Origin of the sequence: Roseibium sp. (assembly GCF_965216085.1) — a bacterium.
In the GTDB taxonomy this organism is placed as follows: Bacteria; Pseudomonadota; Alphaproteobacteria; order Rhizobiales; family Stappiaceae; genus Roseibium.
The window spans coordinates 4,925,793-4,981,186 of the sequence record NZ_OZ244138.1; the positions used below are offsets into that span (position 1 = coordinate 4,925,793).

Below are 55,394 nucleotides of genomic sequence, written 5' to 3' on the forward strand. Positions count from 1 at the left end.
TCAGAGTGTGTCCGTTTCAGCTTTGGCCGGTTTTCCACGATAGAACAGGCAGAAACGGCAGCCACCATTTTGGAAGAAACTCTTGAGACGACTTAAGGTTTCAAGACAATTCACCAATGAGCAAAGATGACTAGCGCGACATTTTCAGGGTGGGTCCTGAAGGCTTCCTTGAATGGCGCTCAATCAGCCAGTCGATTGTGCATGGTTCGGTGCAGGTGGAGAAGCATATCCCCAAGTTCTGCGAGTGGGTTCAGGGCGGCGCGATAGCCTCCTGATCGAAGGGGCGCAGGGAGAGCGAGTTCTCCTGCGCGTGATCCACCGACAAGACAGTGGCGTCATCAAATCCGCGCAGGGTTAGTCTCAATGAAATTGCCATGGTGGTCTTGCGGGAGCTTGGAGGCTCATTTCCAAGTGGTGGTGCAGCAGCCAAACGTCTGGCGAGTGATGGAACGGCGATACGTTCTGCTGGCTTTGGAATGGGTTCGATACCCTGGAAAAGCCAATAGCAGGGGATTTCAAACGGGGGTGCAGCGCTCCTTTGACAAGCGGTGTAGCAGTGCACAATTTTTTTAAAATTTGTACTACAATACACACCTTGCGTTCGGCGTTACGTCGCATTTCGCGCCCGTTAGCGGCTGCTCTCTGGGGGTGACGTTAAGAGTAAATTTGTGCGCGCAATAGGAATCAGTACCGACAATCAACATTGTATCTCCATATGTCAAAGCTGCTATGATGCTAATCAAGCAGAAAACTACCGTGAGTAGTCATGTCCATGGGAAGCAAAGCCCCAAATACCGAGCGCGGCCCAAAGGGTAAAAAGTCAAAACTAGCCCCACCGACGGCCCAGCCCAACAATGATGGGAACGCACTCCGCAAGACGGGAAATCTGCAAAACGTAGTGAAAGCGTCAAACCTCTGTTTAAAACCGTTCCTCTTACAGAAGAAGAGGCCGCAGAACTTATAAAATTGGACCCTAGTTATTCAAACAAAATTCGAATTTTGAATGCGCTTAGAGAAGAATAATTTTCCTATTTACGCGCTAAAATACTAATAAAAATGCGTCTAATGCGTTTGGGTTCGAGAATATTTATTTCACTCGTAGATAATTTTACTTCTAATTCGTCTTGCAAAGACGCAGAAATAATGTATAATGAAGTCAGCAGCCACAAACCGGAAAACTTATTACCGGCTTGGGGAATTATTGATGAAAAAGATGTAGCGCGATCAACAGCGTCACAGGAATTGGATTTACGAAACAAAGACGATAGCCTCAAGTCGATTACTTCGGTGTTTAATGCCAATCTCAATAGGTCGGCACTTGCGAAGGCTTTAAAGCAAGTGCGAGATTTGAATGGCTTGTCGCAGCGGGCGGCGGCGGACCTTGCCGAGGTTAGCCACACCGACATCAAACGCATTGAAAATGGAACTTCGTCGTTAGACAAGTCAACCGAGGTCTTGAATGCACTAGGATTTGATGTGCAAATTCAAGTCGTTCCCAAAAATTCTTACGATTAGATTGGCCAGGTACAATTATGTACCCATATTAACGATCTAGTCAGGTCATGTTGTCCTGAGCGGAGCAGCTCCGGCAGGGCTGGTTTTTAACCCTAATTATCGTGCTGATACGGCGCAGATGCCATTTCTGCGCGCTACAGCTTTGTTTTTTGCTGAGATCGCCTACCAACCGTTGGCGGTCAACGGGGAAAGCTGGCCGCTTGTAGGGTTGTGCATTCTCCGTAGCGAGGAGAATGATGCAATGAAGTCCCCCCGTTACTTCCGCAAATCCCGCCAGCCCACGCCGGAGCAGAAGCTCGATGCGTTGAACCGGAACGTATTGACGTTCACGGTTCCGCCGCTGTTGGCGGCAGCGACCGCGAGCTTTGTCACCACGTATAACGACGTGGTGATCATTACGGACTGGCTGGCCGGGGTGTCGGGCACACCGCCTTATGTCGCGTTGCTGGTCACGCTGTTCAGCGCCGGTGTCAGCTTCAGCCTGTGGGGCATGTCCATCAGTTATCTGCAGAGCTATGTGACCGGAAAGGCCACGGCGATTGGCCTAGGCGTGCTGATTTACATGACCGGCATGACAGCGCTCTCCTCGACTTACACATCCGATATCGGCCTGACGCATCAAAGCCCCCGTACGATGTACCTGAGCGATGAAGCTACCGAGTATGCGGATCAGACGCGCCAGCTCGGCGGGCGCACCCTGGAAATGGAAAACGCGGCAACGTTCATCCGCCCGGGAGCTGAAACTGCCTGCCAGAAGAGCTAGGCGGAAACCAGCGGCGGTTTGATCAGCGGCTCTGCCGGTACGGGGCCGATTGCCAGTACTCTGCACACGCTTTGCACCCGCAAGAAAGAGCTGGTCAACGCGCTCGAACAGACTTTGGCCGCGGCCACCCCGCTGATCCGTGATGCGCGGGACATCAGCCTCAATCTTGATCTGATGATCATGAATAAGGTGCTGAGCCTGCCGGAGCGGGAAACTGCGTTTATCCAAGGAGGGCGGAAGCTCGAAGCTTTGCTGGATGGGCTGCAGGCCACCGACCGGATGCGGGCGGTGCGGTTTTCCTATGCGGCAATTGGCGAGGTAATCGCCGGGCTAGAAGCCCTTGCTGACAACAGTGAAATTGAAAGCCTTGTGCTGGAAGGATTGGAATCCGGTGCCCTGGGCGGCGAGGTGAAGGCGCTTGCTGCCAATATCAGCGCAACGTGGTCTGAAAATCCCAAACACTTTGAATCCTTCCGTGAAGGGGCCGTTCAAAGCTTAATACCGTTCGGTCTCAGCGGGCATCTTGCCGCTTCCATGCAGAGTTGCGGCTTCCGGTTTCGGGACTTGAAGCGCAAGAAAGCCACTCTGTTCCTTGTTTGCGATTATTCGCGCATGGATGATTTTGCACCCTGGGCCGAATTGATAGTCTGGGCAGCTAAAAGGGAACTAATACGTGAAGACAACAGAATCCCGGTCCACTTCATTCTGGACGAGTTTACGAATTTCCGTCTGGTGGGACTCGCTAATGATCTGACGGCGCTTAGGGGCAATGGCATCCATATCTGGTTGTTGGTTCAGGAGCTTCAAGAAATCGTCAGGGTCTATGGCCGGGAAGCACTGGCGACCATTTTGAGCCAAAGCGATGTGAAAATGTTCTTGGCATTTCCACATCAGAAACAGCTCAGCTTGTCAGCAATCTTCTGGGCAATCAGGACATACATGGGGAAAGCTTTAATCTCGGCCACGAGGTGCTGTCGGCTCCCAGCCTGAGCCTAGCGGAGCGCAATAAGCCACTTCTGACGCCTGACGAACTGCGCCGCCTGCCGAATGATGAGCAAATCATCTTCATCAAGAACCTGCCGCCGATCCGTGCCCTCAAAGTCGGATATCACGAGATTGATCCATGGCGGAAACAGGTCCCCCCCCTCCACGGCGGCAAACTGTTCCTTGGCAAGATCAAGATGCGGATGAAGGCTGGCCGCGCACTCGCAACTAGTGCCGGTCGACGCATGATTGAGCGCGTAAAGCGCCCACTGCTACTGCCGCTGTTTGGCGCAGCCTCCTACTTCAGACCAGGAAGAGCGATCACTCTGGCGCTCATTTTGTTCCTCATTATCCAGCTCTTTGGCTGGCCTTATCTGCTGGTAACGCAAACCGGGCCGCGCGGCGGTTGCCGGCATCTCATCGTTCCGGTGATCACTTCTCCCATCGATTGGCGCGGCAATTGGAACTGCCCCTATGTCCTTTGGCGCAAATAGAAGAAAAAAACAGATGATCGCCGCCCTCATTTCAAGCACTCAGATAAGAATGTTTTGCACTCAAAAGAATAGTTTTTCTAAACTCAATTTATATATATGTAAAAATAAGACTACCTTCAGCAGCATATTAGAAAATGCTATTCCCAACCTTCCGGATAGGGAAAGTAACCATTTCGGGCAACCGAAAAGGAATGGTTTTTTTGCGCGCTGAGCAGAGCCCGAGGGAAGCAACTCTCGCATTTAAGAAAGGACGAACTGATGAAAGACAAGACGATCAAAGGTCAAGGCTCCATCCGCAAGGCTTTCGAGAATTCGAATGCCGCTGCGGAAGAACACCGTATCGTCCTGCATGTTGACTACGAGAAATACATGTATTTCCTGGAAGATGAAACACTGAGCAGTGAGCAGAAGCAGGAGTTCATCGAGACGATCTGGTCTACCTTGCTTGATTTTGTCGACCTTGGTTTCGTAATTCACCCAATGCCACAAGTTATTGATGGCCTTGAAGCGAATTACATTGATGAAAATGCAGAAATAACCGAAGATAAAGATCATTCAGATAAAGAGTTTCATGATGAATTTGATAAATCAGCAGACGATCACAACAACCGCTCTGCGGAAAGGTAGGTACTATGAATACGATGTCCCCATCACCTCAAGCCGGAACCAAGGCAGTAATTTACTGCCGGGTTTCCAGCTCGAAACAAAAGAAGGTCGGCGATGGGCTCGGGTCACAGGAATCCCGGTGCCGGGAATTTGCCCGGTACAAGGGACTAGAAGTCGTTGAAATTTTCCAGGACGATGCTTCTGGCGGCCTCATTGACCGCCCGGCATTCAGGCAATGCTTCGCTTTATCCGTAAACGCTCGCACGACCCGCATGTCGTAATCATCGATGATGTTTCACGTCTTGCGTGTGGACTGGATGCACACCTTGCGCTGCGTACCGCGATTACCGAAGCCGGAGGTATTTTGCAAAGCCCTCCATTGAGTTTGGAGAGGATTCGGATTCAATCCTCGTTGAGAACATGCTCGCGTCGGTTTCTCAGCATCAGTGGCAAAAAAATGCCGAACAAACAAAACCGGATGCGTGCCAGGGTGATGAATGGCTATTGCGTTCTTGCTCAGCCTCCGAAGGGCTTGTTTGATCTTGCCAAGGCGATGTTTATTGACCTTTGGAACATGCGCATGTCGCAGGCCTATGAGATGAATAAGTCGCTCGAAAACAATGTGAAAAAGATCGACAAGCAGATTGAGCAACTGCTTGACCGTATTGTTGATGCGAGCAATGCGTCGGTGATTTCGGCCTATGAGAAGCGAATCTCGAAACTTGAGCTGGAAAAACTTCTGACAGAAGAACGCATCGAGAATTCCTATAAGCCACGGCATACCCGGGAAGAGTTGTTCGAACTCCCCTTCGACTTCCTCTCAAAGCCTTGGAATATTTGGAAAAGTGGCGATCTTACGCTGAAGAGAACAGTGCTTAGATTGGCGTTTTTGGAACCAGTTTCTTACACTAGAAGACTGGGTGTTCGAACCCCCAAATTAACTATGCCTTTCATGGCTTTAGCATAAATTTCAACATGTAAAAGCGAGATGGCGCACCGGGGAGGATTCGAACCCCCGACCCCCAGATTCGTAGTCTGGTGCTCTATCCAGCTGAGCTACCGGTGCATCAAGAACGGTCCGTTTAAGAGAAGGATGTTTTCATCTTCGATGGCCGTTCGGTCTGCGAGGCGTTGGTCCGCCCCGGACAGGGCGCTTATCTACTGCGGACCGGCGGGGGATGCAAGCGCCTTTTTGAACTTTTTTTGAAAGTTCTTCGCTCAACGACCACCAACCTCAGAATTCCGCAAGTTCTCTTGACTTATTTGTACACAGGCCAAGCTGCGGCACACCCACAACTCCCGGCCTATGCGGGCCATTCACAAGACATAATCTATCGTCAGGAATTGCGGTCCGGCAACTCGATCCGGAAACAGGTGCCCGGCTGGCTGCAATCTAATTGAATGGTGCCGCCGTGGGCTTTCAGGAGTTCTGCAACGATTGCCAGCCCAAGACCAATGCCGCCGGCCTTGGCCCCGCTGTGAAACGCTTTGAACAGCCCTCTTTGCGTGTTTTCCGGGATCCCCGGGCCGGTATCAGACACCTCAATATGTACACAACTTCCGCGCCGTTCCGCTGACAGGCAAATCCGGCGCACCAAAGTGGTATCTTTCTCCGCTTCCAATGCTTGCAGAGCGTTGCGTGTCAGATTGAGCAAGACCCGGAAGATTTGCTCTGGATCTGCATCCACCTCCAAAGTCTCAGCAATCTTGTTTTCAAACTGGACAGTCTCGTGATCGGCAAGACCCAGGACATCCGCTACATCATCGCCGACACGCTTTAAAGCAATCAACCGGCGCTGCGGCGTCCGCTCCTGCGCCTTGCCATACGCCATAACCGCCTGGGTGTAGCTGACAGCGCGATCAAGCGTTGCCAGGATCTTCGGCGCCAGCCGGTTGACTGTGGGATCCGGCACATGCTCAAGGCGTTCCAAAAACAACTGCGCGGAGGCCAGAAGATTGCGCAGGTCATGGTTGATCTTCGACACGGCCAAACCAAGATCGGCCAAGCGTTGTTTTTGGTGAAGCGCACGCGACAGGGCTTCTTCCATCGCCGCCAAACGGATTTCCGCATCCCCCAACTCATCCCGGCGCGGCGAGACCGTGATGATCCGGGAGACGTCTTCGGGATTGTCGGCAAACTGCTCCATCGAGCGTGTCAACCGCCGCAAGGGCCGGATAAATAGGGCCTGCAATGTGATATAGACAAGCGTTGCCGTGATGCCGGATATCACCAGTGACAGCGCCAAAATCCGGCCGGAAAAAGCCAGCATATCCTGCTGAAGCAATGCAATGGGGAACACCACGTCGACCCGTTCCGTATGGCCCATCTGCCCAGCTGCCACCGCCCGCATGACGCCATTTCCCCGGTACGTCAGCACAGCGAAACTGTCCAGAACGGACGTCCAGGGCGTGACCTTCGCCATATCGACAACAAAGTCGATTTGAGCCGGCACGTCGCTCATGGCAATCAATCGGCGCTGAGAACCTTGGTCGAGCGCAATAGCAATTGCTCCCGTTGTCTTGAGCAGTTCTTCCTGCAGCCGCGGCGCGATAGTGTTCGTTTCCGCCAGCACTGACGCGGCCACACCGGCAGTGGTCAAGCGGTCCATCAGCCACGTATTGCGGAAATTCGCGATCGACGGCACGTAAATGAAAACTTCGGCAACCATGACAAACAGGATTGTCAGAAGCAGAAGTTTTCCGGACAAACCACCAAACCGGTGCCGGCCAAACTGGTTGCCTGTTTCCGGCTTCCCGCTGGCGCCAATACCATTCTCGTTTGGAGCGATGGCTCCTTCCGGCATGCCCTCATGCTTCATGACAGCTCCGTCCCAACACAGCAGCCAGAACCGTATCAGCCCAATTCATCTTATCCAAACTTACGCAACAAACCGATTCCACGGCGTAGCCAAGCATTTTTCGGCGCATCCGCATAGTATGAAATTGCAGCCCGGCGCACCAGTTCGCCCAGCGTCGGGTAAGGTGCAATAAACCCGGCAAGGTCTTTCATTGTCATCTTTTTTGAAATCGCCAGAGACAGAAGATTGATGACTTCACCGGCTTGAGCCCCGACAATATCTGCTCCCAATAGCCGTCCTCCCGGTCCGGCGATCAGCTTGAGTTTGCCGATGGTCTCACCTTCCGCTTGCGCCCGGTCATTTCCCGCATAGGCTGCGCTCAGGACATTGACCTTTTTGCCATGCCGCGCCCTAGCTTCGGCTTCAGTCAGCCCAATGTGGCCCAATTCGGGTGAGGTATACGTCACCCAGGGCACGATTTCCGTTTGCATTTTGACCGGCAGCCGGAACAGGATCGAACGAATAACAAGGCCCGCCTGATGACCTGCGACATGGGTGAATTGAAGCCCGCCCGCAACATCACCGATGGCATAGATCTTCTTGTTGGACGTGCGCAGGCCATGATCAACGGTGATGCCCTTGTGGGAATAGGAAACATGGGCAGCCTCAAGACCCAGCCCCTCAACATTGGGCGCGCGTCCGGCTGCTACAAGCACGTGGCTGACAGCTCTGGTGACCGGCTCGCCGTCCTCTGACCGGGCCGTTACAACAATCCCGTCATCTAAACATTCGACCTTCTCAACCGCTGTTTTTTCAAAAATCTCGACACCTTCGCCTTTCAAAGTGTCCAGCACGATGCCTGCCAGTTCCGGATCATCCTTGCCGAGTGCAGTTTGCGCTTCGAATACGGTCACTTTTGCGCCTAGGCGCCGATGCGCCTGCGCCATTTCCAATCCGATTGGTCCACCACCTACGATCCCGAGATGTTCTGGTGTCTCCCGCAAGGTGAACAGTGTTTCGTTAGTTAGGTAGGGAACCTGATCAAGACCCGGAATTGGTGGAACGAGCGCCGTTGACCCAGTCGCGATCACAAATCGCCGGGCGCGAATCTCATGATTCCCCGCCACCACCACGTCAGGTGCGGTGAATTCGGCAGCCTCCCGAAGCACGGTAACGCCAAGCCCTTCAAAACGTTCTTGAGAATCATGTGGCTCAATCGCCGCGATGACTTTCTGCACATGATCATTGGCTTTGGCGAAATCCACATCCGGTTCTTCAAATGGAACACCAAACCTGGCGGCTTTTTGAACATTCTGGACGGCTTTGCCTGCCGCCAGCAGCGCTTTGGACGGGACACACCCATAGTTCAGGCAGTCGCCACCCATTTTTCCCTTTTCAATCAGGACAACTTCAACGCCAAATGCAGCCGCAGCGGCAGCGACAGATAGTCCACCTGATCCAGCACCAATGACACAAATATCCGGGGTCAGCAGCTTCGACATATAAAAGTCCAATTATTTGATGGATTTCCCGCGGGGTTAGGCACTTCAGCGGGTGCGGAGCCGTTTGAGCACAACCGGGATCAAGCTGGCGATGCCAAGCGCAAAAAAGGCAACAACCAATTGCGGCGTGACCAAGGCGGAGACTTCGACCGCACAGGTGCCAGCGGCCGCACATCCGGGGTTGGCGGCTTCTTGTGCTTCGATCACGCTATCAAGACCGGATCCGATAAAGGCAAAGGCAAATGTTCCGGGAATAATACCAACAAAGGTTGCCAGAACATAAGACCCCAGCGGCATTTGAAACACTGCCGGAGCAATGTTGACCAGCCAAAACGGAAAGATTGGAGTGAGGCGCAAAAAGAGAAGATAATTGAAGGCATCCCGCCGGAATCCTTCAGTTAGCCGTATGAGAAAGGGCCCCGCCCGCTTGGTGAGCATGTCGCCAAAAGAAGATTTTGCGATCAGAAAAACCACGGCAGCTCCGACTGTCGCCCCGAAAACTGTCGCAAAACCGCCGATGACCCACCCAAAGAGAAAACCGCCTGCAATCGTGAAAAGCGAAGCGCCCGGGAAAGATAAGGCAACCGCTACAGAATAGAGCGCGACATAACCAACAACAGTCATCATCAGATTGTCTGTCACGAGACTGGCCAAATGCTGGCGCTCCATGATCAATGCGGAGAGTGTCAGATGATTGTGAAGGCCTTGGGAGAACGCCAGGATCATCAGCGCAAGAAGCACTGCCAAAGGAGCCCACTTGCGTATCAGTGCGCCTGACGACTTTTCAGCTTCCGGCTTTTGAACCCCGTTGGGCTCATCAGATCCGTTCATCGCCTCCGCCTCACTTCCCCGCATTGGCCACTCCATTATCCTTAATTCTGCCGCGTTTGGGCGGCAACAGTGCCGATGTCTTACGTCAGGTGTACCTTAAAGCTTGTAAAAAGAAGCTGATTTCACTGATAAGTGAGACAGCGCGGTCAAGCATTCACCTGTGCGTGATCAAAAACGGGTGCGAGAATCTCTGCGGCAAACGTTGACTTCAACCGGCATGACGCTTATAAGCGCGCTCGATCGGGACATGCATTCGGACCCATGGCTGTTTAAAGCTGCGCTGGCTGAGCGCTTCGGGTGCTTCCTCCAAAGAATTTAAAATGAACAAGGGCCGCGCTTAAGCCGCGCGGGGAAGAACAATGAAGCGTACGTATCAACCGAGCCGTCTTGTCCGCAAGCGCCGCCACGGCTTCCGCGCACGTATGGCCACAAAGAGCGGCCGTCAGGTGCTTGCTCGCCGTCGTGCCAAAGGCCGTAAGAGCCTCAGCGCCTAAGCGGCGTCTGCTTGCAGCGCACCAGCTAGACGGTGTCTGCCAACAGCCAAACCGCTGCTATGAACACACTCAAAAAGCGCTCCGAGTTCCTCGCGGTTGCCAAAGGCGGCCGTTTGGGTCGGCGCGCTTTTGTTGTTCAAGGTCTTCAACGGACCAGCGGCGCGTGTTCGCGGATCGGCTATACGGTCACCAAAAAAACCGGCAATTCGGTCGTGCGGAGCCGCATCAAACGGCGTCTGCGGGCGGCTGTGGCTGAGCTGACGCAGGCCGACATACCAAATAATGCCGATTTTGTGCTGGTTGCACGCGATGGCGCGCTAACTCAGCCCTTCCAAAATCTGGTCACAGACCTTAAGTCTGGGCTACACCAGGTGCTAGATCCGGCAACACCGCGCGGCCGCGGCAAACCGCGCAAGGGCAATAGACCCAAACAAACACATCACCGCGCAGGTAACAGGGGTAAATCCAGTTGATTTCTGAAAACCGCAATACGATTCTCGCGATCGTTCTGTCCCTGGTCGTTTTGCTGGGCTGGCAATATTTTTATGCCGGACCACAACTGGAACGCCAACAGGCAGCTCTTCAGGCCCAACAGGAAGCAGAGGCAGCTCGCCAGGCTGAAAATGGCGGCGTCAATCCAGATGCTCCGAAACCATCCACCTCCGGGACGGCCGTAGCCCCCTCGACCGGTGGCGCACAAGCATTTGCCTCCCGGGATCAGGCGTTGGCGTCCTCAAAACGTGTAAAGATTAACACCCCGCGACTGGAAGGCTCTGTCAACCTGGCCGGCGGCCGCCTCGATGATCTGCGCCTGAAGGACTATCATGAGACAGTCGATAAGAGCAGTCCAACGATTGTTCTGTTCTCACCGACAAACTCCCCTTCGGCCTATTTCGCAGAACACGGCTGGACCAAGGATGCCAACTCCAATGTCCAGGTCCCGGGACGGGATGCCGTATGGACTATTGAGGGCTCTGCTGACCTGACGCCAACGACCCCGCTAACCTTGACGTGGGACAATGGCGAAGGGCTCATCTTCAAGCGTGTGTTCTCTGTCGACGAAAACTACATGTTCACGGTTGGGCAATCGGTTACCAACAATTCCGGAGACGCCGTTACGCTTTATCCGTATGGCCTCATCTCCCGGAACGGCATCCCGGAAATGAGCGGCATTTATATTCTTCACGAAGGTCTGCTTGGGGTCTTTGGCGAAGAAGGACTGGTTGAAGTCGACTATTCCGACCTGGAAGAGGACGGACCTGTCCGGCCGGCAGCCGTAGACCGCGGATGGCTCGGAATCACCGACAAGTATTGGGCGGCAACTCTCATCCCGACCCCGGGTCAGGAATTCCAGCCGGGCTTCAGCTACGCGGCCCAGAGCGGCAACTTCCAAGCCGATTATCTTGGAAATGCGATTACCGTTCCTGCAGGCAGCACGGGTGAAACCAGTTCTTATCTGTTTGCCGGCGCCAAGGAAACAGCTCTTCTGGATGCCTATGAAGAGGCCCTCGGCATTGAACGGTTTGAGCTTTTGATCGACTGGGGTTGGTTCTACTTCCTGACCAAGCCAATGTTCTTTGCCATTGACTGGTTCTTCAATTTCTCTGGCAATTTCGGCGTTGCGATCCTTCTGGTCACCGTTTTGGTCAAACTTGTCTTCTTCCCGCTGGCAAACAAATCCTATGTCAGCATGAGCAAGATGAAACTGGTGCAGCCGCAGATGACGGAAATCCGCGAAAAATACGCGGACGACAAACAGAAGCAGCAGCAAGCTCTGATGGAGCTTTATAAGAAAGAGAAGATCAATCCATTGGCCGGCTGTCTGCCAATCCTGATCCAGATCCCGGTCTTCTTCTCCCTCTATAAGGTTCTGTTCGTCACGATCGAAATGCGCCACGCACCTTTCTTCGGCTGGATTCAGGATCTGTCTGCACCGGACCCGACCTCCCTCTTCAACCTGTTCGGTCTGATCCCCTGGGATCCGCCGCAGTTGTTGATGCTCGGCGTCTGGCCGTTGATCATGGGTATCACCATGTTCATCCAGATGAAGATGAACCCGGCTCCGCCCGATCCGACACAGCAGATGATCTTCACTTGGATGCCGATCGTCTTCACCTTCATGCTGGCGTCCTTCCCAGCTGGTCTCGTGATCTACTGGGCATGGAACAACACATTGTCAGTCGCTCAGCAATACGTGATCATGCGTCGCCAAGGCGCCAAGGTGGAGCTTTGGGACAATTTGGGGGCCCTGTTCAAACGCAAGAAACCGGCCGCGACAGATAAAAAGAGCTGACAAACAAGTGTCTAGCTGATAACAGGCAAGGCCTCGCCACCCGGCGGGGCCTTTTTCATGACCAAAGATATTTCAGGAGTGCCCGGACAATGATCCACTAAAGCAAAGACCGATATCCCAAGGCGATACCGCCGGCCGGTTGGTCGACCGCGCATGATTAGCGCGCTTTCTTGCCTTGTTTCTTTGCTTCTTGGAGGCCCTATGCACGGTCCAAACCCTGACGTCCGTCACCCGTTCAACGGTGAACCACACACTGTTTTTCTGAAAAATGTTGTCACCCGCCCGAACATCGAAGTGGGCGACTATTCCTATTACAACGATGAGCAACACGCAGCTGACTTCGAAAATCGAAACGTCCGCTATCATTTCGATTTTGTAGGCGACAAACTCAAGATTGGCCGTTTTTGTGCACTTGCATCCGGAACCACATTCATCATGAATGGCGCTAATCATGCCATGACCGGATTTTCAACGTACCCCTTCAACATCTTTGGCAATGGCTGGGAAGACGGGTTCGAGCCGGCAACGATCTTTGACCATCTGCGCGGTGACACGCTTGTAGAAAACGATGTCTGGTTCGGCACCAACTCCGTTGTCATGCCTGGTGTGACCATTTGTTCAGGCGCCTTCATTGGCGCGCACGCAGTTGTTGCCTCAGATATCCCGCCCTTTGCGGTCGCGGTTGGCAATCCGGCCCGTGTTGTCCGTCTGCGCTTTGATGAAAGAACCATTGAGCGCCTTTTAGAGATCGCTTGGTGGGATTGGCCTGCCGAAAAGATCTCCCGGCACCTCAGCGCGATTCGTAAAGCAGACTTGGCCGACTTGGAAAAGGCAGCCGCAGAACCAGACTGCGTTCTCGACGCCAAGGCAAAGGCGGGTTAGAAGGCTCTCCATGAGTGAAGATCAAACCTATTCTGAAGAAAACCTGGAAGCTGGGCGGCTTATGTTCGCCCGGCAGTGGGATTTTCTGACCAGCGTCACCGACATGGCCAACCTGCCAGCGACCGCAGGCACCGAAATTGCCTTTGCCGGCCGTTCCAATGTCGGCAAGTCGAGCCTGATCAACGCGCTCACCGGACGCAAGGGACTGGCGCGGACGTCCTCGACGCCCGGACGGACGCAGATGTTGAACTTTTTTGTCGCGCCCGAAACACCACTGACAATCGTGGACATGCCGGGTTATGGCTACGCGCAAGCGCCCAAAGACCTGGTCGACGCCTGGACGAAACTGGTGTTTTCCTATCTGCGCGGCCGGCCAAACCTGCGCCGGGTCATTCTTCTGATCGACAGCCGCCATGGCATCAAAAAGAACGATCTTGAGACGATGGATCTGCTTGATAAAGCAGCTGTTGTCTATCAAGTGGTTCTAACCAAGGCGGACAAGATCAAGCCGCCAGCCCTTACAAAGCTGATAGGGGACACAAAAACAGCCCTGGCCAAACGCGTTGCCGCTCACCCGGAGATCATTGCAACGTCGTCTGAAAAAAACAGAGGCGTTGATGAGTTGCGGGCCGAGCTATGCATGCTTGCGAACCAATAGCCGGCAGAGTGTCCCAGATTGTTTGAAGCCATCAAACCGGCTATAGCATTGACCCTTCGCGCCAAACGCTCCGAATTGATTGAGAATTCCTAGAAATGACAACAGTTGAGTCCGAAAGCCGCGCCCATATCATTGCTCATGCGCTTCCCTATATGCAGCGCTATGACGGCAAGACCGTCGTCGTGAAATATGGCGGCAATGCCATGGGAGATCCGGCCCTAGGCCAGGCTTTTGCCCGGGACATCACCTTGCTGCGCCAATCCGGCGTCAATCCCGTGGTTGTCCATGGCGGCGGCCCGCAAATCGGCAAAATGCTGGACCGGCTCAATATTGTCAGCGAGTTCAAAGGCGGCTTGCGCGTGACCGACAAGGCAACCGTTGAAGTGGTCGAGATGGTTCTGGCCGGCTCCATCAACAAAGAGATTGTCCAGCTGATCGATGCCGAAGGCGGCCGAGCCGTTGGCCTGTGCGGCAAGGACGGCAACATGGTGACGGCGCGCAAACTCAAACGCACCGTTGTTGATCCAGACAGCAAGATCGAGAGCGTTATAGACCTCGGTTTTGTCGGCGAGCCGGAAAAAGTCGACCCGACCGTCCTCAAATTGGTCTTGAAGGAAGACATCATTCCCGTGGTTGCCCCGGTGGCTCCCGGCAGTGATGGCGAAACCTACAACATCAACGCTGATACGGCAGCAGGCGCCATTGCAGGATCACTCAACGCCAAACGCTTGCTGTTCCTGACGGATGTTCCCGGTGTTTTGGACAAGGACGGCAAGCTCATCAAATCGCTGACCGTGGCCAAGGCCCGTGACCTGATGGCCGACGGCACTATATCTGGTGGTATGATTCCAAAAGTTGAAACATGCATTGATGCGCTGGAACGCGGTGTGGAAGGCGTTGTGATCCTCAACGGCAAAGTACCCCATGCGGTTCTGCTGGAGCTCTTCACCGACGGCGGCGCAGGGACGTTGATCCACCCGTGACCGGAAAACGCATTTTGCCTAAGGAAGGCCGGCATGCCCACCGGCAAGACATGCGGGTTTTCCGCGGTGTCGAGGCGTGGGTGTTTGATCTGGACAACACGCTTTATCCGCATGAAGCCAGTTTGTTCCCACAAATCAACGAACAGATTGCACGCTACGTGCAAAAGGTTCTCGATTTGGGCCGCGACGAAGCGATGGCGCACCAGAAGGCGCTTTATCACGAATACGGCACCACCTTGCGCGGGTTGATGACCACCCACAAGATCGATCCGGACGATTATCTCGCCTTCGTGCACGACATCGATTATTCGTCGCTGGCACCAGATCCGGATCTTGGCCATGCCATCGAAGCGCTTCCTGGAAAGAAGTTCATCTTTACCAACGGTGACCGGCCGCATGCCGAACGTACCGCTGCCGCGCTAGGGATCTCGGATCACTTTGAAGATATTTTCGATATTGTCTCGGCAGATCTGATTCCCAAACCCAACAAAGAAACCTACGACATGTTTCTGGACCGGACGGGTATTGCGCCAGCCCGGGCAGCCATGTTCGAGGACCTGGCGAAAAACCTGAAAGTTCCGCACCACCTTGGCATGCGCACGGCGTTGATTGTTCCCAAGGGTTCCAGAGAAGTTCTTCAGGACAACCTGGACCTGGAAGGTGATCCCTACCCGCATGTCGACTTCGTGACCGAGGATCTGACGGGTTTCTTGCGCGCAGTCAAAGGCTCATTAATCTAAGACAGAACATCGCTGGCCTCCTAAGCGCAGATCTTCTAGATTGAGCAAAACTCAATTTTGGATCTGATTGCTTCATGGCGTCGTTACGCGCACTCAATGCTTTTGCCCTTCTGGCCCGTCATGGCCGGGCAGCTCTTGCAGCCGAAAAACTCGGCGTTTCCCCTTCGGCCCTGTCGCATCTCATGCGCAAGCTGGAAAGCGAACTGGGCGCAACGCTCGTCAATCGGGACGGGCGTGGGTTGACCTTGACCGAAGAAGGCCAGCGCCTGGCGCTCAGCCTTGGTGATGCCTTCGACCGGATCGAAGAAGCCGTCGACAGTTTTAAGCGGCGCGGGCGGACGGAACTGCGCATCAGTACGGTCTCCACCTTTGCTACCCGTTGGCTGATCCCCCGGTTGCCCCAATTTCAGGCGAGCCAGCCGGACGTTGAGCTGCTGCTGTCAACCTCGACCCGGATGGTTGATCTGGACCGCGAGAATTACGATTGCGCCATTCGTCTTGGCACCGGCAACTGGCCGAGCGTTGAAAGCCATCTTCTTTGGAAGGAGCATCTCGCGGTCGCTTTGGCACCGGGCTTGCTGGCAGGAAAGGACCCTAACGATCCGGCAATTCTGGCCGATTTACCCCTGCTCCATAGCGCTTCTAGGCGCAGCGACTGGAGCCAATGGCTTGCCGCAGCAGGTCTTGAACATACTGACACAAGTTCTGGCACCGTACTCCAGAGCCGGGATCTGGCCATTCAGGCGGCAATTGCCGGTATGGGCGCCATCGTTATCGACCGCCGGTTTGTCTCCCAGGAACTTGACGCCGGACACCTGGTTTGCCCGGACTGGGCCATTCTGGAACTGGAAACGGGTTATTGGTTTGTCCGTTCTCCTGCCCGCACATTGACCAGGCCTGTTGCCGCTTTCCGCGATTGGTTACAGGATACTGCCTAATTGCTCGATGCACTTCCCCAAAATGCGTCATTCCTGGAAAAGGCGACACATTTGACGCCGGGCAAACCGGATGTAACGGTACTATCCAACGCTCTGAATTATCTGGGAGACTGAAATGGGAACCGCAATCAAATATGCTTTCATTGCGGTACTGGCGGCACTTACTTTCTGCGTGCAGACGTCGCCCAGTTCGGCCAGCTCTCTGCTCTGGCAGGTCAAAAGCAACCACCCCAACATTCTTGAGATCGAGTTTTATTCCGACACCCGCCGCGGTCACAGTTGGCCGGGCAACAATGAGATTTATCTTCTGGACGACTACTCCACCAAAACCGTGAACATATCCTGCCACCACGGAGAGCTGATTTGTTACGGTGCTTGGGTCCGGAACAGGACTGGCATTTATTGGGGTATCGGCTTTAAATACAGTCAATCCTGCTCAGACTGTTGTTACACCTGCAACGGCGGCCACACCAAGCTGATCATCCTCAACCCTTAAACGCATCGGCCAGGGATCAGCCCCATAAGATGATCCCTAGAACGGCAACAACGATTAAAAAACAGCCCGCAATCTCAGACCGGGCAATCGTTTCCTTAAACACCAACCAGGACACAATAAAGGTGAACACCAGCTCGACCTGGGCCAGAGCCCGGACATAGGCAACATTTTGCAAGGTCATCGCTGTGAACCAGCCGATAGACCCGGCCACACCGGTTGCGCCGGCCCAAACTGCGACACGCCACGCAGCCAAACTGGCCCGCAGTTGATCTGGTTCACGCAGCAGCATCCAAACAACCATTACCCCAGTCTGAAACAGCGTCGCATAAGCAAGCGCAAAGCCTGCCTGCATCGGAATACCTGTCCCCTCAAGCGATAAGGACGCCACGCGATAAGCTGCAGCCGAAGCTCCGAACATAGCGGCCGAGCCAAGCCCAATCAGAGCAGGACGGCCGAACAAAGATTGCCGGACTACGGATGCTGACAAGGTAGTATGCGCCAACGAAATGACAATCACCCCCAAAATGCCGATTAGAATGCACAGCCCGACAACCAGGGAAACGCTTTCGCCCAGTAGCAGAAACCCGAACAAGGCTGCCTGGATGGGTTCGGTTTTGGAATAGGCGGTTCCAACTGCAAAATTTCTGAAAGAGAACAAGTATACGAGCAAGAAAGTCCCGAAAATCTGAGCCAAACCACCCAGCGCACCAGCAATCAAAAACACTGAGTTGATTTCTGGGATGGGATATTCGAATGCCAAGTGCAAGACGGCCACATAGAGGCAAGCAAACGGAAATCCATAACCGAACCGGACAAAAGTCGCGCCCGTGCTGCCCAACTGGCCTTTCAGATGCTTCTGGACCGCAGATCGCAAATTCTGGCAAAAAGCGGCAAACAGAGTGATTGGGATCCAGAGTTCCATTGGAGTTCCATAGCTATTCTTGATTTCTGCTCACACTACCCATCTAACACTCATTACAAAATATCTTCTTTTTCCATTTATCGATGAGTCATTCTCAAGTTTATGCGATGCCAGAGCGCACATTTGGCCTGTCAGCAGATTGGCCAATGGCAGGGAATTGACGTTTGCTGGTCGGATCCGGTCGCTGCCGTGCTTGACACTTGCCGGTCCGGACGCTTAGTTCCGCGCAGATTTCCTTAAGTTCCGGAGACATGCTTCCAGATGACACACGACCTTGCTGCCCTTTCCAAGACCATTGACGCAGCGTTCGAAGACAGCGCTTCGATCGACACGACCACGACTGGTGAAGTGCGCGATGCTGTTGAGACCACGCTGAACCTTCTTGATCAGGGACACCTGAGGGTCGCAGAAAAGAAAGATGGCGATTGGGTCGTCAATCAGTGGGCCAAAAAGGCCGTCCTCTTGTCCTTCCGCCTTAATCCGATGGACGTGATCAAAGGCGGTCCGGGCGACGCAACTTGGTGGGACAAGGTTCCATCTAAGTTTGACGGCTGGCGCGGTGTTGATTTCGAAAAAGCCGGTTTTCGTGCAGTCCCCGGTTCAATTGTACGGAGCGGCTCATTCATCGGCAAAAATGTGGTTCTGATGCCTTCGTTCGTCAATCTGGGTGCTTATGTCGATGAAGGCACAATGGTTGATGGCTGGGCAACCGTTGGCTCTTGCGCGCAAATCGGCAAAAATGTGCACCTGTCCGGTGGCGTCGGCATCGGCGGCGTTCTGGAGCCCCTCCAAGCAGGGCCGACAATCATTGAAGACAACTGTTTTATCGGTGCACGATCCGAAGTTGTTGAAGGCTGCATCGTGCGCGAAGGTTCGGTCCTCGGGATGGGGGTCTACATCGGCAAGTCCACCAAGATCGTCAACCGGATGACCGGTGAAGTGACCTATGGAGAGGTCCCGCCGTATTCAGTGGTTGTTGCCGGTTCCATGCCGAGCGCCAATGTTATGGGCAATGGTCAAGCGGCCCCGAACCTTTACTGCGCTGTCATCGTGAAGACCGTTGATGAGCAGACCCGGTCGAAAACTGCAATCAACGATCTTCTGCGCGACTAATCAAATTCTCGCCAACGCGAAAACATTTGAAACCCCGCCCCAAAGGCGGGTTTTCTTTTGACCGCAGCGAAGTCTTAGACCGCCCAAAGGCGTCCAGCCAGCTCGCGGATAATCAGAAGAATAAGAATATCCAGGAAAACAATCCCGATCGCCAGACTTGCCGACGCTTGCAGCGCGATCCGGGCAATCAAAAACCTGTACCAAAGCACCACGATCAAGCAAGTGAAGGACAACAGCACCATGATGCCCGACGGGATAATGCCCATCAAATACAAAAGCCCGGTCACAAGGTACGGCACGTACGCCAGAAGGCTGGTCCAGTTGCGCACCACAATGAAAGGCACGTATTGGCGCGAAATTCCGATCGGCCCTGCCAGCACCGCAAGCACTAATGGCAGCATCACCCACTCGATGCCAAGGCTCAAGAATTGAGCTAGCCAATAAGTGTTTTCTGGAAATACCTCAGAAAGAATAACGTTCTCAGAAATCAGCAGTTTCTTTTCTGCCAGTGCGCTCACCAGAAACACCGGTGCCAGCAAAAAGATAACCAGAAACGACCGCCAGAACCCTTGGGTCGATTGGTCGAAGTAATTCATTCCTTGCGGCTGGTTGCGCAAAAGAAGCCAGGATCCGTCTAATGCTGCGCGTATCTCACTGGTGCTGATCAAATTCAGTCCGCTCCCGCAAACTTATGAGAAATAACTGGTTAGAAACCGCCGATAGATTGCCGCCAGGCAGTCAAGATCGTCCACTGCGACACATTCATCAACCTTGTGCATCGTCTGTCCAACAAGGCCAAACTCGACGACAGGACAATAGTTCTTGATAAAGCGGGCATCCGACGTACCGCCTCCGGTGGAGAGTTCTGGTGTCCGGCCGGTTTCTTTTTTAATCGCATCACTTAAGGCCGCGATCAGAGTCTCGTCCTTTGTCAGGAAAGACTCGCTCGCGTCACGCTTGAACGTGAGATCCATCTGAAGGCCGCCGAGGTCGACGGCTTCCAGTGTCTCGGTAATCTTGGCCTTCAGACTGCCCAGCGTCCAAGTGTCATTGTAGCGAATGTTGAAACGGCACTCTGCGCGGGCCGGGATAACGTTGAAGGCCGGATTGCCGACATCAACTGTAACGATCTCTAGGTTGGACGGCTGGAAACGCTCATTGCCGTCATCCAGTTTTAATCCGTTCAGAGCCGTCATCAAGCGGGTTAAGCCCGGGATCGGATTGTCTGCCAGATGCGGATAGGCAGCGTGCCCCTGGACGCCGGTTACCGTCACGATCCCCGAGAGCGAGCCGCGGCGGCCGACTTTAATGGCATCACCAAGAATGTTTGGATTGGTTGGCTCGCCGACAATGCAAGCGTCAAACTTATGTCCCTGCGCTTCGGCCCATTCAAGCAGCTTAACTGTACCATTGACCGCCGGTCCTTCTTCATCGCCGGTGATCAGGAAGGATATGGTTCCGCCAAAACCTGGTCCTTGCGCTTTTACGAAGTCCAGAGCGGCTGCCGCAAAAGACGCTATACCGCCTTTCATATCGACTGCACCGCGGCCGAATAGCACCCCCTCCTCTATCGCACCTTCAAAGGGACCGTGTCGCCAATCGGCGTCCGCGCCAGCGGGGACAACATCGGTATGGCCTGCAAAAACAAAATGCGGCGCACCAGATCCAATGGACGCAAACAGGTTTTCAACGTCCGGCGTATCCTCATCCTGGAATGTCACCCGGTCTACCCGAAATCCGGCATTTGTCAAAAGGCTTTCAAGCTCCGTCAAAGCGCCGCCTTCCAAAGGTGTGACAGACGGGCAGCGGATCAAATCACGGGCGATGGCGGAGGCAGGTGACAAGGACATAAGAGGGGGACTTCGTTCGACTTGGGATTGCGTTTCAGGAAGGTCAGCTTTTGCGCCAGTAGCTGTTTGGCAGTGGACCGTGCCGATTGGGTTCAGCTTGGCTGGGCACAAAGCCGACGATGAGGACCATGAGGATATTCAACCCGGGGACAAAAATCAGCAAGGCAAAAAAGCCACTGAAACCCATATCCTGAAGACGCTTGATCACCAGCGCCAGTTCAAACCACTGCAATATGAAGAACAGGAACGGGAAAAGAGGGTTGGATTCCATAAACTGCGAAATTGCGATGGTTTCATCAACAAATTCGATCTCTGCCGATCCCCACCACATGTTCACTGAGATCGCAATTACGGTCCAGACGAGAGCAAAACAAAGCCAATAGGGTTCACGCCCCATTCGCCCGATCGGACTGAGCAGGGCCCAAATTGGACCGGGGGCAATGTTGGCGCCGCGAGCGTTGGTCATAGGTTCCACTTGTGAATGAAAGTTCTGAAAAGGAGTTAGTCGCTTAAGAGATTGGGATCAAGCGCTGTTCACCAGGAAAACGCACGTCGGTACGCCCTCTGGCTTTTCTGACGATATCGCGCCAATAATACCCTAACGTAATTTTATTGCTGATTTCGCGGTTCGTGCAAATCACGCCAATATTTTCTGGAATCGAATTCTGAGAGGGCATCCATGATCCGCGCTTCAAGTAATAGAAACCTCATCTGTGTGCTTCTCTCGACTTTCCTTCTGCTCTTCCCATTGATATCCGCCACGCAAGCCCAGGAAACCGCTTCTGCTCTCCCTCCGGCACTCCAACAAGAAGCGATGGAAAAACTTGCTTCCGACCTAGACCCTCAACAGGTCGGAGCCTTAGCTGACTTGGTGACGCTGCTACAACAAGGGGCGGACGCCAAGAAGACTGCAGGCGCACTAACCGACGGAGGACCAGATCTGTTGGAACGCCTACAATCCGGCCTCAATGCGTTCGGAGCCATGGTTGTCAGCAATTTTCAAAATCTACCAGCCCTTGCTACGGGGATCATTGGTGGCATCGGCGCCTTGTTTGCCGGGGATATTGCAGGACCGGTCCACATACTTTTTGGCGCAATTGGCCTATTGCTCGTGGCCGGGTTTGGCGCCGAATTTCTTTTCAACCGGATTGTGGCGTCGCGACGAGAGACAATTCAATCGTTAAAGCCAACGTCCCTTTATGAGACTGTCAAAATCGTTTCGAGCCGGGCAGGCCTCGATCTTGGCGGCCTCATCATCTTTGCCCTTATCGTTCTCATTGTTGCGAGAGTAGCCGTATTCGACCCGGTCATGCGGTCTTATGCCCTTCAGGGCGTTTTCTGGATCGTACTGCTGCCGCGCGCTGTCGCAGCCCTGTTGCGCTTTGCACTTGCCCCGCATCGAAGTGAACTTCGGCTGGTAACAGCCAATGATGCGACGGCCAAATCTCTCTATAGAAGTTTTACAACTTTGTTCGCCTTTGTCGGCGTTGCCTTTTTCCTGCGCAATGTGACGCAAGGTGCTGGCGCTGATGTCGGAGAGGCTTACCGCTTTTTTGTCGGTTTTGGCGTCAATGCGTGGATTATCGCAATCATTTGGCAAGCCCGGCATGGATTAACCAGCATTATTCTGGGCGATGATGATGATCCGACCAGCGGGCTGGAACGCATGGCGCAGTTCTGGCCCTACTTTTCCATGGCCTTCATTGCCTTCAATTGGCTTTTGGTTCAGGTAACCTCCAGCATAGGTATTGATTCACTAACGGCTGGCCGCTCACTTGCGGTCATCGCTTTGGTGGTCTTTGCGCCGTTTCTCGACACCATGGTGCGCGGGATCGTGTCGCATATTGTTCCGCCAATGCAAGGCGAAGGCCCCGTCGCGGAAGCAGCACATTTGCAGACCCGATACAGCTATGTGCGGATTGCCCGTGTGGCATTGCTCGCATTTCTTATCCTTACCGTAGGCCGCATCTACGGTCTGAACCTGTTGGCCCTTGGAGGTGACGGGGGATCCGGTGTTGCCCGCAACAGTGTCATATTCCTCCTCATCCTCGCGGCCGGATATCTGGCCTGGGAAATCACCAATCTCTGGGTTAGTCAGCAGCTGGCGAAAGATTCGCCTCCGCAGGAAACACAAGACGAGGAATCGGAAATGGGCGGTGCCGGTAAATCCCGCCTTGCGACGATTTTGCCTCTCGTCCGGATCGTTCTACAGGTCACCATTGTTACCCTCACTGTCCTACTTGGTTTGAGCCAACTCGGCGTCAATATCACGCCACTTCTCGCTGGCGCCGGCGTTGTCGGCTTGGCGGTCGGCTTTGGCGCACAGACGCTTGTCAGTGATGTTGTTGCGGGCATTTTCTTCCTCATGGACGATGCCTTCCGCATGGGCGAATTCATCAATACCGGAGGTGCTCAGGGCACGATTGAAAAAATCTCGATCCGGTCGATGCAACTGCGCGGCACCAAGGGAGCTGTTCATGTCGTGCCTTATGGTCAGATTTCCAACCTCACCAATCTGTCGCGCGACTGGGTGATCATGAAGCTGAAGTTCACCATCCCGTTCGACACCGATCAGGAGAAGGTCCGCAAGATCTTCAAGAAAATCGGCCAAGAGATCATGGAGATGGACGAATACAAGGACGACCTTCTCGCCCCATTCAAAGGCCAGGGTGTTGCCGACGTCGACGATGTTGGCATCGTGGTCCGCGGAAAGTTCACCACAAAACCAGGCAAGCAGTTTGGTGTCCGTAGAGAGATCTACAAACGGGTCCAAAAGGCGTTTGAAGAAAACGGCATTCAATTTGCGCGGAAAGAAGTCCGTGTACAGCTTCCGGAGACTGCCAAATTGGACGAGCCGCAAAAGGATGCAATTGCAGCTGCCGCTGCTGAGGCTGCGACTCCGAAACCGGCTGTTTGACTGTTTTGAAAAAATACGCCCTTCTGCGCATTGGCGGCAGCACACCTGCAGGCTTATCATCTCCGCACAAGAGGAAATGAATTAAGCTTTTGGGAGGAAGCGGCCATATGAATGATCAGGAGACGCTGAATGCGGGTGTGCGGCCGATGCCGCAGATCAACAAGATTACCGTAAATGACGTCATTGATGCCCTTGCCGCCGGATTAAACGATTTTCGGGCAGCTCCGGTATACGGTTTGGCAATCGGGGCTTTTTTTGCTGTCGGCGGCCTGTTCGTTATTCTCAGTGCTGCCGCTCTTAACTTGAGCTACCTATCGTACCCAGCCGCCGCTGGTTTCGTGTTGATCGGCCCATTTGCTGCAGTCGGCCTTTATGAAGTGAGCCGGCGCCTGAAGACCGGCGAGGAGCTGTCTTGGTCGAAGGTTCTCGGCGCCATGTGGGCGCAAAAGGGCCGTGAACTCTCTTGGATGGCCTTCGTTGTCTTGTTCATCCAAATCATGTGGATGTACCAAGTCCGTTTGCTTTTGGCGCTGTTCTTGGGCTTCCGCTCATTTGCCTCGTTCGAGGAATTTCTGAACGCCGTTATTGGCAGCCCCGAAGGCTTGATGTTTCTCGCAGTTGGTCACGTCGTCGGTGCGGTCTTATCGCTGATCTTGTTCTCTCTGACGGTCATTTCCTTTCCAATGCTTTTGGAAGAAGACCGGGATTTCATCACAGCGATGATTTCCAGCGTTCGGGCAGTCGCGACATCCCCAGTACCAATGATCGGCTGGGCATTTGTAGTCACTGCCGTTTTGATTGTTTCAATGGCGCCCGCCTTCATTGGCCTGATCATCACTTTGCCAATCCTCGGGCATACGACATGGCATCTCTACAAGAAGTGCGTGACGATCCCTGAAGAACCCGGCAGCGCTTAAGCGCTGCTTCCGGCTGTTTCTTTATCAGCCACAGCCTCCATTGCTGCCTTGCGCGCCTGCCAATCGGCAAGTGCTTCTATATCCACCTGGGCCGGCCGGTAGTCGACGCGGGTGAGATAAAGACCATCAGCAGGTGCAACCGGACCACAAGCCTTGCGGTCCTTCGCCTGCAAGGCCTTTGTGATGTCACCTGCCCCCCATCTGCCTTCGCCGACCAGTCGCAATGTCCCGACCATGGACCGAACCTGGTTGTGCAGGAAGGACCGGCTGGAACACTCGGCAATGACGAATTCCCCATCCCGGTACACGGAAAAGTGCTCCAGCGTTTTTTCCGGGCTTTTCGCCTGGCAGCGGGAATGCCGGAAGGTGGTGAAGTCGTGATGGCCGACAAACTCCTGAGCCGCCGCATGCATCGCATCAGCATCCAACTCGTGTTTGACATGCCAAGCAAGGCCCAGCTGATGGGTCAGCGGTGGTAAGCGATTGTGAATACGGTACCGGTACGCCCGACGGATCGCGGAAAAGCGGGCATCGAACCCTTCATGCATTTCCTCACAATCCAGAATGACAACTGGATCTGGCTGGCAATGAAAATTCATCGCCCCCATGATGGTTTTGACTGGCCATGTCTTTGACAGATCAACATGGCACACTTGGCCGGTCGCATGTACGCCGGTGTCCGTCCGCCCTGCACCGCCAATCGTGACGTCTTCTCCTGAAAAGGCTTTGATGGCTCTCTCAATCACCGCCTGCACAGAAGGCGCATTTGCCTGGCGCTGCCAGCCACAAAAGGGCCGACCATCATATTCCACCGTCAGTTTGTATCGCGGCATGCTCTTGTCTTATTCGAATTCTTCAAACGGCGTGGCAAACGCCACCTCGATCGGCAGATTCTTAGTTCCAGCCTCGGTCAAGGCCAGCGCCATAAATGCACCGCCGGCATAAGGACCGTGGATCTTTTTTGCCAATTCGGGATCAAAGCCAAACCGCGGAAAATACGCCGGAGGTCCGAGAACCAGAACGAGGTCTTCCTCCAGTTCTGAAAGGCTTTTCAAGGAAGACCGGATTAGGCGATCTCCGACACCTTGGCGCTGGACCTTTGGCAAGACAGAGACCGGAGAAAGGCATACGACTTGAATTGCTTGGCCCGGACCAATAGCTGCATTGGTGACCCGGCTGTAGGCAACGTGTCCGACAATCGCACCACTCTCATCAACAGCCACCTGTTCCAGAACCAGAGCGCCACAATGGCGCAATTTGTGGACCAGCCTTGCTTCGCCATCAGAAGGATAAACCGCCAGCAACAATTCCCGCACGGCGGCTTCATCAGCAGGTGTAAGTTGCCGGATTGTCAAACTCGGCGCTGTCATCTGTTCGCTCATGATACGCTCCTGGCGCATGTTAACTGACGGATGCACCAACAGTAAGGGCAGCTCCGCGCAGGAAATCGGTTCCACTCATCGGCTTTTTGCCGGCACGTTGGACTTGTTCCAGCCGCACAGCACCCGAACCGCATGCAATAACCGGGGCTTCGTCTACAGCCACTACGGTTCCAGCAGCCCCATTTCCGTCTGCAAGACTGCTGCGTAGGATTTTGACCCGTTCAGTCTTTCCGCCCAGCGACATCTCGCACCAAGCACCAGGAAACGGCGACAGGCCGCGAATATGATTGTGCACGTTTTTTGAAGACGCTGACCAGTCGATTTGCGTTTCCTGTTTGGAAAGTTTGGCCGCGTAGGTCACCCCCTCTTCTGCTTGCACCTGTTCGCCCAGCGCACCACGGGACAAAGCAGCCAGGGCACGCACCATCAAGTCTCCACCGAGGCCTGACAGCTGGTCGTGCAGTTCGCCCGCGGTCATGTTCGGGCCAATCGCAACTGTTTCGGACATACAGACCGGGCCCGTATCGAGCCCCTCTTCCATACGCATGACTTGAACCGCGGTTTCCGTATCGCCTGCCATAATGGCCCGATTGATCGGTGCAGCTCCCCGCCAGCGCGGCAAGATCGAAGCATGCAGGTTCAGGCAGCCCTGTTCTGGCGCATCCAGAATCGCCTTTGGCAGCAAAAGGCCATAGGCGACCACAACGGCAACATCCGCATTTAGGGCTTCGAACTGGTCCTGTTCTTCCGGATCTTTCAAGCTGGTTGGCGTAAAGACTGGGATCCCGAAGGATTCAGCGGCCTCGTGCACCGGGGACTTTTTCAGATCCATTCCACGGCCGGCCGGGCGCGGCGGCTGGGAATAGCAGGCAACAACATCATGGCCCTGGCCGACGATTTCCATCAGGGTCGGCACGGAGAAATCGGGCGTGCCCATAAAAACAACACGGAGGGACATAGGCTTCCTAGGCGAAGTGTGAGGGTCTACGTGCCTTATGGCGCGATTAGGCCAGTCCAGGCAACAGGGCTTTGAGGCTACCGACCATCATTTCCATCGCAATTGCCGCCAAAATCATGCCCATGAGCCGGCTCATCACGCTTGTCGCGGTCTGACCAAGAAAACGAGACAGCAGCGGCGCAGCGAAAAAAGTCGCGATCAGCGCCCCAATCGCTGCCGCGATCGCAGCCACATAAGCGATCTCACTGGCAAGGCCAGTCACCTCACCCCGATAGATGATCATCGTCGAAATCGACCCAGGGCCGAGCAGAATTGGAACTGTTAGCGGATAGATCGCCGGATTATCCTGTGCCGCATGGTGTTCTTTTTCTTGTTCGGTTCCATGATGCGCTTTGCTTTGCTCACCGGAAATCAGGTTCAAGGCGATCAGAAGGATCAGAAAACCGCCTGCAAGCCGGAATGCATCCAGGCTGATGCCGAACATGTTCAGGAGCGCATTTCCGGTCACTGCAATAGCCGCGGCGCCAACCGACAGGCTGATCAGAAGAGTAAAGGCTGTGTTGCGTTCAAAAGCCGGTCCGCGGTCGGCCGTCAGCGACAAAAACACCGGCAAGTTCGCGATCGGGTTCATAATCGCGAACAGCGCGGCAAAAAGCTTCAAGAACAATGCTTGATCCATAATGTCCGTCTTTCCATCAGCCGGACACAGGTCTTACAACTTACCAGCCAGCTTTGCCTGTTTGGTGAATTTCTTGACAACGCGGTCGCGTTTCAGTTTTGACAGATAGTCAATGAACAGCTTGCCATTGAGATGGTCAAGCTCATGCTGAATGCAGGTCGCCAGCAAACCATCCGCCTTAATTTCCTGTTCCGCGCCCTCTCGGTTGAGAAACTTGACCGCCACTTCCGATGGGCGTTCCACATCCTCATAGTAGTCAGGGATGGACAAACAGCCTTCCTGATAGACGGACAAGTCTTCACTCGACCAGACGATTTCCGGATTGATGAACACCATCGGTTCTTTGGGTGCATCTTCCTTGGCAACATCCAAAACGAAAATGCGCTTCAATATGCCGACCTGGCTGGCAGCAAGGCCTATGCCCGGGGCGTCATACATGGTTTCCAGCATGTCATCGGCCAGGGCAACAGTTTCTGCATCCACCGTTTCAATCGGTGCGCACACTTCACGGAGAACCGGATCCGGAATCGTAATAATCGAACGTTTTGTCATGGGCCTGACATAGGCAATCCCAGCTTTCCGGTCAACGCGCAATTCCGACAAGTTCGGACCGAATCTTAGGCGGGGAAAGCAGCTTCTCCGCTGTTCTTTGCACCGAATCGTTCTATGTTTGTTTCATGAATGAGATCCTGTTTGTGTTTAGTGGCCGGCCCGTCACGATTTTGGAAACCGCTGTTGCTGGCGGGCTGCTTTTGCTTGCACTTATTGTCTGGCTGGTGATGAAGACCATGCGGGAAATTCGCTGGCGGGCTGAAGCTGATTCTGCGGCTACCGAACGCATACACGAACTGGAAAGCCATCTCTCTCAGTTGCTGAAATCCCAAGGCGAAATGACCGGCCGGATGCAGACCATGGCAGAGGTGTTTGGGTCTCGGCAGTCGGACATGATGCGGGCGGTCAACGAGCGGCTCGACGGGATGGGCCACAAACTCGGCCTGTCTATGGCTGACACCAGCAAACGCACCCAAGACGGCCTCCGGCATCTGCATGAACGGCTCGCCGTCATCGACCGGGCGCAAGCTACGATTACAGATCTTTCCGGGCAGGTGGGTCAGTTACAGGCAATCCTGTCCAACAAACAGACCCGTGGAGCTTTCGGCCAGGGCCGCATGGAAGCGATCATTCAGGATCAGCTCGCACCAAGCGGTTATTCTTTCCAAGCGACGTTGTCGAACAACAGCCGGCCGGATTGCTTGATCCATATGCCCAACGGTGCGCCGCCTTTGGCGATCGATGCGAAGTTTCCGCTTGAAGCGTTCAATCTCTTAAAGAAGGCGGAAACAGACGAGCAGCTCAAATATGCGCAAGCGCAGTTCCGCAAGGACTTCACCAAACACATTCAGGACATCGGTGACAAATATCTGCTTCCTGGCGAGACCCAGGACACGGCTTTTTTGTTCGTGCCGTCAGAAAGCGTATTTGCCGAGCTGAATGAACGTTTTGAGGATCTGATTCAGAAAGCGCACTGTGCGCGGGTGGTGATCGTCTCACCGTCCTTGCTCATGCTCTCCATCCAAGTGATCCAGGCAGTCTTGCGGGACGCGAAGATGAGAGAACAGGCGCACCTTATTCAGGCCGAAGTCGGCCATCTGATCGCCGATGTCAGCCGTCTTAATGACCGCGTCGGAAAACTGCAGTCCCACTTTGCGCAGGCCAATAAGGACATCGATCAGATCCTGATTTCTTCGGAAAAGATCGGCAAGCGCAGCCGCAAGATCGAGGACCTGGAATTGGGCGAAGTGACGTCCGGTGGGGAGGCTCAACAAAGCGATGCACCGCAACTGGCTTTAACGCCTGACCGTTAATCGGTGTTTGGAAAGATCAGGCTAGACGGCGGGCTTTGGTAATAGCGCCCCATTCTGTTGCAGCAATCCGGGCAACGGCTTCATCCAATGCTTCATAGGCCACAGTCATGGTGTGGCCATTGGCGTGAAGCAGCTGGTTCGGACCACTTATAATCCCGACGTGCCCCTTCCAAAACAGTAGATCGCCCCTCCTCAGCGCGGACAAGTCGCTGAACGGAATCTCCTCACCCGCTTCAGCTTCCAGCATGTCGCTATCCCGCGGCAAAGAAATCCCGCCGGTTTGCGCCGAAAGCTGGACCAGCGCCGAGCAATCCAATCCAAGACTGCTGCGGCCGCCCCATAGATAAGGTGTTCCCAAAAACTCCTCGGCAGTCGCAACCCAGTCGTTTTCTGTATGATCCAGAGCCACCAGATGTTTTGCCACTACAGCCGAGCCGTCACTCAACAAAGCGTATCGGCATCCCCGCGTTTCAGCGTCACCCGTGACTGAAACAGTCGCTCCTATGGACAGGAGACCCACGGGCGGCATCTTCAGTTCGGCGGCCGGATAGCGGTAAGTGCGTAATGCTCTGACGCGATGCGTCGGTGTCTGCCGTTTTTCAATTGCATCGGATGAAAACCATCCGACATATCCGTCTGTTGCCAATTGCCCCCAGGCCCAGCCTTCCGGGGTTTGCTCATAGACCGTGATCTCTTCTCCAAACAGGGCTTCGGTATCAATCGAGAGATCCGGTCTGGGTTGCCGCCGCAACGCCATCCGGTCAGCACAGACTTGAAATACCTGCCCATCCAGAAACCTTTCAGCAGAAACCTGACCTTCATAGGACTTGGCAGCAAGGTCCTCGCGGACAGGGTGACGGCGGCGATCAAAAGACTTCTGCATAGGTAACAATCTATCTGAAGGAATGAACGGGGCAAATAAGGCTCAACCGCTAACGCGGCAGTTCAGCTGCTTTTTCCGCAATAAGATCTCCGAGCTGCTCCAAGTAAAGCGCCCCTTCGACTGTGCGGGTGATAATCACGTTGCGTTTGTCGGCATCATCGCGTTTTCGCGATAACAATCGCATGCTGCCCAACGTATCCAGCGCCCGGGTGATCGCCGGTTTGGTGACATTCAGTTTGGAAGCGAGCCCGCGAACAGTATGGGGCGGTGGCTCGAGATAAACAGTCAATAGAATAGTTAGCTGGCGCGCGGACAGATCCTGTTCGCTGCCCCGTACCAGCGTCAAATTGACTTCGTGCATGAGCCTTAGCGCCTGTGCGGCGCGCATTTCTATGGCCATGAATGACGTGTTCCCTACCCCAATCATGACCATTGAAACATAAAAACGTTTCGGAGCCGTTATTTTCCGTCCGAATATCGCTCACTGATGAGATCGAACAAGGCCCGGATGCCCTGCGCTTCTCCCCCCATCGGTTTTCCGGGTTTTTCGGCTGGTGTCCAGCCGAAGATATCGAAGTGCACCCAGCTCTGAGTCTTTTCAACAAAGCGGGACAAGAAGAGCGCCGCTGTGATGGATCCCGCGAAACCGGTTCCAGAAGTGTTTATGTGATTGATATCGGCGACCTTGCTGTCGAGATATTTCATATACGGTTGCCAAAGCGGCATCCGCCACAAAGGATCGGTGGCCGCTTCGGACATCACAGCAATATCTTCGGCAAGCGCATCGTCATCAGTGTAGAACGGCGGCAGGTCCGGGCCAAGTGCCACACGGGCAGCTCCAGTCAAGGTTGCCATATCGATCAAGAGGTCTGGTTTTTCCTCATCTGCAAGTGCTAAAGCATCGGCCAAGACAAGGCGCCCTTCGGCATCCGTATTTCCGATTTCAACGGTTAAACCCTTGCGGCTTGGCAACACATCTCCCGGTCGGAAGGCATCACCTGCAATCGCGTTTTCGACGCACGGCACGATGACCCGCAATCTGAGCGGCAATTCGGCGGCCATGATCATAGATGCCAGTCCGAGGACGTTGGCCGCCCCCCCCATATCCTTTTTCATCAAGGACATGGATCCGCCTGGTTTGATGTTCAGCCCGCCTGTATCAAAAATCACGCCTTTGCCGACGAGCGTCACTTTGGGGGCATCATCTTTGCCCCACGTGTAATCTGCCAATCGCGGTTGACGGGAACTCGCCCGTCCGACCGCATGAACCATCGGAAACTCTTCTGTCAGCAAATCTTCGCCTACAATACAGCGTCCCGCTCCACCATGTGCGGCAAACAAAGTGTCGATCGCTTGCGCCAACTCTTCCGGGCCGAGGTCGTTGGCCGGTGTGTTGATCAAGTCTCTTGCGAGTTGGACTCCGTCCAGAATGGCGCCGATTCGACCAAGATCGATGCTATCGGAAACCGCCAGACGCACCGTTTTCTCAGAAGCTTTCCGATAACGGTCAAACTTGTAACCTGATAGCGCAAATCCGAGAGCCGCTTCCTCGGGTTGAGGAAAGCCCTCTGCCAAATGATAGTCTCCTGCGGGCAGAGCCTTTGCTAAGCTGCCGAGGGCGAACGCATGAGCGGGGCCATTTTCTTCTACTCCGAATAAGACGGCCGCGAGCTGACCACTCAAGCCTGGCACAAGCTGGAAGGACGAAGGTTTTGCCGAAAAGTTGTTGGCCTTGCACCACTCATTTGCAGGTTCACCCAAACCGGTCAGAACTTCCTGCAAACTCCCTCCGGTGACCGCCATCACGGGTATGGAAGTTTGAACATCACTTTGACGAACAAGCGTATTGCGCACGGGTTTGCTCCAACTGAAGACCGGATCGATTGTCCAAGACGTAATCTCCGGAACCGTCAGAAGCAAGCGTTCCGGTTCGTCACTGACATTGCAAACTGCGAACCGCTTAACCAACCATTAGGGTTAATTATCTATGTCTATAGAGGACTTACATGGTGCGGACAGCAAGGATTTGAGAAATGCAAGCGCCCTACACCCGTTTCACAGCAAAACGTTTTGGCCTCACAAAAACGTTGATGGCAATGACTGCTCTTGTGCTGGTCGCGGGGTGCGCATCCAACAAATCCAACACCGGAACCCATTCTCCGGCTTCCGGCGGCTATTACTCCGCACCAGGATCGGCCCAAGCTCGTGCCGCTGTCTCCAAATGGGCTCAAGCCTATGAAAAGGATAGAAAGAACCGGGCAGCAATTCTTGGCTACTCGGACGCTCTCAGCCAAAACGGCCAGACACCACAAGCAATGGCTGTCTTGCGCGGCGGTGTGATTTCCTATCCGAAAGACCGCGAGATCGCATCAGCCTACGGCAAAGTTTTGGCCATGAATGGTCGGTTTGACGAAGCCATGAACGTTCTGAAACGCGCCCAGCAACCGGATACACCGGACTGGAAACTGATGTCAGCGCAAGCGGCAATCTATGACCAGATGGGTCAGCATAAAAAAGCACGCAGCCTTTACAAGCAGGCTCTGAAAATTGCACCGGACGATCCGAGCCTTCTGAACAATCTTGGCCTTTCTTATCTCCTGTCGAATGAACTGCCCGACGCGGAGTATACACTCCGCAAAGCGGCGGCTCTGCCCGGATCAGACAGCCGGGTCCGGCAGAACTTGGCGCTCGTACTTGGTATTCAAGGCAAATACGACGAAGCCATTCAGGTCGCTCAGGCGGAACTGGATCCCCGTCAAGCCGAAGCCAATATCGCCTACCTTCAATCCATGATGAAGAAACGTCAGAGCTGAACCTGGCAAGAATGACCGTTTTGTCCGCCGGCTAGGCGTTAGCGGTTTATAGGATTTTCCGGCTCTAGCAGGCAGGTCGGCGCATTAGTGTGCACAATCTCCCGTCCCTTTTCCCCGAATTCCGAAAAACTCGGAATGATCAAAAAAGCATTTGTTCCTATTCATGTGCCTTAATGGGTAGGACGCTTGCTGCGCTTTGCAGGCAACACCGGATTGCAAGAAGACCCGGTAGATTTAGGGTGCAATATTGGCCGCTTGAACCATTTGGAGAAAGGTGAAACAAAGAGCTAAGGGCGCTTCAAAGTATGCTTGAAACGCTTCCGCTCTTCACACTGAAGGCAATTGAGAATGTCAGTTGCTGTAGCACTTCATGCTCGCGGGTTTCCGAAGGACAAGCCCCTCCAGTTGACTGGCATCATTGGAAAAAACAGAACGTCAAGTTTCTTCATTCCAAGAGACGAAGTAACAGTCGTTGTTTATTTGAATGTGTCCATGACCTGAATGACTGCCGGCGTCAGGATCACGAAAAACAACACCGGAAGAAAGAAAACAATCATGGGGACGGTTAGTTTCGGTGGCAATGAAGCCGCTTTTTGTTCAGCCAGCTGCATTCGTTCCGCACGCGTATCATCAGCCATATTGCGGATCGCCGTTCCGACGGGCGTTCCGTATCGCTCCGCCTGGATCAACGCCATCATGACGTTTTTCACGCCGTCCACGCCTGTCCGGGCTGCGAGATTTTCATAGGCGGTTCGCCGTTCACTCAAATAGGATAGTTCGGCTGTCGTGAGTGTAAGTTCTTCTGCAAGATCTACCGATTGTGCCCCAATTTCCTCAGCTACCCTTTGAAAGGCAGCTTCGATCGACATTCCCGACTCCACACAAATCAACATCAAATCCAAAGCATCCGGCCAAGCCCTTTGAATGGCCAGCTTACGCTTATCGATTTTGTTTTTGATGTAGACATTTGGCAGAAACGCGCCACACCCGGAAATTGCGAGGCAAAAACAAATCTTTGAGAAGGCAGGCAACGTGGCCGGCAGAAACAGAAATGCATAGACAATTGAAATAACAAAGAGGACACCCGGGACAGCGATCCTTGCAGTCAAGAAGTAATAAATAGGTGCAGTCCCGCGGTAACCAGCCATCCGAAGACGCTCTTGCGTAGAATCATCGGCAAGCATCTCTCTGAGGTTCAGCCGATCAACGAACCTCTTCATTTTCGCTTTGGGCTGATTGCGCAGCGAGGCTTTGGCATCTCCTTGATTTGCCTGTAAACGCGCACGCTCTTGCGCTCTAATCCGATCGCGCTCCAACGCAACATTCTTCATGCGCGCTTTCAGCGTGTCGCGCGACAACAGCGGCATGACGAGAGAAAATATCGTTCCAGTGACAGCGATCATCGCTAGAAAAGCGGCAAGAACCTGACCGGAAGCAAGTGCTTGAAAATCCATGATAGCTCCTAGAAGTCGAAGTTAATCATGGCGCGCATGACCATAATACCGCAGAACATCCAGAATAAGCATCCCGCAATTATGAGTTTTCCGGAGCTCGATGTGAAAAGGATCATCATGTAGTCCGGAGCGATCAGGAACAGTATTCCGCCAACAGCAAACGGTAGAGAACCGATAATCCCTGCAGACGATTTTGCCTCAGAACTCAAAGCCTTAATCTTGGCTTTCATAGCCTTCCGCTCACGCAGGACTTTAGACAAGTTGCCCAAAGCTTCAGCCAATCCACCACCAGCTTTTTGTTGAATACTGACGACGATCGCCAGGAAATTCGTTTCAGGCAAAGGCACCCGTTCAGGCATTTTTGAAATCGCCTCGGCTAGGGAAATGCCCATAACCTGCGTTTCGGTGATTTTCCTGAATTCCGTCGCAACCGGTTCACGAGCCTCCCTGGCAACAACCTTCACGCAATCACCAAGTGGAAGTCCTGCCTTAACGCCACGGACGATGATGTCCACTCCATTAGGCAATTCTTCAAGAAAGGCGTTAAACCGACGCTTTCTTTTGCTGCCAACATACCAACGTGGAAATCCGAAACCACCCGCAAAGGCGAAAGCAACCGCAATCAAGATATTCCCGCTGGCCACAAACGAAATCGCCATAAAAATTATCGCGCTGACGACACTAAAGATTACAAAATGGCGCATTTCCCACGTAAGGCCGGCCTGCTCCATTTTGACTTTCAGTGAAATATTCTGCTGGCGTTCCTGTTTGGCCTTTTGGCGTTCTTCGAAGTCCTTCAACTGATCCTGGATCGACTTTTTGCGTCGGTTGGTGTCGCGAACTTGTTTGCGTTGGTTTTCATTCTGGGGACGGGCAGAAACAGCGGTCATACGCTCGTCACGCCGCTTGGTTCCGGACAATGACGGCAAAAACAGCCCAAATATGATGCCGCCAACACTCAACATCACTAGAATAGCAACTGCGGTACCAGTGACGGCCGGTGTCATAAATTGTTCAAATCCGGACATAAGTTCACCTATTCCGCCATATATTCAGGCATTTCAGAAGCATCAAGCGCTTCAGCCAAACGCGTCTCATCATTAAAGTAACGCGCACGCTCCCAAAACTTCGGACGGCCGATCCCGGTTGAGCGGTGGCGTCCAATGATCTTGCCGTTGGGATCTTCACCAACAATGTCGTAGAGGAAGATATCCTGGGTCGTGATGATGTCTCCCTCCATACCCATGACTTCCGTCACATGGGTAATCCGGCGGGATCCGTCGCGCAGACGTGCGGCCTGGACCACGACATCAATCGACGACACAATCATTTCGCGCAAAGTACGGGAGGGCAGGGAAAAACCGCCCATCGTAATCATTGATTCCAGACGAGACAGTGCTTCACGAGGCGAGTTGGCGTGCAACGTCCCCATGGATCCGTCGTGACCCGTGTTCATTGCCTGCAACAGATCGAATGCTTCGGGTCCACGCACCTCGCCGACGATAATGCGTTCCGGGCGCATACGCAGACAGTTCTTGACCAGATCGCGCATGGTAATTTCCCCCTCACCTTCAAGGTTCGGAGGGCGTGTTTCTAGACGGACAACATGCGGCTGCTGCAGCTGCAATTCTGCAGAGTCTTCGCAGGTGATGATACGTTCGGTGTTTTCAATATAAGCTGTCAAACAGTTCAAAAGAGTCGTTTTACCCGAACCTGTACCGCCGGAAATCAGGACGTTACAGCGAGACCGGCCGATAACCTGAAGGATCGTCGCGCCTTCCGGGGTAATTGAGTTGAACTTGACCAGCTGATCCAGGGTGAGTTTGTCGCGTTTAAATTTACGAATGGTCAGCGCAGGCCCGTCAATAGCGAGCGGCGGTGCAATCACGTTCACACGAGACCCGTCGGGAAGACGCGCATCACAAATTGGGCTTGCATCGTCGACACGGCGACCCACCTGACTCACGATTCGCTGACAGATATTCATCAGCTGCGCGTTGTCTCTGAAGGCAACACCGGTCTGCTCAACCTTGCCCTGGGTTTCGATGTAAACCGTGTGGGCGCCATTGACCATGATATCTGCAATGTCGTCCCGGGCCAGCAATGGTTCGAGAGGACCATACCCGAGGACGTCGTTACAAATATCCTCTAGCAGATCTTCCTGCTCGGAGATCGACATCACCACATTTTTCAAGGCGATAATGTCGTTTACTACGTCACGTATTTCATCCCGGGCGTCTTCGGCATCAAGGCGGGCAAGTTGTGACAGGTCGATCGCCTCGACGAGGGCATTAAAGATCTGCGCTTTTGTTTCGTAGTATTCGTTATTTTTTTTTCTGGCTGTTGTCCCCTGCTCGCCCTCGGTCTGCGGATTTGCCGCTGCTACAGGAGGACTTGCCGGTTTGCGGGGAACTTGGCTAGGGCTCGGAGGTGGAGGTTCCGGCAGTTTATCAGCCACAGGCTGAGCCGGCGCCTCGGAAACTTCCGGAGCGCCCCCAGGCTTCATGTGAGGCATTCCAGACGATGAACTGCCGCGTCTACCAAACATTATATTACTGCTCCGTTGGCCTGGTCACTTAGCCGGCTTTCCGTTTCAGTTTTGAAAACAGTTCTCCCAAAGGAGAGCGAGAAGATTTAGTTGGCTGTGCCTTCCCGGAAACCGATTGCGCCAGATCCTCAAACATGCGCGCTATCGCATGTTTGCCATCAAGTTCACCTATCATTTGGCCATTATTGGCCGCCGTTCCGAACAATTGAGGTTCGAACGCGATTGCGGCCTGAACATCCAATCCTAGGGCACTTGCAAATTCATCCGGTTTAATCTCCGGACGCTTTGGTACGTTCACTTTGTTCATTACCAAATGCGGTGGCCGGTCGTTCGGGCGCAGCTGCTTGAGCAGATCCACCATATTCTTCGCGTTCCGCAGATTCGCGAGATCGGGTTCTGCCACCAAAACAATCTCATCGGCATTGAGCAAAGTGTTCTTAACCCAAGAGTTCCAAGTATGTGGAACATCCAAAACGACATGCGGAGTGCTGAGCCGCATCGTATCGATCAACTGATCAAACGTTTTTTCGTTATGATCGTAAGTTCGCTCCAGCGTGGCTGGCGCTGCCAATAGACTCAAATGCTCGTTGCATTTAGCAAGGATACGATCCAGGTAGGTTTCGTCTAGCCTTTCAGGAGAAGAAATCGCCTCAAATACACCTTGCAAAGGATCTTGATTGTAGTCCAGACCGGCCGTTCCAAAGGGCAGATCGAGATCTGCAACCAAAACTTCGCTGTCGAATTTCCGCGCCAAACACCAAGCACCATTGTGCGCAACGGTTGATGCGCCGCAGCCGCCCTTTACACCGTAAAACGCAACGGTGCGGCCCAGCGGCTCGGCTTCCGGGTCATTGTATAGGTTGCTGATTGCTCCAATCAGCTGAAAGATCGACACCGGGGCAATGAGATACTCGCTCACCCCGCGCGTGATCAGTTCCCTGTAGAGGGTGACGTCATTCACATCACCGATCACAATCACTTTCGTTCCGGCATCGCAGTACTCCGCAAGCCGGTCGAGGCTTTGAAGAAGGTCTTCGCGTGCGCCAGATGTTTCTACGATAATTAGATTGGGTGTCGGTGCCTGTTCGAAGGTACTGATTGCAACGGGAATTCCTCCCATCTCAATCTTCATGTGAGCCTTCAACATCCGGCGATCTTCAGTTGCCGCCTCAACCGTATGCATCGTGCTGTCACTTAGGCAAAAGCTATGGACGGTTATCCGCGGAATCATTGCAACGTCCTTTGCGTCCACCGAACCTGAGTAGCCGTTGCCACCGTGATTCGTTGACGGATCAGGATTACCGGACATTCCCATAGCATCTGAATCAACATTCATTGGATCATCACTCCGAAACTTCTGCACCAACACCTTCGGTATATTGGGAAGCAGTTGTTTCACCCTTCCTATACTTTTCGAATACGACTGCTCTGCGGTTCTGATCACCAGGTGTGCTCGACCGCGGAGTGATCAGGTCGGAAGGGTTCTCCACCATCGCCGCAAGATTAGACTGAGTTGCACAGCCAAAATTTTGGTAGTTTGTATTCTGGGTGATACCGCCACCGATGTTCTTCGGCCAGGAACCGCATTCGCCGGTTGTTGCCTTCATGCGGGCGTACGACAAGCGAATTGGCGCGTCTGCGGACGGGTCTGATGATGGATAGGTCCGCGTCGAGATCTGAGAGCCGCTGAGACCTCCCCGTTTCAAGGCACCACGGATGTCCCGGGTAACCGCGTGAACCGCCGCTTCATTGGCTGCACCAGTCGGAACAAGGATTTCAACTCTTCCATTGCCTTGCCGCCTGGAATCCATTGCAAAGGAGGCAATTGAATCGGTCACCGGTCCACCTAGCCGGCGGGTATTCCTGCCAATCGGAAGATCCAATGTTTCAGGCGCTTCACTCACCACAATTGGATGTTGGTATCGATAGTCATGCGACGCCAGCAATTCTGCATTTGACTGCTTTTGGGATTGACAGCCGGCGACCAGAAGACCTGTCAATAGTACCACGCCAGTGGAGGCGGGCAGCTTAAACCGGGAATGTAGTGTCATTTTCATCCGACTGCCCTCACTTGTAGATGAAGCCAACTTGGCCATGGTAAGTGCCTTCCGCCTGCTGTCCGGCTGGGTTGAATATCTTGTTCAACCGGTTCAAGAACACGGTTTCCGCATCTGATGGGGCAAACAGGTTTTTGTCCGGCCGAACCATCTTCTGTGCCGCAACTGGGCGGACAGCATATGGAGTGACAAAGACCGCCAGTTCTGTTTGCTGTTTCAAGAAATCCCGGCTCTTAAACAATGCACCAATGACTGGTAACTGCATCAGCCCAGGAACCCCTTCGATTGCCTGCTGGTAGGATTCTTTCAACAAACCGGCCATAACAAGCGTCCCTCCAGAGGGCAGCTCCATAGTCGATTCGGCCCGCCGAACTTTCAAAGCTGAAATTGTAATACCACCTGCCGATACGGCCCCTTCATTGGACAATTCGCTGACTTCGGTCTTAACGCGCAGGCTAATCCGGCCGCCGGACAAGACCACAGGTGTAAAGTCCAACCCAACACCAAACTTCTTAAACTCGACCGAGATCTTGTTGTCTTCTTGGGCTATCGGAATTGGAAACTCACCACCGGCCAGGAAGCTAGCGTTTTCGCCCGATATTGCCGTCAAAGTGGGTTCAGCAAGTGTCCGGATAACACCGTCCCGCTGTAGAGCGTCGACCTGTGCAGTGAGCGACGTTGCACCGGTTGCGAAAGTGACACCTGCTGTCGCCTGATTGACGATAGACGGGTTCACATTGAATGATGGTAAGCTATCGCCGAACGGATTGTAGTTGCCAGCCGATATGCTTCCACTAAATCGGACACCCAGCTGCTTGATAATGGAGCGCTCGACTTCGGCGACAGTGACCTTCAAGTGCACCTGATCGGAACCGGATACGGATATCAGATTAACGATCCCCGCGGCGCCCTCTGCCCCCTGAAATTTCGCCGCAATATCGGCCGCTTGCTGTGCTTCGATCGTGCTTTTGGCAGTTCCAGACAATACGATATTGCCGTTTATGGACTCAGCCGAAACATTCGCTCCTGGAACCAGTCTTCGAATGATCCGAGTGATATCGGATGTATCTTTTTCAACACGAATGCTAAAACTGGCCAATTCACGACCACTGCGGCCAAAAAGAACCAACCGGGATTGGCCGGCTGTATTGCCGAGGACGAAAATCCGGCGCGGTGTTCTTAAGACAGCGTCCGCAATCTCTGGATTGGAAATCAATACATCTGCCGCATCTTCAGCCAAGTTGATGACGACTGAGCGGCCAATGCCAACATTCAGTATCCGTCCACTGGCTCGTTCTCCAGCCGCAATGTGCACTTGGCTTGGAAATACCTCTTGAGCCTGGGCGTGTTGCGGTTCAGCGAGGAGGGTCGTCGCTGCGAGCGCCCCTAGGAACAGTATTCCCTGCTTGAGTGTATTGCCGTTCTGGCGAAAGCGGATTTTTGGAATGAATTTTGTCATTTCACGCCTGCCTGGCTGGTAATGCCGTATTTTACAAAACTGACACCCCGACGGGTTTCCGTCGGTTCGGCGTCATCTGCAGAATCTTGAGCGCTGCGTAGTGCCAACGCTATTGTTCCGACCTGTTGTGATTGCGCGACAATCTCCGACTGCCCAAGTGTGAGCTCAAGGGTCGCTGTCCGTTTCGGTGAAAGGTTCTTTTGATCTTGCTCGCCTGCGGTGGTCGTATCGATAGCCAGAACCCGAATGTTTTCGAGAATGGTTTCGCTCATCGCTCCCTCGTCGGAACGACGAGTCAGGATCAGATCGACTTTGTCACCTGGTAAGATGAACCCGCCTGCAGTGGTTTCCGCTTCGACTGCAACGGCTATTGCACGCTTCCCTTTTGGCAAAAGCGCAGACATGAACCCCTTGTCGGTGTTAATAAGGCGCTCAGGCCGGATAGGCTCGCCCTTGTAGATTCGTGTCTTGGCGATTTGTCCAAGAAGCTCTTCATTGGCTTCCGGTTTTGCCTTTTTGGTGACTGCACCGATCGGAACTGCTTCTTCCGGCCAATCCGTCCAGACCATATCCTCAGCAGACAATTTTCCACCCAGCAGGATATCATTTGCCGCAGTAAGCACTTGCTCTTGAGCCTGTTTAACCGGTTGCGGCGCCTCGGCGACCTGTTCAGAAGGCCCGCCAGACATCATCACCATCCGGAATGCCAAGATTCCGGCAGCCACGGCTACAGCCAAGACAAGAAGGCGTGCTAATTTCATGACCAACCATCCAATAATGCAGAGCGCAAATGCGCCGATATCAGCTAATTTGACTGGAATTGGTCAAAACATGGTTAATCGGATGTAGATAATTTTGGTAAATATTTGTTTACGTTACTTACCAATCAATTAATTTGCTGCAATTTGCATAAAATCTAAGAAAACCACATCCGGAATTCGCTAAAACTGTTGCTCGCTGGCGATTGGAATCAATGTCCGATGTAACCGAACCAATCGGACATCGGATACATAAGCAATGCCGCGGCAGCAATTGCGATCCCATAGGGAATACCGCTCTTTTCGTCATGCAAGCGGAGCAACCACTCCTGGTTCGTCAACGGTTCTGGCAACACAACAAAATACCGTCTCACCATCAAAATGGAGACCGTCAGAACGCAGCCGAAAACCGCAACGAAAAACAGGAACTCGACGAGCAGCGGCGAAAATCCAAACCACAGCCCTATCGAACTAATGAGCTTTACATCTCCGCCACCCATCCAACCGGCAGCAAAAAAGGCAAAACATGGAAGAAAGAGAACGAGAAGCCCAAGGCCATGCATCCCCCAAGCCGCCAGAGGCAACTCAAGCGCCAATGCCAAAAGCCCAAATCCGAAAATAAGCAGGATTGACACCCGGTTTCCGATTTTCATCGTCAGAAGGTCTGACGCGCCGGCAAATGCAACTAGCATCGGAAAAAACACAATAACTAACGCTTCAATCATGACATACCCATTAGTGGGAGATCTGCAATGTGACCAAAGAATCGTATTGTTATTTGATTAATAACCGGGAAACGAAAAACGGGCGGTAACCCGCCCGTTCTAAAACTCTAAGCTTGGTAGAGTCGAAAACGATTAACCGCCAGCAGTAGCTGCGCCGGAAGACAGTGCGGTGTTGATGGTAGTAAAGATACCTGTCAGGCTACCGCTCATAGTAGTCAGAATACCAATAATAACCACAGACAGCAGACCAGCAATCAAACCATATTCGATCGCGGTTGCACCGGATTCGTCTTTTACGAAACGGGAGATAAGAGATTTCATAATTCTGCTCCAAGTACCACTTTGTTGACAGCTTCAAATCCGACGGATCTTTTTGCGGTCCGTTCGAGATGAATTCACTCTAGGTCAGAGTCATTTCTAAGGAGTTAAATTTACCATCTCGAATTGAAATACACTTGATAAAAATACATATGGTTAACAACAGGTGTACATTAAATCTACATAAATATCAGTTAAAATTTTATCAAAACTAGAACATTCAAACAAAAACCCATTATAATATCACGCGATATCTCTGTCTATATTGCTGCATTTCTCGCTCCCAGGCAAAGAAACCATCAATTAAATCATGCCTCAGGTCGAGAAATTTCAGCTTTTACCTAAGTCTATAAATATATAAAATGGTCATTCCTGCCGCCATTGTGGGTCTATCTTCACACTTCTTTCGTCGCGTTGTTAGCAGAACATTCACCATGTTCGAGTTAAAGTCTCGCTCGCATGGAAAGAGTAGGGATAATTCGAGATGCGCAGAAACCTGATCAGACTTGCCTTTGTGCTTTTGAGCGGAACGTTTGCAACGACGGCCGTTGCTGATGACGGCCCTGTGCTGGTTACGGTTGACCGCGCTAAGATTTTCCGGGTCGAAGACGGAGCCTCAGCAGTGATTGTTGGCAATCCATTTATCGCAGATGTTTCGATGTTCGATCAGAACACCGTCGTCATCACCGGAAAGAGCTATGGGACAACCAATCTGGTCATCCTGGATCAAGACAACAAACCAATCGTCGATGAAATCGTTACTGTACGGGCGTCGGAAGACGGTGTGGTGTCCGTGTACAGAAACGCAGCACGAGCGACCTTGTCATGCAGCCCTGAATGCGAGCCAACATTACGTCTTGGTGATGCAGCAGAGTCCTTTGAAATGATGGCGACCCAAGCAGAGTCCCGAAACAAAATGGCTGAAGATGCAGCAACCGGCGGATAGATGAGCGAATAGATGCAAGTAAACACGTTCCATCGCATGAGAAACAGTCCGGTCCGCATTTGGTTGCGGCGCAGATTGCGTTCTTTCGCACGGGACAAAGATGGCGTGACAGCAATTGAATTTGCATTCGTCGCGCTGCCATTTTTTACCGTTGTGTTCGGAATTCTTGAGTTGGGATTGGCTTTTCTCGTCAATCGCATGGTGGACAACGCGGTGATTGAAGCTTCGCGCTTGATCCGCACCGGGCAAGCCACAAGTTCAAGCTTTTCTGCTAACGATTTTGCCGACCAAGTCTGCAATTCATTGCCCGGTTTTTTGTGTCAATCCGATCGGATACGGGTCAACGTAAGCAAAGCAAACGATTTTACCAACATTACGTCTTTAGATTCGCTCTATGACAGTGAAGGAAACATCGTCGACGACAATGCCTATGCATCGTCGAACGAAAGTGAAATCGTCGTCGTAAATGTGGTCTACAGATGGCCGATGTTCTCATCCTTTATGAATCTCAGTGCTTTGGATCACGGCTCAGAACGTCACTTATCCTCAACCATGGTGTTTCGAAATGAACCGTGGTCTTAAAAACTTGCGGTCCTTTGGCGGCCATCGCCGAAATCTTCCCGCTGCCCTTTCCCGCTTTTGGACGGACAAGCGCGGCGTTTCGGCCATTGAATTTGCAATGATTCTGCCGTTTATGTTGGTCCTATTGCTTGGCATGGCTGAAGTTACGGACGCGCTTAATCAGGATAGAAAAGTCAGCAGGATGGCCAACGCCATTACCGACCTTGTGGCACAGGCTGAAACTGTCACGACCGGTGAGCTCGACAATGTGCTAGCTCTTGGTGCAACCATTTTGCAACCCTACTCGACCACCAATCTGAACATCATTGTTGCCAGTGTCTCATTTGATGAAGACGGCGATGCCAGTGTTGACTGGAGTTATGACGATGCTGGAAATAACCCTTGGCCCTCTGGTTCCGCACCGCCAATAACGCTCCCCGGCACAGTCGCTGCCGCAAACACTTCAATTGTTTTAGGCCAAGCCACACTTGGTTATACGCCGCCATTTGCGGGCGTACTCAACCAGTATTTTTCAAGATCTTCCTCCATTACGCTTAGCGACACTTACTATCTTCGCCCTCGGCTGACTGGCCAAGTACCCTGCAGCAACTGCTAATAAGCTTTTCCTGTTACATAATGGCTTTGCCGTATTTTTTACGTTGCATTGCGCTGCTAGGTATCCGCCTAATGCCGCATTGCGGCGGTTTAGGTTTTTCCAGGAGACAGGCGGCCAATGGCTACGAACCGGACTTATGACCAAATCAAAGTCGGAGACACAGCGGAAATCGTCCGGGAATGCTCCTCCAACGATCTGCTCGTATTTGCGCACGCGTCCGGCAATCGCAATCCGATTCACTTACCCGATACCGATTGGACCGGCGACGGCGTAGTCGACAAACCGGTCGCACCCGCTATGTGGGTTGGGGGACTGGCCTCCGCGGTTCTCGGCAACATCCTTCCCGGTCCCGGCACAATGTACAAAGCCCAGTCCTTCCGGTTCCTCGGACGGGCGGCCGTTGGTGACAAATTGACAGTCCGGGTGACCGTCACCGAAAAGAAACCGGACAATATTCTGATCATGGATATGGCGGTCTTGCGCCAGGACGGTATGCGGCTGGTTGAGGGGGTGGCGGAAGTCATCGCACCAACGGAAACAATCGAGTTTGATTCCAGCGATATCCCGGCCCTTTTGGTACAGCGGCACCGCCACTTCAACCGCATGATCGAGTTGGCAAAATCGCTTCCGGCATTAACAACGGCTGTGGTCGCGCCTGATGATCCGAATTCATTGGAAGGCGCGCTGATTGCAGCCCGGGAAGGTCTTATTCATCCGATCCTTATTGGCGCAAAATCCCGCATTGAAGGTGCTGCACAAGAGTTAAATGAGAGCCTAGCCGGGTTTGAAATCATCGACATTGAAGATGAATCAGAAGCGGCTGGCCGGGCCGTTCAAATGGTTCACGAAGGAACTGTCAAAGCGGTTATGAAAGGTCACCTTCATACCGACCACCTGCTGCAACATGTGGTGAAAAAGGATGGTGGCCTCAGAACCAAACGCCGGATTAGCCATGTGTTTGTCATGGATATCCCGGGCCGAAAAACCCCGGTTCTCATTTCGGATGCGGCTATAAATATCTCGCCAGACCTGAACACTAAGGTCGATATCACCCAAAATGCCATCGATGCAGCCCGGTCCCTTGGACTTCAGTCACCAAGGGTCGGCGTATTGTCGGCTATTGAAACCGTCAATCCTGCGATCCCGTCGAGCCTGGATGCTGCGGTACTTTCGAAAATGGCCGAACGGGGTCAGATAAAGGGTGGTATCGTTGATGGTCCGCTGGCCATGGACAACGCCATTGATGTTCAAGCAGCCCGGACCAAGGGCATCACCTCCCTTGTGGCCGGGCATGCGGAAGTCCTGATCGTTCCCAATCTGGAATCCGGCAATATGCTGGCCAAGGAACTGACCTTCATTGCCCATGCAGAGGCTGCAGGACTTGTTCTTGGGGCCAAGGTGCCGGTCATGCTGACCAGCCGGGCAGATGACAGCCGGGCCCGCCTTACCTCTTGCGCCCTGGCTCTCCTTTACACCCATTGGCAAACCAACGAGGTCCCCGTCGGCATTCTGGATCGTGATGGGGAGTGATCATGGCACCGGTAATTCTGGTCCTGAACTCAGGATCGTCTTCGATCAAGTTTTCACTGTATCAGGATGAGGTCGAACAAATAGCGGGGCAAATCTCCGGGCTCGGTGCCGAACCGCGCCTCGATCTTTTGTCTCGAATTTCCGGAAAGGCAATTGATCGGGCACTAAACTCCAGCGAAGCGCGGTCCCACAACACTGCTCTTCAGGCGTTATTGCCAGTCATTGATGAAGAGCTTGGCGGAAGACCGGTCACAGCGGTCGGACACCGGGTAGTCCATGGCGGCACGGATCACGATCTCCCTTTAAAGATCACAGACGAAATTATGGACGAGTTGCGTGCACTCGAACCGCTGGCGCCGCTCCATCAGCCACACAATCTCGCAGGAATTGAAGCCGCACGCGCGGCCTTTCCCGAAGCCATCCAGACGGCTTGTTTCGACACGGCTTTCCACCGCAAACATCCATGGGTCAACGACACATTCGCCCTGCCCCGCTCACTCTATGATGAAGGGGTTCGCCGGTACGGGTTTCATGGACTGTCCTATGAATATATCTGCGAACACCTGAAGCAGAACGATCCGTCCGCCTATAGTGGCCGTGTCATCGTTGCGCATCTGGGAAATGGCGCGTCCATGTGCGCCATCCGCGGCGGGCAAAGCATTGGATCAACGATGGGGTTCACAGCCCTTGATGGGTTACCTATGGGCACCCGGTGCGGCCAGCTGGACCCTGGTGTTGTCCTCTATCTGCTCACGACAAAGGGCATGAGCCCGGATGACGTTTCAGACCTTCTTTATAAACAATCAGGTTTGAAAGGATTGTCCGGTGTCAGTCAAGATATGCGCACCCTCACCCAGAGTGACGATCCAAAAGCAAAAGAAGCCATTGACTATTATGTCTTCCGCATCCGCCGCGAGTTAGGCGCAATGGCCGCCGTTCTGGGGGGCATTGATACGATCGTCTTTACAGGAGGAATTGGCGAGAATTCTGCGCTCATCCGCCAGCGGGTTTGCGACAGTCAGGAATGGCTCGGTTTGGAGATCGATCCAGAGCTGAACGATGCTGGAGCGTTGAGAATTTCAACGGAAAAGTCAAAGATTTCCGTTTTGGTGATCCCGACAAACGAAGAAGAAATGATCCGCCGGCATACGTCCGCGTTGCTGTCGGCTGAGACAACACCGGCCTGACTTGAAATCTCGTCATTTAGCCGCCAAACAATTATTGGACGCCTTCAGCCCCCCCTCCGGAAGATGGAATTTCATAAGTCCTCAATACGGGACGGTAGTCGGCGTGTCCGACCGGCTCAAAACCACCTGGTAAATCTGGTTCGATCGCAAGATAAGCAGCTGGTTGTTCACGCCTAAGGTCCATCAGCCCAGCACGTAGGGTCCGCTTCAGCGCATCAGGCAAGTCGGAGCGGATGGTGTGTGCGGAGTATGGGATTGGAGGTGACCGCCAGATGATTTCCAGATCTTCAAATCCGCTGCCACCGGACAAATAATAGTCGTTTAAAGTTCCGGACGTGAAACCGTTTTTCGCTTCCCCGGCCAGAGAGGACCAACCAAGGGACGCCTGAACCCGGCCATCTAGAATGGCACGAATGCCTTCTACCGGATTGCGGACTTCCACCAGTGCTTCAAAATACTCCCGCACATCAATGCCGTCTGCTGCAAGATTTGCGACCGGAACCCGGTATCCCGCCACTGCGTATTTGCCCCCGACTGCAAGCCGTTGATGCCGCAAACTCTCAAGATTTGCCGGCGTTTCGCCGCGCCGGCCAATCATAATGGCGTAAAATCGTGCTGGAAAATCATCCGGCCCGGCAGTCACCAAAGGCTCAACACATTCACACAATTGAAAAGTGGCCGCATAACCAGATGGAGACAAACGGATGTAATCGATCTTGCCGGACGCCAGGGCTTCAATTCCATCGGCCATGGTCTGCATCAAAAAGAGATCTACCGGAAGATCGGCAATGTCCTCCAGCGCCTGGCGGAAAGGTTCAACCCGATCACGCGCTGTGTCATCTGCGGCAACCACCACGCCTAAACGCAATCGATCGGGTTGAACTTGGCCACCTTGCACGGCTATGACTGATTGAGGGAATGCGAAACTCACAACCAACACCAAAAGCACAAAAAGCTTTTTCATCACAGTCACATATCCACGTAGAATAGACACCTGAACAGCACCACTACTGTTTGCGAACCAGCCTTGCCGGAAAAACTCATGAGCAAATCAATTACCCACGTCGTCTTCGATATAGGAAATGTCCTGATTGAATGGAATCCGGAATATCTCTACTGCGACCTTATACCGAATAATGAAGAACGGCGGAAATTCCTCGACACCGTCTGCACGCCGGATTGGAACTTGCAACAAGACCTGGGGCGGTCCTGGGATGAAGCCATCCAGCTGCTGTCAGCGCAACATCCAGACAAAGCCGGGCTGATCCGCGCATACTCTGAACGTTGGCATGACATGGTGCCCGGCGAAATTTTTGGAACGCCAGCTTTGCTCGCTGAACTGAAGGAGAAAGGGGTCCCGCTTTATGCAATAACCAATTTCTCGTCCGAAAAGTTTGTAGAAGCGCAAGAGCGGTTTCCGTTCCTGAAATCCAGCTTTCTTGACATCGTTGTCTCAGCCGAGGAACGTTTGCTCAAACCAGATCCGCAAATCTATAAAGTGCTGTTTGAGCGGAACAATCTTGATCCAACGAAGTGTATCTTTATCGACGATTCCCTGGCGAATGTTGAAGCCGCGCGGGCACTCGGGATGGCCGGACATCACTTCACCAGCGCTCAGACACTTGAAAGGGATCTGACCGACCTTGGCTTGCTCGTGCGTTAAGTTTGCCGAGCTCTCTGCCTAGATTAGGGGCTCTCGCCTTAACCGGCGAAGCCCTCTAGAACATTGACACAATTGGTTCCAAGTGCGTCCACCGCATAGCCGCCTTCCAAAAGGAAGATTGTTGGAACCCCAACCCGCGCAAGCCTTTGGCCAAGACGAATGTAATCTTCGGATTTGAACTTAAAACCGGAGATCGGATCGTTTTCATAACAATCCAACCCCAAAGACACGATCAAGGCTTCCGGTTTGTAAACCAGAAGCCACCGGCAAGCCTCATCCAACGCAGTGATATAGGTATCCCAGTCGGTTCCGAGCGGCAGCGGCCAGTTCCGTGTAAACCCGGTTCCGGCATGTTCACCCGTTTCATCTGCATATCCCAGGAAATAGGGATATTCCTGTTTGGGGTCTGCATGTAGGGAAAGGAATAGAACGTCGGGCCGGTCATAGAACAGTGCCTGTGTGCCATTCCCATGATGATAATCTACATCCAGGATCGCAACCCGGTGAAGACCATAGTCCCTCAAGTACTGAGCTGCGATCGCTGCGTTGTTGAAAAAGCAATACCCGCCAAAAAAGTCGTGACCGGCATGGTGTCCTGGCGGACGGCAAAGAGCAAAGGCAGACTTTTCTCCGTCCTGGATGAGCTTTGCGGCTGTTAGTGCAGAAGCGGCAGACGCGTGCGCCGCCCGGAAAGTGTGTTCGCCGAGTGGTGTGCCAGCATCCATCGAATACCGGCCTAAAAGCCCATCCACATGTTCCACCTGAGTGTCTTGGCGCAGACTTCTGATTGGCCAAACAAACGGAAATGCTTCCGACGTCCGTCCAATTGCCGTCCACATAGACCAAAACGTCTCAAGGAAGGAGACATATTCAGGGGAGTGCACCCGATGGATCGGCCGAATCGGAAATTCCATCGGCTCAATTACATCCCCGACACCGCGCTCTTTGACAGCGGATAAGACCATTTCCGCCCGGCTTGGGGTTTCGACCGCCGGCTGGAGACTGCCATCAGAAATCTCCTGTTTCGGCGCATGGGCAAGCTGGGTAGATGAAAATACCGTCTTCACAATTTGCCACCAGTCCTGATGAATTTCCGTTCTTTGAGAATACTCTAACCGATCTTACGAGAAACGGAATTCCGTAACGTGATTATAATTCTCCGAGGGCTGTAACAAGACGTCTGTAAACTCTTTGTGGTTGACGCTGTCCGGCCAGCGCTGTGTTTCCAGACACACCCCCGCATGAGCACCATAGTCTCTGCCTGCCAATCCGGAAACCGGGACGTCTAACTTTCCGCCATCATACAATTGGAGTCCTGGTTCCGTTGTCCAGACTTCCATCCGCATATCACCTGCTGCGTCCTCCAAAGCTGCTGCGAACTCAACCTTTTCCCGCGGCCTGTCTGCCAGGCAAAAATTATGATCGAAGATGACATCCTGTTCGCCGGATCTCCGGCGCAGACGGCGGCCATCTTGAAAGTCGTAGGGTGTCCAGGCAACATTGCGAACCTCGCCGTTTGGAATAAGGTCGCTGTTTACCGGTAGATAGGTTTCTGCGGCAATTTCCAGCTGATGATCGAGGATCGTATCGCTGCCATCCAAATTGAAATAGCTGTGCTGAGTTAAGTTGACTGGGGTCAGTTGGTCTGTCGTGGCTGACATCTTCACCCGGAGAGCGCCAGATCCGGTCAAAGTGTAGCGAACCAGCACTTCGACGGTCCCCGGATACCCCATGTCGCCATCTTCGGAGATAAGCTTGAGCAGAACGCTCGCCTTGTCACTTTGTTCGATCTGCCAAAGACGATTGGAAAAGCCAGCTGAACCGCCATGCAAATGATGACCGCTGTCGTTTTGGTCGAGCTGATACTCTTGTCCGCCAAGCACCATCCTGCCATTGGCAATGCGGTTCGCGCAGCGACCAACAACAGCCCCAAAATAGGGTGAATAGTCTAGATAATCTTGCAGCCGTTCAAACCCAAGAACAACTGATCTTCCATTGACCTTCAGGTCCCGGACAATCGCTCCATAACTCAGGATTGATGCTTCCAAACCGCCTTTTTTGAGCGTGATTTCTTCAACGCGCGATCCGTCTGGAAGTGTGCCAAAATCCTGGATCATGGATGAAATCTCCTGAAAATAACAAAAAAGGCGGCGAGAGTTTCGCCGCCTAAATCAAGCGTGGTCAAGCCCTTAAAGGGTTTGATTGTATTCGCCGACTTCCGGGTTTTCCCGCAGAACCGCGTCTACCGATTTGAACATTTCATGGAGACGAGCTTCCGAAACCGGGCTTTCAACAACAACAACAAGCTCAGGCTTATTGGAGGATGCCCTCACCAAGCCCCAGGTTCCATCTTCGCTGACAACCCGGACGCCGTTCACGGTGATGAGGTCCGAAATTGCCTGACCGGCAAACTGATCACCAGCGCTATGCATTTCCTTAAACCGGCTAACAACCCGGTCGACAACGTCATATTTGATTTCATCGGCGCATTTTGGCGCCATGGTGGGCGAGCCCCAGGTCTTCGGTAAATCCCGGCGAAGATCAGCCATCGTCTTGTCTGGATTGCGATCCAGCATATCCAAAATGGCAATGGCCGAAACCAGACCATCGTCATAACCGCGGCCGATGGGTGCGTTGAAGAAATAGTGGCCAGACTTTTCAAAGCCAACGATGGCTTTGAGATCGGTAACGCGGCGCTTGATGTAGGAGTGCCCGGTTTTGAAGTAGTCGGTCTTGGCGCCATTGGCCTGAAGAACGGGATCTGTCTTGAAGAGGCCTGTCGATTTAACGTCGACAACAAATTGGCTGTTCGGATGAAGCGCGGAGATATCCCGGGCCAGCATCACCCCAACCTTGTCGGCAAAGATCTCTTCCCCCTCATTGTCGACAACACCGCAGCGGTCTCCATCGCCGTCAAACCCAAGCCCGACATCGGCGCCAACTTCCAGCACCTTGTCGCGCAAGGCATGAAGCATCTTCATGTCTTCCGGGTTCGGGTTGTAACGCGGGAACGTGTGGTCAAGCTCCGCATCAAGCGGAATGACTTCCGCGCCCAGTGCTTCTAGAATCTTCGGCGCAAAAGCACCGGCGGTGCCATTGCCACAGGCCGCAACAACCTTAATCGGGCGCTTGAGTTTCTCGCGTTCCGTCAGGTCCTTGAAATAGACATCGGCAAACCCGTCTACAAAACGGTAGCTGCCGCCGCCTTTCAGATCGAACGTGGCATCCAGGACAATATCTTTAAGCCGGCCCATTTCATCCGGACCGAACGTAAGCGGCCGGTCGATGCCCATCTTCACACCCGTCCAGCCGTTGTCATTGTGCGAGGCTGTGACCATCGCGACTGCCGGTACATCTAATGCAAACTGCGCGAAATAAGCCATTGGGGACAGTGCAAGTCCGATGTCATGCACGTTAATTCCGGCTGCTAGGAGGCCATTCACAACAGCCATCTTGATAGAGGCCGAATAACCGCGGAAATCATGTCCAACAACAATATCAGGGCGCACGCCACGCTCATGGATCAGGGTGCCAATCCCCATCCCGAGTGCTTGCATACCCATAAGGTTGATTTCTTTTTCAAAGAGCCAACGCGCATCATATTCGCGAAACCCGGTCGGTTTCACCAGCGGCAGCGTCTCATATTCGTAGGTATTCGGCGTGAGAGCAGGTTTCGGCTTTGGAAACATAAAATCCTCGAAAAACTTTCGCATCTAAGGTCTTTATAGGAGGCCTTTGTGACAACAAAGACAAATTTACTGGATGAGTACAAGGGTGCCGTTTGAAATGTCAAACCGATCCAGTTCGTTCAGCGCCGTCATTCCCAGAAGCGGCGTTGATAGGCTTTCATCCCGCAGAACAAGCGCATCAATATTTCTAAGGCTGATACGGCCAATCTTTAGCCTGTCTATGATGGCGCTCGCACCATAGGTCGTGCCGTTTGCGGTGCTCACGCGGTATTTGAAATCTTCTCTTTTCGGAAAGATGCCGACATCCTCGGCGACTGACAATGGAAGGACGGTTGTCGATGCGCCGGTGTCGACCAGCATTTCATGCATCTGTCCATTGAGATGAACATCGGCAACAAATTGCCCGCTGCGATTTGCCGAAATGCGATGCCGTCTCGCGCCGGAGACATCATCGGTTTCCAAGACCGTGGCTACCGAACCACTTGTCTGGTCTGCCTGATAGTCCAGCAACAGCGGAACCAGAGGAACCAATCCCACAAAAACCAGCAAAATGATTACAAAACGAAACATGGCCGCTCCGGCTGACGATGCCGAATACGTAGCAAATCTTCCTTATCGGGCCGTAAAAGTACCACTGACCAATTGAACCATTTCCGGGTTCGATTAATGATTCAATGGTTTATGAGCAAAACAAAAAAAACGCGGCACCAATGGCGCCGCGTAGACAAAGACCAAGTCCGAAGACCTTACTTTGTGCCGTACATCCGATCGCCGGCATCACCAAGACCAGGAACGATGTAGCCTTTTTCGTTCAGTTTCTCGTCAACAGCAGCCGTGTAGATCGGCACATCCGGGTGCATTTCGTTAAATTTCGCAACGCCTTCCGGTGCTGCCAGCAGACACAGGAAGCGAATGTTGTTGGCTCCCCGCTCTTTCAGTTTCTGAACGGCCGCAATCGCCGAATTGGCGGTGGCCAGCATGGGATCAACAACAATTACAAGCCGCTCGTTTAGATCTTCCGGCGCTTTGAAGTAATATTCGACCGGCTGCAGTGTTTCTGGATCCCGGTAAAGGCCAACGTGTGCAACACGGGCCGATGGCACCAGCTCCAGCATGCCTTCCAGCAGTCCATTCCCTGCACGCAGCACGGATGCAAAAACAAGTTTCTTGCCGGCCAGCATTGGCGCCTGCATTTCGGCAAGTGGCGTTTCAATGGTCTGGCGAACCAGCGGCAGATCCCGAGTGACTTCGTAACACAGAAGGGTCGAGATTTCGCGCAGCAACCGGCGGAACCCCTGGGTGGATGTCCCCTTGTCGCGCATGATGGTCAGTTTGTGCTGGACCAGCGGATGGCTGATGACATTTGCTCCGGACATATCTGCCTCTCTTGATGTGGGCCGCCTGAAACTGAGGGCCGTCTTAGGAATTTCTATTGTTCGGGACCTATGCCCCGAACGGCAACCAAAAAATAGTGCTGGGGTTCAGGAATTTTGCGAGTTTTTCGCGCAAGGCTCCGTTTTCCCGAAGTATCTCTGCTCCGGCCCGGTTTGTTCCGCCTTCAAGGATACACGACAACGGCAATTGCTCGGCCTCGACTTCCAGTTCCTTGCGCAACATATCAGCCAATTGATCGATCAAGGCACAGGTAATTGCGCGCAGTTCGATCATCTGATCGTTTGCCTGTTCAGAGGTCAGATCCGTCTCATCACTCGTGACCCTCAAAACTCCCGCTTCCACAAACAAAGCCGCATGTTCGGCGTCTGCTGGACCAGTCAATGTGTCGAGCTCATCAACTTCATATCCGGCCCAGGCCAGCGGTTCGACGAGCGAATACACCATTACCTGCGCCGTCAAATGGAACGGGACCGTTTGAGAACCATCTGCCCCGTTGTTGGCGCAATAGTCAAAGCTGTCGCCAAAAGAAACATCGCCTTTCGCCGCTCCGCCTTCCCAAAGAGGAGCAAGACTTTGAAGCAACCGATCGAGAATGGCAGTCGCATCAACCGATCCCCAACCTTCGCTTCCAAGTTTCACGAGAAGATTTCCAGGCCGGGTTGTTTCCCCTTCACCGAACAAATCCGCGCGCAAAGCCAAAGCTTCGCCAAACCGCTTGAGATGGCGCTGGAGATTTTGCAGAAGCGCTGCATCTCCTTCAGCATTCCATTGAAGTCCAGATGCCAATTCTGCGGTTTCCAGGCGGATCAAAGCGTCGGCATCGACCCGGAACGGATCGACAGGATCCGAAGAAAACGAGCCAGCAGCGAACATATTGATGGTGGCCAGCGCCGTGGCTTGCCGGCCAGTTGCAACTGTTCCGGCCATCGTGTCTTCATAGGACCAGCCAGGCGGTGTCGAAACATCCATATAGACTGCAAGAATCGCGAGGTCGGCAGCTGCGGCCAGCAAATCATCAGCAGTCTGGAACTCTCTTGCAGAGGCCAGAGCACTCCAGCGGTCAACACCGCCAGCTTCAAACAAGCGCCAGACCCCGTAGGGAGGAATCTGGAAATCGGGATACGTTTGTTTGGTGATCTCCAGGGTTTTGATCAGGGCCTGACCCAACTTGCTGGAATCAACCGTTACATATTGGAGGTCACCGCATGTCGC

The 55,394-nt window shown here is 53.3% G+C and carries 58 protein-coding genes, 1 tRNA gene and 1 pseudogene (2 of these 60 cut by a window edge); 27 read left to right on the top strand and 33 right to left on the bottom strand.

Annotated features, from left to right (window positions below):
- Nucleotides 1-96, top strand: partial view of a cysteine desulfurase family protein gene (locus ACOOFE_RS23070; RefSeq protein ID WP_420412223.1) — the final stretch only. The gene continues 1,044 nt to the left of window position 1, outside the view; only the last 96 of its 1,140 coding nucleotides appear in the window; the start codon falls outside the window, past its left edge; its stop codon occupies nucleotides 94-96.
- Between the two features lie 154 nt (nucleotides 97-250).
- Here the strand turns inward: ACOOFE_RS23070 and ACOOFE_RS23075 are convergent, their stop codons facing one another.
- Nucleotides 251-376: a hypothetical protein gene (locus ACOOFE_RS23075; protein ID WP_420412224.1), complete on the bottom strand. Its 126-nt coding sequence runs from the start codon at nucleotides 374-376 to the stop codon at nucleotides 251-253.
- Nucleotides 377-1,143: 767 nt separating this feature from the next.
- On the opposite strand from ACOOFE_RS23075, the gene ACOOFE_RS23080 reads away from it, so the two are divergent.
- The 6 genes and pseudogenes from ACOOFE_RS23080 (at nucleotide 1,144) to ACOOFE_RS23105 (ending at nucleotide 5,329) form a co-directional block, all read left to right on the top strand.
- Nucleotides 1,144-1,515, top strand: a complete 372-nt coding sequence (locus ACOOFE_RS23080; RefSeq protein ID WP_420412225.1) for an XRE family transcriptional regulator — start codon at nucleotides 1,144-1,146, stop codon at nucleotides 1,513-1,515.
- Nucleotides 1,516-1,756: 241 nt separating this feature from the next.
- Entirely contained in the window at nucleotides 1,757-2,278 is a 522-nt protein-coding gene (locus tag ACOOFE_RS23085; RefSeq protein ID WP_420412226.1) for a hypothetical protein, read from the top strand.
- A 279-nt stretch (nucleotides 2,279-2,557) separates the two neighbouring features.
- Nucleotides 2,558-3,756 (top strand): annotated as a pseudogene (locus ACOOFE_RS23090) (type IV secretory system conjugative DNA transfer family protein).
- Between the two features lie 258 nt (nucleotides 3,757-4,014).
- Nucleotides 4,015-4,383, top strand: a complete 369-nt coding sequence (locus tag ACOOFE_RS23095; RefSeq protein WP_420412227.1) for a hypothetical protein — start codon at nucleotides 4,015-4,017, stop codon at nucleotides 4,381-4,383.
- 14 nt (nucleotides 4,384-4,397) lie between these two features.
- Nucleotides 4,398-4,643: a recombinase family protein gene (locus ACOOFE_RS23100; protein ID WP_420415626.1), complete on the top strand. Its 246-nt coding sequence runs from the start codon at nucleotides 4,398-4,400 to the stop codon at nucleotides 4,641-4,643.
- The gene (locus tag ACOOFE_RS23105; protein WP_420412228.1) at nucleotides 4,598-5,329 is read left to right on the top strand and encodes a hypothetical protein; all 732 of its coding nucleotides are present in this window, start codon (nucleotides 4,598-4,600) and stop codon (nucleotides 5,327-5,329) included. Before ACOOFE_RS23100 ends, ACOOFE_RS23105 begins: the two co-directional genes overlap by 46 nt.
- A gap of 22 nt (nucleotides 5,330-5,351) precedes the next feature.
- Here ACOOFE_RS23105 and ACOOFE_RS23110 read toward each other — a convergent pair.
- From ACOOFE_RS23110 to ACOOFE_RS23125, 4 genes are all read right to left on the bottom strand, one after another.
- Nucleotides 5,352-5,428 (bottom strand) — tRNA-Arg (locus tag ACOOFE_RS23110).
- Between the two features lie 271 nt (nucleotides 5,429-5,699).
- Nucleotides 5,700-7,181, bottom strand: coding sequence for an ATP-binding protein (locus tag ACOOFE_RS23115; protein WP_420412229.1), 1,482 nt, complete (start codon nucleotides 7,179-7,181; stop codon nucleotides 5,700-5,702).
- Between the two features lie 50 nt (nucleotides 7,182-7,231).
- On the bottom strand, nucleotides 7,232-8,662 hold the full coding sequence (locus ACOOFE_RS23120) for a dihydrolipoyl dehydrogenase family protein (protein ID WP_420412230.1): 1,431 nt from the start codon (nucleotides 8,660-8,662) through the stop codon (nucleotides 7,232-7,234).
- Nucleotides 8,663-8,707: 45 nt separating this feature from the next.
- Nucleotides 8,708-9,517, bottom strand: coding sequence for a TVP38/TMEM64 family protein (locus tag ACOOFE_RS23125; RefSeq protein ID WP_420412231.1), 810 nt, complete (start codon nucleotides 9,515-9,517; stop codon nucleotides 8,708-8,710).
- A gap of 335 nt (nucleotides 9,518-9,852) precedes the next feature.
- Between ACOOFE_RS23125 and rpmH the strand changes: the two genes are divergently transcribed.
- The 9 genes from rpmH to ACOOFE_RS23170 all read left to right on the top strand — a co-directional run bounded on the left by rpmH (nucleotide 9,853) and on the right by ACOOFE_RS23170 (nucleotide 16,977).
- Nucleotides 9,853-9,987, top strand: a complete 135-nt coding sequence (gene rpmH / locus ACOOFE_RS23130; protein WP_081450549.1) for a 50S ribosomal protein L34 — start codon at nucleotides 9,853-9,855, stop codon at nucleotides 9,985-9,987.
- Between the two features lie 59 nt (nucleotides 9,988-10,046).
- On the top strand, nucleotides 10,047-10,460 hold the full coding sequence (gene rnpA, locus ACOOFE_RS23135) for a ribonuclease P protein component (protein WP_420412232.1): 414 nt from the start codon (nucleotides 10,047-10,049) through the stop codon (nucleotides 10,458-10,460).
- A complete protein-coding gene (gene yidC, locus ACOOFE_RS23140; protein WP_420415627.1) occupies nucleotides 10,460-12,280 on the top strand; it encodes a membrane protein insertase YidC in 1,821 nt (606 codons plus the stop codon). Before rnpA ends, yidC begins: the two co-directional genes overlap by 1 nt.
- Before the next feature lie 153 nt (nucleotides 12,281-12,433).
- Nucleotides 12,434-13,162, top strand: a complete 729-nt coding sequence (locus tag ACOOFE_RS23145) for a CatB-related O-acetyltransferase (RefSeq protein ID WP_420412233.1) — start codon at nucleotides 12,434-12,436, stop codon at nucleotides 13,160-13,162.
- 10 nt (nucleotides 13,163-13,172) lie between these two features.
- Nucleotides 13,173-13,820, top strand: coding sequence for a ribosome biogenesis GTP-binding protein YihA/YsxC (yihA, locus tag ACOOFE_RS23150; protein WP_420412234.1), 648 nt, complete (start codon nucleotides 13,173-13,175; stop codon nucleotides 13,818-13,820).
- Between the two features lie 95 nt (nucleotides 13,821-13,915).
- On the top strand, nucleotides 13,916-14,803 hold the full coding sequence (gene argB, locus ACOOFE_RS23155; RefSeq protein WP_420412235.1) for an acetylglutamate kinase: 888 nt from the start codon (nucleotides 13,916-13,918) through the stop codon (nucleotides 14,801-14,803).
- Entirely contained in the window at nucleotides 14,800-15,543 is a 744-nt protein-coding gene (locus ACOOFE_RS23160; RefSeq protein WP_420412236.1) for a pyrimidine 5'-nucleotidase, read from the top strand. Before argB ends, ACOOFE_RS23160 begins: the two co-directional genes overlap by 4 nt.
- A gap of 74 nt (nucleotides 15,544-15,617) precedes the next feature.
- Complete coding sequence (locus ACOOFE_RS23165) at nucleotides 15,618-16,481, top strand: LysR substrate-binding domain-containing protein (protein ID WP_420412237.1); 864 nt, start codon at nucleotides 15,618-15,620, stop codon at nucleotides 16,479-16,481.
- Between the two features lie 115 nt (nucleotides 16,482-16,596).
- A complete protein-coding gene (locus ACOOFE_RS23170; protein ID WP_420412238.1) occupies nucleotides 16,597-16,977 on the top strand; it encodes a hypothetical protein in 381 nt (126 codons plus the stop codon).
- A 16-nt stretch (nucleotides 16,978-16,993) separates the two neighbouring features.
- Here the strand turns inward: ACOOFE_RS23170 and ACOOFE_RS23175 are convergent, their stop codons facing one another.
- Entirely contained in the window at nucleotides 16,994-17,899 is a 906-nt protein-coding gene (locus tag ACOOFE_RS23175) for an EamA family transporter (protein WP_420412239.1), read from the bottom strand.
- Nucleotides 17,900-18,160: 261 nt separating this feature from the next.
- Between ACOOFE_RS23175 and dapD the strand changes: the two genes are divergently transcribed.
- On the top strand, nucleotides 18,161-19,012 hold the full coding sequence (dapD, locus tag ACOOFE_RS23180) for a 2,3,4,5-tetrahydropyridine-2,6-dicarboxylate N-succinyltransferase (RefSeq protein ID WP_420412240.1): 852 nt from the start codon (nucleotides 18,161-18,163) through the stop codon (nucleotides 19,010-19,012).
- 74 nt (nucleotides 19,013-19,086) lie between these two features.
- Here the strand turns inward: dapD and ACOOFE_RS23185 are convergent, their stop codons facing one another.
- Genes ACOOFE_RS23185 through ACOOFE_RS23195 form a run of 3 tightly spaced genes read right to left on the bottom strand, consistent with a single transcriptional unit; the run spans nucleotide 19,087 to nucleotide 21,328 of the window.
- Nucleotides 19,087-19,680 carry a hypothetical protein gene (locus ACOOFE_RS23185; protein ID WP_420412241.1) on the bottom strand — a complete coding sequence of 198 codons (594 nt, stop codon included), beginning with the start codon at nucleotides 19,678-19,680 and terminating at the stop codon, nucleotides 19,087-19,089.
- A gap of 21 nt (nucleotides 19,681-19,701) precedes the next feature.
- Nucleotides 19,702-20,862 carry a succinyl-diaminopimelate desuccinylase gene (gene dapE, locus ACOOFE_RS23190; RefSeq protein WP_420412242.1) on the bottom strand — a complete coding sequence of 387 codons (1,161 nt, stop codon included), beginning with the start codon at nucleotides 20,860-20,862 and terminating at the stop codon, nucleotides 19,702-19,704.
- Nucleotides 20,863-20,905: 43 nt separating this feature from the next.
- The gene (locus ACOOFE_RS23195) at nucleotides 20,906-21,328 is read right to left on the bottom strand and encodes a DUF805 domain-containing protein (protein ID WP_209010855.1); all 423 of its coding nucleotides are present in this window, start codon (nucleotides 21,326-21,328) and stop codon (nucleotides 20,906-20,908) included.
- A gap of 213 nt (nucleotides 21,329-21,541) precedes the next feature.
- Here ACOOFE_RS23195 and ACOOFE_RS23200 point away from each other — a divergent pair, with 213 nt between their 5' ends.
- Nucleotides 21,542-23,779 (top strand): mechanosensitive ion channel family protein, encoded by a 2,238-nt coding sequence (locus tag ACOOFE_RS23200; RefSeq protein WP_420412243.1) that lies wholly within the window; start codon nucleotides 21,542-21,544, stop codon nucleotides 23,777-23,779.
- A 107-nt stretch (nucleotides 23,780-23,886) separates the two neighbouring features.
- Nucleotides 23,887-24,696, top strand: coding sequence for a DUF2189 domain-containing protein (locus ACOOFE_RS23205; protein ID WP_141183624.1), 810 nt, complete (start codon nucleotides 23,887-23,889; stop codon nucleotides 24,694-24,696).
- Here ACOOFE_RS23205 and truA read toward each other — a convergent pair.
- From truA to def, 5 genes are read right to left on the bottom strand one after another with little or no spacing between them, the layout of a single operon-like run.
- A complete protein-coding gene (truA, locus tag ACOOFE_RS23210) occupies nucleotides 24,693-25,529 on the bottom strand; it encodes a tRNA pseudouridine(38-40) synthase TruA (protein ID WP_420412244.1) in 837 nt (278 codons plus the stop codon). The genes ACOOFE_RS23205 and truA overlap by 4 nt on opposite strands.
- Nucleotides 25,530-25,538: 9 nt before the next feature.
- Nucleotides 25,539-26,078, bottom strand: a complete 540-nt coding sequence (locus ACOOFE_RS23215; RefSeq protein ID WP_420412245.1) for a GNAT family N-acetyltransferase — start codon at nucleotides 26,076-26,078, stop codon at nucleotides 25,539-25,541.
- 19 nt (nucleotides 26,079-26,097) lie between these two features.
- Nucleotides 26,098-27,036 carry a methionyl-tRNA formyltransferase gene (gene fmt / locus ACOOFE_RS23220; RefSeq protein ID WP_420412246.1) on the bottom strand — a complete coding sequence of 313 codons (939 nt, stop codon included), beginning with the start codon at nucleotides 27,034-27,036 and terminating at the stop codon, nucleotides 26,098-26,100.
- A gap of 46 nt (nucleotides 27,037-27,082) precedes the next feature.
- Nucleotides 27,083-27,715: a MarC family protein gene (locus ACOOFE_RS23225; protein ID WP_420412247.1), complete on the bottom strand. Its 633-nt coding sequence runs from the start codon at nucleotides 27,713-27,715 to the stop codon at nucleotides 27,083-27,085.
- Nucleotides 27,716-27,748: 33 nt separating this feature from the next.
- Nucleotides 27,749-28,267, bottom strand: coding sequence for a peptide deformylase (def, locus tag ACOOFE_RS23230; protein ID WP_420412248.1), 519 nt, complete (start codon nucleotides 28,265-28,267; stop codon nucleotides 27,749-27,751).
- Between the two features lie 125 nt (nucleotides 28,268-28,392).
- Here def and ACOOFE_RS23235 point away from each other — a divergent pair, with 125 nt between their 5' ends.
- The gene (locus tag ACOOFE_RS23235; RefSeq protein ID WP_420412249.1) at nucleotides 28,393-29,580 is read left to right on the top strand and encodes a DNA recombination protein RmuC; all 1,188 of its coding nucleotides are present in this window, start codon (nucleotides 28,393-28,395) and stop codon (nucleotides 29,578-29,580) included.
- 16 nt (nucleotides 29,581-29,596) lie between these two features.
- Here ACOOFE_RS23235 and ACOOFE_RS23240 read toward each other — a convergent pair whose 3' ends face one another.
- From ACOOFE_RS23240 to ACOOFE_RS23250, 3 genes are read right to left on the bottom strand one after another with little or no spacing between them, the layout of a single operon-like run.
- On the bottom strand, nucleotides 29,597-30,463 hold the full coding sequence (locus tag ACOOFE_RS23240; protein ID WP_420412250.1) for an NlpC/P60 family protein: 867 nt from the start codon (nucleotides 30,461-30,463) through the stop codon (nucleotides 29,597-29,599).
- 49 nt (nucleotides 30,464-30,512) lie between these two features.
- The gene (locus tag ACOOFE_RS23245) at nucleotides 30,513-30,863 is read right to left on the bottom strand and encodes a MarR family transcriptional regulator (RefSeq protein WP_141183632.1); all 351 of its coding nucleotides are present in this window, start codon (nucleotides 30,861-30,863) and stop codon (nucleotides 30,513-30,515) included.
- Nucleotides 30,864-30,922: 59 nt separating this feature from the next.
- Nucleotides 30,923-32,317 (bottom strand): leucyl aminopeptidase family protein, encoded by a 1,395-nt coding sequence (locus ACOOFE_RS23250; protein WP_420412251.1) that lies wholly within the window; start codon nucleotides 32,315-32,317, stop codon nucleotides 30,923-30,925.
- Nucleotides 32,318-32,496: 179 nt separating this feature from the next.
- Here ACOOFE_RS23250 and ACOOFE_RS23255 point away from each other — a divergent pair, with 179 nt between their 5' ends.
- Complete coding sequence (locus ACOOFE_RS23255; RefSeq protein ID WP_420412252.1) at nucleotides 32,497-33,276, top strand: tetratricopeptide repeat protein; 780 nt, start codon at nucleotides 32,497-32,499, stop codon at nucleotides 33,274-33,276.
- 476 nt (nucleotides 33,277-33,752) lie between these two features.
- Here ACOOFE_RS23255 and ACOOFE_RS23260 read toward each other — a convergent pair whose 3' ends face one another.
- The 9 genes from ACOOFE_RS23260 to ACOOFE_RS23300 form a co-directional block, all read right to left on the bottom strand.
- Nucleotides 33,753-34,730, bottom strand: coding sequence for a type II secretion system F family protein (locus tag ACOOFE_RS23260; protein ID WP_141183635.1), 978 nt, complete (start codon nucleotides 34,728-34,730; stop codon nucleotides 33,753-33,755).
- 8 nt (nucleotides 34,731-34,738) lie between these two features.
- Complete coding sequence (locus ACOOFE_RS23265; RefSeq protein ID WP_420412253.1) at nucleotides 34,739-35,758, bottom strand: type II secretion system F family protein; 1,020 nt, start codon at nucleotides 35,756-35,758, stop codon at nucleotides 34,739-34,741.
- Between the two features lie 8 nt (nucleotides 35,759-35,766).
- A complete protein-coding gene (locus ACOOFE_RS23270; RefSeq protein ID WP_420412254.1) occupies nucleotides 35,767-37,278 on the bottom strand; it encodes a CpaF family protein in 1,512 nt (503 codons plus the stop codon).
- A 28-nt stretch (nucleotides 37,279-37,306) separates the two neighbouring features.
- Complete coding sequence (locus tag ACOOFE_RS23275) at nucleotides 37,307-38,509, bottom strand: AAA family ATPase (RefSeq protein WP_420415628.1); 1,203 nt, start codon at nucleotides 38,507-38,509, stop codon at nucleotides 37,307-37,309.
- A 112-nt stretch (nucleotides 38,510-38,621) separates the two neighbouring features.
- The gene (locus ACOOFE_RS23280) at nucleotides 38,622-39,329 is read right to left on the bottom strand and encodes a CpaD family pilus assembly protein (RefSeq protein WP_420412255.1); all 708 of its coding nucleotides are present in this window, start codon (nucleotides 39,327-39,329) and stop codon (nucleotides 38,622-38,624) included.
- 16 nt (nucleotides 39,330-39,345) lie between these two features.
- On the bottom strand, nucleotides 39,346-40,794 hold the full coding sequence (locus ACOOFE_RS23285) for a type II and III secretion system protein family protein (RefSeq protein ID WP_420412256.1): 1,449 nt from the start codon (nucleotides 40,792-40,794) through the stop codon (nucleotides 39,346-39,348).
- Nucleotides 40,791-41,555 (bottom strand): Flp pilus assembly protein CpaB, encoded by a 765-nt coding sequence (cpaB, locus tag ACOOFE_RS23290; RefSeq protein WP_420412257.1) that lies wholly within the window; start codon nucleotides 41,553-41,555, stop codon nucleotides 40,791-40,793. The genes ACOOFE_RS23285 and cpaB overlap by 4 nt, the downstream gene beginning before the upstream one ends.
- A gap of 209 nt (nucleotides 41,556-41,764) precedes the next feature.
- Complete coding sequence (locus ACOOFE_RS23295; protein ID WP_420412258.1) at nucleotides 41,765-42,277, bottom strand: A24 family peptidase; 513 nt, start codon at nucleotides 42,275-42,277, stop codon at nucleotides 41,765-41,767.
- A 132-nt stretch (nucleotides 42,278-42,409) separates the two neighbouring features.
- Nucleotides 42,410-42,598, bottom strand: coding sequence for a Flp family type IVb pilin (locus ACOOFE_RS23300; protein WP_141183641.1), 189 nt, complete (start codon nucleotides 42,596-42,598; stop codon nucleotides 42,410-42,412).
- Between the two features lie 481 nt (nucleotides 42,599-43,079).
- On the opposite strand from ACOOFE_RS23300, the gene ACOOFE_RS23305 reads away from it, so the two are divergent.
- From ACOOFE_RS23305 to ACOOFE_RS23325, 5 genes are all read left to right on the top strand, one after another.
- Nucleotides 43,080-43,541: a pilus assembly protein N-terminal domain-containing protein gene (locus tag ACOOFE_RS23305; RefSeq protein WP_141183642.1), complete on the top strand. Its 462-nt coding sequence runs from the start codon at nucleotides 43,080-43,082 to the stop codon at nucleotides 43,539-43,541.
- Between the two features lie 105 nt (nucleotides 43,542-43,646).
- Nucleotides 43,647-44,123, top strand: a complete 477-nt coding sequence (locus ACOOFE_RS23310; protein WP_420412259.1) for a TadE/TadG family type IV pilus assembly protein — start codon at nucleotides 43,647-43,649, stop codon at nucleotides 44,121-44,123.
- On the top strand, nucleotides 44,107-44,718 hold the full coding sequence (locus tag ACOOFE_RS23315) for a TadE/TadG family type IV pilus assembly protein (protein ID WP_420412260.1): 612 nt from the start codon (nucleotides 44,107-44,109) through the stop codon (nucleotides 44,716-44,718). Before ACOOFE_RS23310 ends, ACOOFE_RS23315 begins: the two co-directional genes overlap by 17 nt.
- A gap of 117 nt (nucleotides 44,719-44,835) precedes the next feature.
- Nucleotides 44,836-46,248 carry a bifunctional enoyl-CoA hydratase/phosphate acetyltransferase gene (locus ACOOFE_RS23320; RefSeq protein ID WP_420412261.1) on the top strand — a complete coding sequence of 471 codons (1,413 nt, stop codon included), beginning with the start codon at nucleotides 44,836-44,838 and terminating at the stop codon, nucleotides 46,246-46,248.
- A gap of 2 nt (nucleotides 46,249-46,250) precedes the next feature.
- Nucleotides 46,251-47,435, top strand: coding sequence for an acetate/propionate family kinase (locus tag ACOOFE_RS23325; RefSeq protein WP_420412262.1), 1,185 nt, complete (start codon nucleotides 46,251-46,253; stop codon nucleotides 47,433-47,435).
- Nucleotides 47,436-47,466: 31 nt separating this feature from the next.
- On the opposite strand, the gene ACOOFE_RS23330 is transcribed toward ACOOFE_RS23325, so the two are convergent.
- Nucleotides 47,467-48,399: a phosphate/phosphite/phosphonate ABC transporter substrate-binding protein gene (locus ACOOFE_RS23330; RefSeq protein ID WP_420412263.1), complete on the bottom strand. Its 933-nt coding sequence runs from the start codon at nucleotides 48,397-48,399 to the stop codon at nucleotides 47,467-47,469.
- Nucleotides 48,400-48,477: 78 nt separating this feature from the next.
- Between ACOOFE_RS23330 and ACOOFE_RS23335 the strand changes: the two genes are divergently transcribed.
- A complete protein-coding gene (locus tag ACOOFE_RS23335) occupies nucleotides 48,478-49,098 on the top strand; it encodes an HAD family hydrolase (protein WP_420412264.1) in 621 nt (206 codons plus the stop codon).
- A 38-nt stretch (nucleotides 49,099-49,136) separates the two neighbouring features.
- Here ACOOFE_RS23335 and ACOOFE_RS23340 read toward each other — a convergent pair whose 3' ends face one another.
- The 6 genes from ACOOFE_RS23340 to ACOOFE_RS23365 form a co-directional block, all read right to left on the bottom strand.
- On the bottom strand, nucleotides 49,137-50,165 hold the full coding sequence (locus ACOOFE_RS23340; RefSeq protein ID WP_141183647.1) for a histone deacetylase family protein: 1,029 nt from the start codon (nucleotides 50,163-50,165) through the stop codon (nucleotides 49,137-49,139).
- Between the two features lie 54 nt (nucleotides 50,166-50,219).
- Entirely contained in the window at nucleotides 50,220-51,215 is a 996-nt protein-coding gene (locus ACOOFE_RS23345) for an aldose epimerase family protein (protein ID WP_420412265.1), read from the bottom strand.
- A 72-nt stretch (nucleotides 51,216-51,287) separates the two neighbouring features.
- Entirely contained in the window at nucleotides 51,288-52,787 is a 1,500-nt protein-coding gene (locus ACOOFE_RS23350; protein WP_141183649.1) for a phosphomannomutase/phosphoglucomutase, read from the bottom strand.
- 66 nt (nucleotides 52,788-52,853) lie between these two features.
- The gene (locus ACOOFE_RS23355; protein WP_420412266.1) at nucleotides 52,854-53,357 is read right to left on the bottom strand and encodes a retropepsin-like aspartic protease family protein; all 504 of its coding nucleotides are present in this window, start codon (nucleotides 53,355-53,357) and stop codon (nucleotides 52,854-52,856) included.
- Between the two features lie 176 nt (nucleotides 53,358-53,533).
- Entirely contained in the window at nucleotides 53,534-54,163 is a 630-nt protein-coding gene (gene upp, locus ACOOFE_RS23360) for a uracil phosphoribosyltransferase (protein ID WP_141183651.1), read from the bottom strand.
- Nucleotides 54,164-54,230: 67 nt separating this feature from the next.
- On the bottom strand, nucleotides 54,231-55,394 hold the 3' portion of the coding sequence (locus ACOOFE_RS23365) for a DUF1688 family protein (RefSeq protein WP_420412267.1). The gene runs 90 nt beyond the window's last position; only the last 1,164 of its 1,254 coding nucleotides appear in the window; its start codon lies beyond the right edge, outside the window — the gene reads right to left on this strand; the stop codon is at nucleotides 54,231-54,233.

What these genes read in the sequence shown, in the direction of transcription:
- ACOOFE_RS23075 (WP_420412224.1), bottom strand. Translation starts at nt 376, where the DNA reads ATGGCAATTTCATTGAGACTAACCCTGCGCGGATTTGATGACGCCACT.
- ACOOFE_RS23080 (WP_420412225.1), top strand. Translation starts at nt 1,144, where the DNA reads ATGTATAATGAAGTCAGCAGCCACAAACCGGAAAACTTATTACCGGCT.
- ACOOFE_RS23085 (WP_420412226.1), top strand. Translation starts at nt 1,757, where the DNA reads ATGAAGTCCCCCCGTTACTTCCGCAAATCCCGCCAGCCCACGCCGGAG.
- ACOOFE_RS23095 (WP_420412227.1), top strand. Translation starts at nt 4,015, where the DNA reads ATGAAAGACAAGACGATCAAAGGTCAAGGCTCCATCCGCAAGGCTTTC.
- ACOOFE_RS23100 (WP_420415626.1), top strand. Translation starts at nt 4,398, where the DNA reads ATGTCCCCATCACCTCAAGCCGGAACCAAGGCAGTAATTTACTGCCGG.
- ACOOFE_RS23105 (WP_420412228.1), top strand. Translation starts at nt 4,598, where the DNA reads ATGCTTCGCTTTATCCGTAAACGCTCGCACGACCCGCATGTCGTAATC.
- ACOOFE_RS23115 (WP_420412229.1), bottom strand. Translation starts at nt 7,181, where the DNA reads ATGAAGCATGAGGGCATGCCGGAAGGAGCCATCGCTCCAAACGAGAAT.
- ACOOFE_RS23120 (WP_420412230.1), bottom strand. Translation starts at nt 8,662, where the DNA reads ATGTCGAAGCTGCTGACCCCGGATATTTGTGTCATTGGTGCTGGATCA.
- ACOOFE_RS23125 (WP_420412231.1), bottom strand. Translation starts at nt 9,517, where the DNA reads ATGCGGGGAAGTGAGGCGGAGGCGATGAACGGATCTGATGAGCCCAAC.
- rpmH (WP_081450549.1), top strand. Translation starts at nt 9,853, where the DNA reads ATGAAGCGTACGTATCAACCGAGCCGTCTTGTCCGCAAGCGCCGCCAC.
- rnpA (WP_420412232.1), top strand. Translation starts at nt 10,047, where the DNA reads ATGAACACACTCAAAAAGCGCTCCGAGTTCCTCGCGGTTGCCAAAGGC.
- ACOOFE_RS23145 (WP_420412233.1), top strand. Translation starts at nt 12,434, where the DNA reads ATGATTAGCGCGCTTTCTTGCCTTGTTTCTTTGCTTCTTGGAGGCCCT.
- yihA (WP_420412234.1), top strand. Translation starts at nt 13,173, where the DNA reads ATGAGTGAAGATCAAACCTATTCTGAAGAAAACCTGGAAGCTGGGCGG.
- argB (WP_420412235.1), top strand. Translation starts at nt 13,916, where the DNA reads ATGACAACAGTTGAGTCCGAAAGCCGCGCCCATATCATTGCTCATGCG.
- ACOOFE_RS23165 (WP_420412237.1), top strand. Translation starts at nt 15,618, where the DNA reads ATGGCGTCGTTACGCGCACTCAATGCTTTTGCCCTTCTGGCCCGTCAT.
- ACOOFE_RS23170 (WP_420412238.1), top strand. Translation starts at nt 16,597, where the DNA reads ATGGGAACCGCAATCAAATATGCTTTCATTGCGGTACTGGCGGCACTT.
- ACOOFE_RS23175 (WP_420412239.1), bottom strand. Translation starts at nt 17,899, where the DNA reads ATGGAACTCTGGATCCCAATCACTCTGTTTGCCGCTTTTTGCCAGAAT.
- dapD (WP_420412240.1), top strand. Translation starts at nt 18,161, where the DNA reads ATGACACACGACCTTGCTGCCCTTTCCAAGACCATTGACGCAGCGTTC.
- dapE (WP_420412242.1), bottom strand. Translation starts at nt 20,862, where the DNA reads ATGTCCTTGTCACCTGCCTCCGCCATCGCCCGTGATTTGATCCGCTGC.
- ACOOFE_RS23195 (WP_209010855.1), bottom strand. Translation starts at nt 21,328, where the DNA reads ATGACCAACGCTCGCGGCGCCAACATTGCCCCCGGTCCAATTTGGGCC.
- ACOOFE_RS23200 (WP_420412243.1), top strand. Translation starts at nt 21,542, where the DNA reads ATGATCCGCGCTTCAAGTAATAGAAACCTCATCTGTGTGCTTCTCTCG.
- ACOOFE_RS23205 (WP_141183624.1), top strand. Translation starts at nt 23,887, where the DNA reads ATGAATGATCAGGAGACGCTGAATGCGGGTGTGCGGCCGATGCCGCAG.
- truA (WP_420412244.1), bottom strand. Translation starts at nt 25,529, where the DNA reads ATGCCGCGATACAAACTGACGGTGGAATATGATGGTCGGCCCTTTTGT.
- ACOOFE_RS23215 (WP_420412245.1), bottom strand. Translation starts at nt 26,078, where the DNA reads ATGAGCGAACAGATGACAGCGCCGAGTTTGACAATCCGGCAACTTACA.
- fmt (WP_420412246.1), bottom strand. Translation starts at nt 27,036, where the DNA reads ATGTCCCTCCGTGTTGTTTTTATGGGCACGCCCGATTTCTCCGTGCCG.
- ACOOFE_RS23225 (WP_420412247.1), bottom strand. Translation starts at nt 27,715, where the DNA reads ATGGATCAAGCATTGTTCTTGAAGCTTTTTGCCGCGCTGTTCGCGATT.
- def (WP_420412248.1), bottom strand. Translation starts at nt 28,267, where the DNA reads ATGACAAAACGTTCGATTATTACGATTCCGGATCCGGTTCTCCGTGAA.
- ACOOFE_RS23235 (WP_420412249.1), top strand. Translation starts at nt 28,393, where the DNA reads ATGAATGAGATCCTGTTTGTGTTTAGTGGCCGGCCCGTCACGATTTTG.
- ACOOFE_RS23240 (WP_420412250.1), bottom strand. Translation starts at nt 30,463, where the DNA reads ATGCAGAAGTCTTTTGATCGCCGCCGTCACCCTGTCCGCGAGGACCTT.
- ACOOFE_RS23245 (WP_141183632.1), bottom strand. Translation starts at nt 30,863, where the DNA reads ATGGCCATAGAAATGCGCGCCGCACAGGCGCTAAGGCTCATGCACGAA.
- ACOOFE_RS23255 (WP_420412252.1), top strand. Translation starts at nt 32,497, where the DNA reads ATGCAAGCGCCCTACACCCGTTTCACAGCAAAACGTTTTGGCCTCACA.
- ACOOFE_RS23260 (WP_141183635.1), bottom strand. Translation starts at nt 34,730, where the DNA reads ATGGATTTTCAAGCACTTGCTTCCGGTCAGGTTCTTGCCGCTTTTCTA.
- ACOOFE_RS23265 (WP_420412253.1), bottom strand. Translation starts at nt 35,758, where the DNA reads ATGTCCGGATTTGAACAATTTATGACACCGGCCGTCACTGGTACCGCA.
- ACOOFE_RS23270 (WP_420412254.1), bottom strand. Translation starts at nt 37,278, where the DNA reads ATGTTTGGTAGACGCGGCAGTTCATCGTCTGGAATGCCTCACATGAAG.
- ACOOFE_RS23275 (WP_420415628.1), bottom strand. Translation starts at nt 38,509, where the DNA reads ATGATTCCGCGGATAACCGTCCATAGCTTTTGCCTAAGTGACAGCACG.
- ACOOFE_RS23280 (WP_420412255.1), bottom strand. Translation starts at nt 39,329, where the DNA reads ATGACACTACATTCCCGGTTTAAGCTGCCCGCCTCCACTGGCGTGGTA.
- ACOOFE_RS23285 (WP_420412256.1), bottom strand. Translation starts at nt 40,794, where the DNA reads ATGACAAAATTCATTCCAAAAATCCGCTTTCGCCAGAACGGCAATACA.
- cpaB (WP_420412257.1), bottom strand. Translation starts at nt 41,555, where the DNA reads ATGAAATTAGCACGCCTTCTTGTCTTGGCTGTAGCCGTGGCTGCCGGA.
- ACOOFE_RS23295 (WP_420412258.1), bottom strand. Translation starts at nt 42,277, where the DNA reads ATGATTGAAGCGTTAGTTATTGTGTTTTTTCCGATGCTAGTTGCATTT.
- ACOOFE_RS23300 (WP_141183641.1), bottom strand. Translation starts at nt 42,598, where the DNA reads ATGAAATCTCTTATCTCCCGTTTCGTAAAAGACGAATCCGGTGCAACC.
- ACOOFE_RS23305 (WP_141183642.1), top strand. Translation starts at nt 43,080, where the DNA reads ATGCGCAGAAACCTGATCAGACTTGCCTTTGTGCTTTTGAGCGGAACG.
- ACOOFE_RS23315 (WP_420412260.1), top strand. Translation starts at nt 44,107, where the DNA reads ATGAACCGTGGTCTTAAAAACTTGCGGTCCTTTGGCGGCCATCGCCGA.
- ACOOFE_RS23320 (WP_420412261.1), top strand. Translation starts at nt 44,836, where the DNA reads ATGGCTACGAACCGGACTTATGACCAAATCAAAGTCGGAGACACAGCG.
- ACOOFE_RS23325 (WP_420412262.1), top strand. Translation starts at nt 46,251, where the DNA reads ATGGCACCGGTAATTCTGGTCCTGAACTCAGGATCGTCTTCGATCAAG.
- ACOOFE_RS23330 (WP_420412263.1), bottom strand. Translation starts at nt 48,399, where the DNA reads ATGAAAAAGCTTTTTGTGCTTTTGGTGTTGGTTGTGAGTTTCGCATTC.
- ACOOFE_RS23335 (WP_420412264.1), top strand. Translation starts at nt 48,478, where the DNA reads ATGAGCAAATCAATTACCCACGTCGTCTTCGATATAGGAAATGTCCTG.
- ACOOFE_RS23345 (WP_420412265.1), bottom strand. Translation starts at nt 51,215, where the DNA reads ATGATCCAGGATTTTGGCACACTTCCAGACGGATCGCGCGTTGAAGAA.
- ACOOFE_RS23350 (WP_141183649.1), bottom strand. Translation starts at nt 52,787, where the DNA reads ATGTTTCCAAAGCCGAAACCTGCTCTCACGCCGAATACCTACGAATAT.
- ACOOFE_RS23355 (WP_420412266.1), bottom strand. Translation starts at nt 53,357, where the DNA reads ATGTTTCGTTTTGTAATCATTTTGCTGGTTTTTGTGGGATTGGTTCCT.
- upp (WP_141183651.1), bottom strand. Translation starts at nt 54,163, where the DNA reads ATGTCCGGAGCAAATGTCATCAGCCATCCGCTGGTCCAGCACAAACTG.